The sequence below is a fragment of the Microbacterium sp. CJ77 genome, from assembly GCF_002911615.1.
In the GTDB taxonomy this organism is placed as follows: Bacteria; Actinomycetota; Actinomycetes; order Actinomycetales; family Microbacteriaceae; genus Microbacterium.
Map to the genome: position 1 here is coordinate 340118 of NZ_PQBR01000007.1, position 57671 is coordinate 397788.

At 67.3% G+C, this 57671-nt stretch carries 46 protein-coding genes (2 of these 46 running past the window's edge); 18 read left to right on the forward strand and 28 right to left on the reverse strand.

Annotated elements, in window-relative coordinates; all coding sequences use genetic code 11:
* Positions 1-891: the 5' portion of an ammonium transporter gene (locus C2868_RS07550; protein ID WP_100810696.1), read on the reverse strand. It extends 378 nt beyond the left edge of the window; only the first 891 of its 1269 coding nucleotides appear in the window; its start codon is at positions 889-891; its stop codon lies beyond the left edge, outside the window.
* Between the two features lie 181 nt (positions 892-1072).
* Positions 1073-2104: a cell division protein ZapE gene (gene zapE / locus C2868_RS07555; protein ID WP_100811315.1), complete on the reverse strand. Its 1032-nt coding sequence runs from the start codon at positions 2102-2104 to the stop codon at positions 1073-1075.
* A 186-nt stretch (positions 2105-2290) separates the two neighbouring features.
* Between zapE and C2868_RS07560 the strand changes: the two genes are divergently transcribed.
* The 3 genes from C2868_RS07560 to C2868_RS07570 are packed head-to-tail and all read left to right on the forward strand — an operon-like array spanning position 2291 to position 4442.
* The gene (locus C2868_RS07560; protein WP_100810695.1) at positions 2291-3196 is read left to right on the forward strand and encodes a sulfurtransferase; all 906 of its coding nucleotides are present in this window, start codon (positions 2291-2293) and stop codon (positions 3194-3196) included.
* Between the two features lie 38 nt (positions 3197-3234).
* Positions 3235-3675, forward strand: coding sequence for a SufE family protein (locus C2868_RS07565; protein ID WP_232711169.1), 441 nt, complete (start codon positions 3235-3237; stop codon positions 3673-3675).
* A gap of 2 nt (positions 3676-3677) precedes the next feature.
* Positions 3678-4442: a dihydrofolate reductase family protein gene (locus tag C2868_RS07570; protein ID WP_232711228.1), complete on the forward strand. Its 765-nt coding sequence runs from the start codon at positions 3678-3680 to the stop codon at positions 4440-4442.
* Here the strand turns inward: C2868_RS07570 and C2868_RS07575 are convergent.
* Positions 4414-5628 carry a S9 family peptidase gene (locus C2868_RS07575; RefSeq protein ID WP_100810693.1) on the reverse strand — a complete coding sequence of 405 codons (1215 nt, stop codon included), beginning with the start codon at positions 5626-5628 and terminating at the stop codon, positions 4414-4416. The two genes, C2868_RS07570 and C2868_RS07575, sit on opposite strands and share 29 nt — an antisense overlap.
* A 25-nt stretch (positions 5629-5653) precedes the next feature.
* On the opposite strand from C2868_RS07575, the gene C2868_RS07580 reads away from it, so the two are divergent.
* From C2868_RS07580 to C2868_RS07595, 4 genes are all read left to right on the forward strand, one after another.
* A complete protein-coding gene (locus C2868_RS07580; protein WP_258034418.1) occupies positions 5654-6277 on the forward strand; it encodes a DUF3000 domain-containing protein in 624 nt (207 codons plus the stop codon).
* Between the two features lie 4 nt (positions 6278-6281).
* Positions 6282-7499, forward strand: coding sequence for a ribonuclease D (locus C2868_RS07585; RefSeq protein WP_374935765.1), 1218 nt, complete (start codon positions 6282-6284; stop codon positions 7497-7499).
* Positions 7500-7571: 72 nt separating this feature from the next.
* Entirely contained in the window at positions 7572-8777 is a 1206-nt protein-coding gene (locus tag C2868_RS07590; protein WP_100810692.1) for a thiolase family protein, read from the forward strand.
* Between the two features lie 5 nt (positions 8778-8782).
* The gene (locus tag C2868_RS07595; RefSeq protein WP_100810691.1) at positions 8783-10924 is read left to right on the forward strand and encodes a 3-hydroxyacyl-CoA dehydrogenase NAD-binding domain-containing protein; all 2142 of its coding nucleotides are present in this window, start codon (positions 8783-8785) and stop codon (positions 10922-10924) included.
* Between the two features lie 113 nt (positions 10925-11037).
* Here C2868_RS07595 and dxs read toward each other — a convergent pair whose 3' ends face one another.
* The 5 genes from dxs to dut all read right to left on the reverse strand — a co-directional run bounded on the left by dxs (position 11038) and on the right by dut (position 17922).
* A complete protein-coding gene (gene dxs, locus C2868_RS07600) occupies positions 11038-12996 on the reverse strand; it encodes a 1-deoxy-D-xylulose-5-phosphate synthase (protein ID WP_100810690.1) in 1959 nt (652 codons plus the stop codon).
* A gap of 97 nt (positions 12997-13093) precedes the next feature.
* Positions 13094-15928: an aconitate hydratase gene (locus C2868_RS07605; protein ID WP_100810689.1), complete on the reverse strand. Its 2835-nt coding sequence runs from the start codon at positions 15926-15928 to the stop codon at positions 13094-13096.
* A gap of 166 nt (positions 15929-16094) precedes the next feature.
* Positions 16095-16865, reverse strand: a complete 771-nt coding sequence (locus C2868_RS07610) for a DUF3159 domain-containing protein (RefSeq protein WP_100810688.1) — start codon at positions 16863-16865, stop codon at positions 16095-16097.
* Positions 16862-17464 carry a DUF3710 domain-containing protein gene (locus C2868_RS07615; RefSeq protein ID WP_100810687.1) on the reverse strand — a complete coding sequence of 201 codons (603 nt, stop codon included), beginning with the start codon at positions 17462-17464 and terminating at the stop codon, positions 16862-16864. The genes C2868_RS07610 and C2868_RS07615 overlap by 4 nt, the downstream gene beginning before the upstream one ends.
* On the reverse strand, positions 17461-17922 hold the full coding sequence (gene dut / locus C2868_RS07620; RefSeq protein ID WP_181003383.1) for a dUTP diphosphatase: 462 nt from the start codon (positions 17920-17922) through the stop codon (positions 17461-17463). The genes C2868_RS07615 and dut overlap by 4 nt, the downstream gene beginning before the upstream one ends.
* A gap of 12 nt (positions 17923-17934) precedes the next feature.
* On the opposite strand from dut, the gene C2868_RS07625 reads away from it, so the two are divergent.
* Entirely contained in the window at positions 17935-18426 is a 492-nt protein-coding gene (locus C2868_RS07625) for a DUF3093 domain-containing protein (protein ID WP_100810686.1), read from the forward strand.
* On the opposite strand, the gene C2868_RS07630 is transcribed toward C2868_RS07625, so the two are convergent.
* On the reverse strand, positions 18384-18674 hold the full coding sequence (locus C2868_RS07630) for a DUF4193 domain-containing protein (protein WP_100810685.1): 291 nt from the start codon (positions 18672-18674) through the stop codon (positions 18384-18386). The two genes, C2868_RS07625 and C2868_RS07630, sit on opposite strands and share 43 nt — an antisense overlap.
* A 204-nt stretch (positions 18675-18878) precedes the next feature.
* Here C2868_RS07630 and sepH point away from each other — a divergent pair, with 204 nt between their 5' ends.
* The gene (gene sepH / locus C2868_RS07635) at positions 18879-19871 is read left to right on the forward strand and encodes a septation protein SepH (RefSeq protein WP_100811310.1); all 993 of its coding nucleotides are present in this window, start codon (positions 18879-18881) and stop codon (positions 19869-19871) included.
* Positions 19872-19907: 36 nt separating this feature from the next.
* Here the strand turns inward: sepH and C2868_RS07640 are convergent, their stop codons facing one another.
* A complete protein-coding gene (locus C2868_RS07640; protein ID WP_181003384.1) occupies positions 19908-21047 on the reverse strand; it encodes an alkaline phosphatase family protein in 1140 nt (379 codons plus the stop codon).
* 54 nt (positions 21048-21101) lie between these two features.
* On the opposite strand from C2868_RS07640, the gene C2868_RS07645 reads away from it, so the two are divergent.
* Positions 21102-23531: a DNA topoisomerase (ATP-hydrolyzing) subunit A gene (locus tag C2868_RS07645; protein ID WP_100810684.1), complete on the forward strand. Its 2430-nt coding sequence runs from the start codon at positions 21102-21104 to the stop codon at positions 23529-23531.
* A gap of 117 nt (positions 23532-23648) precedes the next feature.
* Here C2868_RS07645 and C2868_RS07650 read toward each other — a convergent pair whose 3' ends face one another.
* On the reverse strand, positions 23649-25739 hold the full coding sequence (locus C2868_RS07650; RefSeq protein ID WP_100810683.1) for a type IIA DNA topoisomerase subunit B: 2091 nt from the start codon (positions 25737-25739) through the stop codon (positions 23649-23651).
* A gap of 179 nt (positions 25740-25918) precedes the next feature.
* Here C2868_RS07650 and C2868_RS07655 point away from each other — a divergent pair, with 179 nt between their 5' ends.
* Positions 25919-26137: a hypothetical protein gene (locus C2868_RS07655; RefSeq protein WP_181003385.1), complete on the forward strand. Its 219-nt coding sequence runs from the start codon at positions 25919-25921 to the stop codon at positions 26135-26137.
* Positions 26138-26152: 15 nt separating this feature from the next.
* On the opposite strand, the gene C2868_RS07660 is transcribed toward C2868_RS07655, so the two are convergent.
* The 4 genes from C2868_RS07660 to C2868_RS07675 form a co-directional block, all read right to left on the reverse strand.
* Positions 26153-26911: a hypothetical protein gene (locus tag C2868_RS07660; protein ID WP_100810682.1), complete on the reverse strand. Its 759-nt coding sequence runs from the start codon at positions 26909-26911 to the stop codon at positions 26153-26155.
* Positions 26908-28191 carry a MurT ligase domain-containing protein gene (locus tag C2868_RS07665; RefSeq protein ID WP_103663111.1) on the reverse strand — a complete coding sequence of 428 codons (1284 nt, stop codon included), beginning with the start codon at positions 28189-28191 and terminating at the stop codon, positions 26908-26910. The genes C2868_RS07660 and C2868_RS07665 overlap by 4 nt, the downstream gene beginning before the upstream one ends.
* 3 nt (positions 28192-28194) lie before the next feature.
* Positions 28195-29562, reverse strand: a complete 1368-nt coding sequence (locus tag C2868_RS07670; protein WP_100810680.1) for an RNA polymerase sigma factor — start codon at positions 29560-29562, stop codon at positions 28195-28197.
* A gap of 260 nt (positions 29563-29822) precedes the next feature.
* Positions 29823-30752 (reverse strand): proteasome assembly chaperone family protein, encoded by a 930-nt coding sequence (locus tag C2868_RS07675; RefSeq protein WP_100810679.1) that lies wholly within the window; start codon positions 30750-30752, stop codon positions 29823-29825.
* 122 nt (positions 30753-30874) lie between these two features.
* Here C2868_RS07675 and C2868_RS07680 point away from each other — a divergent pair, with 122 nt between their 5' ends.
* The 3 genes from C2868_RS07680 (at position 30875) to sucB (ending at position 35551) form a co-directional block, all read left to right on the forward strand.
* Positions 30875-32347 (forward strand): leucyl aminopeptidase, encoded by a 1473-nt coding sequence (locus C2868_RS07680; protein WP_100810678.1) that lies wholly within the window; start codon positions 30875-30877, stop codon positions 32345-32347.
* A complete protein-coding gene (gene lpdA, locus C2868_RS07685; RefSeq protein WP_100810677.1) occupies positions 32347-33720 on the forward strand; it encodes a dihydrolipoyl dehydrogenase in 1374 nt (457 codons plus the stop codon). Before C2868_RS07680 ends, lpdA begins: the two co-directional genes overlap by 1 nt.
* A gap of 64 nt (positions 33721-33784) precedes the next feature.
* Positions 33785-35551 carry a 2-oxoglutarate dehydrogenase, E2 component, dihydrolipoamide succinyltransferase gene (gene sucB, locus C2868_RS07690; RefSeq protein WP_100810676.1) on the forward strand — a complete coding sequence of 589 codons (1767 nt, stop codon included), beginning with the start codon at positions 33785-33787 and terminating at the stop codon, positions 35549-35551.
* 93 nt (positions 35552-35644) lie between these two features.
* On the opposite strand, the gene C2868_RS07695 is transcribed toward sucB, so the two are convergent.
* A complete protein-coding gene (locus tag C2868_RS07695) occupies positions 35645-36961 on the reverse strand; it encodes a hypothetical protein (protein WP_100810675.1) in 1317 nt (438 codons plus the stop codon).
* Positions 36962-37116: 155 nt separating this feature from the next.
* Between C2868_RS07695 and C2868_RS07700 the strand changes: the two genes are divergently transcribed.
* Positions 37117-37824 carry a DUF4191 domain-containing protein gene (locus C2868_RS07700; protein ID WP_100810674.1) on the forward strand — a complete coding sequence of 236 codons (708 nt, stop codon included), beginning with the start codon at positions 37117-37119 and terminating at the stop codon, positions 37822-37824.
* 16 nt (positions 37825-37840) lie between these two features.
* Here C2868_RS07700 and C2868_RS07705 read toward each other — a convergent pair whose 3' ends face one another.
* Positions 37841-38236, reverse strand: coding sequence for an RDD family protein (locus C2868_RS07705; RefSeq protein WP_258034419.1), 396 nt, complete (start codon positions 38234-38236; stop codon positions 37841-37843).
* A 135-nt stretch (positions 38237-38371) separates the two neighbouring features.
* Between C2868_RS07705 and glnA the strand changes: the two genes are divergently transcribed.
* The 3 genes from glnA to C2868_RS07720 all read left to right on the forward strand — a co-directional run bounded on the left by glnA (position 38372) and on the right by C2868_RS07720 (position 44117).
* Positions 38372-39796, forward strand: a complete 1425-nt coding sequence (gene glnA / locus C2868_RS07710; RefSeq protein ID WP_100813165.1) for a type I glutamate--ammonia ligase — start codon at positions 38372-38374, stop codon at positions 39794-39796.
* A gap of 284 nt (positions 39797-40080) precedes the next feature.
* On the forward strand, positions 40081-41808 hold the full coding sequence (locus C2868_RS07715) for a DUF262 domain-containing protein (protein ID WP_103663113.1): 1728 nt from the start codon (positions 40081-40083) through the stop codon (positions 41806-41808).
* A 5-nt stretch (positions 41809-41813) separates the two neighbouring features.
* Complete coding sequence (locus C2868_RS07720) at positions 41814-44117, forward strand: DUF262 domain-containing protein (RefSeq protein WP_232711227.1); 2304 nt, start codon at positions 41814-41816, stop codon at positions 44115-44117.
* Positions 44118-44155: 38 nt separating this feature from the next.
* On the opposite strand, the gene C2868_RS07725 is transcribed toward C2868_RS07720, so the two are convergent.
* The 11 genes from C2868_RS07725 to C2868_RS07775 all read right to left on the reverse strand — a co-directional run.
* The gene (locus C2868_RS07725; RefSeq protein WP_100810669.1) at positions 44156-44539 is read right to left on the reverse strand and encodes a sulfate permease; all 384 of its coding nucleotides are present in this window, start codon (positions 44537-44539) and stop codon (positions 44156-44158) included.
* A gap of 222 nt (positions 44540-44761) precedes the next feature.
* Positions 44762-45490, reverse strand: a complete 729-nt coding sequence (locus tag C2868_RS07730) for an adenylate/guanylate cyclase domain-containing protein (protein ID WP_036285135.1) — start codon at positions 45488-45490, stop codon at positions 44762-44764.
* A 10-nt stretch (positions 45491-45500) separates the two neighbouring features.
* Positions 45501-46058 (reverse strand): Pycsar system effector family protein, encoded by a 558-nt coding sequence (locus tag C2868_RS07735; protein ID WP_100810668.1) that lies wholly within the window; start codon positions 46056-46058, stop codon positions 45501-45503.
* Positions 46059-46163: 105 nt separating this feature from the next.
* Positions 46164-49703: a MobF family relaxase gene (mobF, locus tag C2868_RS07740; RefSeq protein WP_100811307.1), complete on the reverse strand. Its 3540-nt coding sequence runs from the start codon at positions 49701-49703 to the stop codon at positions 46164-46166.
* A gap of 117 nt (positions 49704-49820) precedes the next feature.
* Entirely contained in the window at positions 49821-50237 is a 417-nt protein-coding gene (locus tag C2868_RS07745; protein ID WP_100810667.1) for a hypothetical protein, read from the reverse strand.
* Positions 50238-50242: 5 nt separating this feature from the next.
* The gene (locus C2868_RS07750) at positions 50243-50440 is read right to left on the reverse strand and encodes a hypothetical protein (protein WP_100810666.1); all 198 of its coding nucleotides are present in this window, start codon (positions 50438-50440) and stop codon (positions 50243-50245) included.
* A gap of 14 nt (positions 50441-50454) precedes the next feature.
* Positions 50455-51360 (reverse strand): hypothetical protein, encoded by a 906-nt coding sequence (locus tag C2868_RS07755; RefSeq protein WP_100810665.1) that lies wholly within the window; start codon positions 51358-51360, stop codon positions 50455-50457.
* Between the two features lie 2 nt (positions 51361-51362).
* A complete protein-coding gene (locus C2868_RS07760; protein ID WP_232711167.1) occupies positions 51363-54707 on the reverse strand; it encodes a DUF499 domain-containing protein in 3345 nt (1114 codons plus the stop codon).
* A 103-nt stretch (positions 54708-54810) separates the two neighbouring features.
* Positions 54811-55737 (reverse strand): hypothetical protein, encoded by a 927-nt coding sequence (locus C2868_RS07765; RefSeq protein WP_100810663.1) that lies wholly within the window; start codon positions 55735-55737, stop codon positions 54811-54813.
* Positions 55730-56497, reverse strand: a complete 768-nt coding sequence (locus tag C2868_RS07770) for a hypothetical protein (protein WP_100810662.1) — start codon at positions 56495-56497, stop codon at positions 55730-55732. Before C2868_RS07770 ends, C2868_RS07765 begins: the two co-directional genes overlap by 8 nt.
* A gap of 62 nt (positions 56498-56559) precedes the next feature.
* A protein-coding gene (locus C2868_RS07775; protein WP_100810661.1) for a DUF1156 domain-containing protein crosses the window boundary here: on the reverse strand, positions 56560-57671 show its 3' portion. 1720 nt of this gene lie beyond the right edge of the window; 1112 of the gene's 2832 nt are visible here — the last part of the coding sequence; the start codon falls outside the window, past its right edge; the stop codon is at positions 56560-56562.

A 57671-nucleotide genomic window follows, 5' to 3' on the forward strand; every position in this document is an offset into this window, starting at 1 on the left:
GTCGACCGCGGCGCAGGCGGGGGTGATGGCGACGAGACCAGCGACGGCACCGGAGGCGGCACCGACCGACGTCGGCTTGCCGTCCTTGATCTTCTCGACGATCAGCCACGCGAGCAATGCGGCGGCGGGAGCAGCGATCGTGTTGACGAACGCGAGCGCAGCGGTTCCGTCAGCGGCCAGTTCCGAACCGGCGTTGAAGCCGAACCATCCGAACCACAGCAGCCCCGCGCCCAGGAGGACGAACGGCGGGTTGTGGGGGACGTGAACGCCCTTCTGGAAGCCGACACGCTTGCCGAGCACCAGGGCGAGGGCCAGAGCCGCCGCACCAGCGTTGATGTGGACAGCAGTTCCACCGGCGAAGTCGATCGCGCCGACTCCGAACCAGGTCTGCATGCCGTAGGTGATCCAGCCGCCATAAGCGAAGCTTCCATCGTCGGCCAGGCCGAAGTTGAAGACCCAGCTCGCGACCGGGAAGTAGACGACCGTCGCCCAGATTGCGGCGAAGACCATCCATGCTCCGAACTTCGCGCGATCCGCGATGGCTCCGGAGACGAGTGCGACCGTGATGATGGCGAACGTGGCCTGGAAGGCGACGAATGCCAGCGGCGGGTACGCGGCGCCCTCAGGCGTCTCGAGGAGGCTGTCGAGGCCGATAGCCGACCAGTCGATGGCCCACGGGGCCACGATGCCCTCTGCACCGGGGAATGCCACGGCGTAGCCGTAGACCACCCACAGCACGCCAATAAGTCCCATAGCGCCGAAGCTGAGCATCATCATGCTGATGACGCTCTTGGCCTTGACCAGACCGCCATAGAAGAATGCAAGTCCGGGCGTCATCAGCAGGACGAGTGCCGCTGCTATGAGGATGAATGCGGTGTTGCCTTGATCCATCTCGAAGTGAACCTCTCTGCAGGGACGCAGTTGTAGCGTCGGGTGTCCCCAGTCTGGACAGAGATGGTTACGGCCGCGGTGGGATCGATGTTTCGCGCAGGTTACGCAACGCGCTCCCCGGTAAACATCGCGTTTCGCAGATCTTCCAGAAAACGGTGAATCGCCCTCCAGGGGCCCGTCTTTATGCCGCTGTGGAGGCGATGAGGCGCGAAACGGCCCTCAGATACTTCTTGCGGTACCCACCGGCGAGCATTTCGTCCGGGAACACCGTGTCGAGAGAGGCGCCCGTGGCCCGGATCGGCACCTGCGCGTCGTACACCCGGTCGATGAAAGCCACGAAGCGCAGCGCGGCCGATTGATCGGTGAGCGGCGCGACGTTTCGCAGGCCGACGACGTCGACGTTCTCGATGAGGCGGATGTACCGCGACGGGTGCACGCGAGCGAGATGCGCGACCAGCGCCTCGAAGTCGTCATCCGACACCACGCCGCTGCGCGAAGCATCCGCTATCGCCGCTTCGTACGCGGCATCGGCCAGCACCTCGGCGTGCCCGTCGAGCTTGCGCTGACGGTAGTCGACGCCGTCGATGCGGATCGTCTGAAAGCTCGCGGCCATGGCGTGGATCTCACGCAGGAAGTCCTGCGCCGCGAACCGACCCTCACCGAGCGCATTGGGCGGGGTGTTGCTCGTCGCGGCGAGTTTGGTGCCGGATGCCACGAGCTCTCCGAGCAGCCGCGTCATGACCATGGTGTCACCCGGGTCGTCCAGCTCGAACTCGTCGATGCAGAGCAGGTCCGCACCCCGGAACAGCTCGACCGTGTTCTTGTAGCCCATGGCCCCGACGAGTGCTGTGTACTCGATGAACGACCCGAAGTACTTCCGCCGCGCGCGCATGCCGTGATAGATCGCCGCGAGAAGGTGCGTCTTTCCGACACCGAACCCGCCATCGAGATAGACGCCGGGCTTGACCTCGGGCAGCTTCTTCGCCCGCGAGAACAGGCCCCCGCGCTTCGGTGCTTCGGACAGCCCCGAGAATGCGATGAGGGTGTCTTTGGCCTCTTGCTGCGACGGATAGTCCGGATCGACGCGGTACGTCTCGAACGTCGCCCGATCGAACTGCGGCGGCGGGACGAGGTGCGAAACCATCTCGGCGCCCGTCAGCGCGGGTTCGCGGTCGGCCAGGTGAACGATGCCCGTGGCGGTCGAAGCAGACATCCGGTCCTTGGTGTGTGTCAGAAGCGGCACGGCAGCATGCGTCGTGTCACATACCGACGAGGAGCATCCACGCCCCCGCCAGCCGATCTAGGGTTCTTGGAGACGGTTTCCACCCTATCCCCGCCGCGGCGGCCATCCGCCCCGCGACGATAGTGGTGCCCGTCCCCGAGACAGAGGAGACATGAGATGACTGCCGAGACCGACACGTCGAACCCGAAGTTCCAGGCGTACGCCAACCCCGGACGCCTCGTGACGGGTGACTGGCTCGAGCACCGCCTCGGGCAGCCGGGACTCGTCGTCGTGGAGTCGGACGAAGACGTGCTCCTGTACGAAACGGGTCACATCCCGGGAGCGGTCAAAGTCGACTGGCACACCGAGCTGAACGATCCGGTGGTGCGCGATTACCTCGATGGCGCCGGTTTCGCCGAGCTGCTCAGCCGCAAGGGCATCAACCGAGACGACACGATCGTGATCTACGGCGACAAGAACAACTGGTGGGCCGCCTACGCGCTCTGGGTGTTCTCGCTGTTCGGCCACGAAGACGTGCGTCTGCTCGACGGCGGTCGCGATCGGTGGATCGCCGAGGGCCGGCCCATGACGACGGATGCCCCTGCCATCACGCCGACCGACTATCCGGTCGTCGAGCGCGACGACTCGACGCTGCGCGCTTACAAGGACGATGTCCTCGCGCACCTCGGCAACCCGCTCATCGACGTCCGCTCGCCGGAGGAGTACTCGGGTGAGCGCACCTCGGCCCCCGCGTACCCCGAAGAGGGCGCGCTGCGCGCCGGACACATCCCGTCGGCGCAGAGCGTCCCGTGGGCGAAGGCCGTGGCAGAGGATGGCACGTTCCGCTCCCGCGCCGAACTCGAGGACGTCTACCTCGCCGGCGCCGGTCTGACGCCCGGCGACGAGGTCGTCGCGTACTGCCGCATCGGCGAGCGGTCGAGTCACACGTGGTTCGTCCTCAAGCACCTGCTCGGCTTCGAGAACGTGCGCAACTACGACGGTTCGTGGACCGAATGGGGCAGCGCGGTGCGCGTCCCGATCGCCACCGGCGCCGAGCCCGGAGAGGTTCCCGCGCGGCGCTGACCGGCCGCCCACGGCACACACCGTGGCAGACTTTCGGGGTGAGCGACGACAACCTTCCCGAGACCCTCGCCGAGATCCGCGAGGACTTTCTCGGGCTGCCCGAACCCGAGCGGCTCCAACTGCTGCTGGAGTTCTCGAACGAGCTCCCGGCGGTGCCCGAGAAGTACGACGGGCACCCCGAGCTCGCCGAGCGGGTCGCCGAATGCCAGTCGCCGGTCTACATCATTCTCGACATCGAGGACGACGGACTCGTGGCCATGCACGCGACGGCGCCGCAGGAGGCCCCGACGACACGCGGCTTCGCGAGCATCCTGGTGCAGGGAATCTCGGGGCTCACTCCCGAGCAGGTGCTCGCGATTCCGGATGACTACCCCCAGAGCATCGGGCTGACCCGGGCCGTGTCGCCGCTTCGCATCGCCGGGATGACGGGCATGCTGATCCGCGCGAAGCGCCAGGTCCGCGCGAAGCTCGCGGCGTGAACATGACCGAGACGCTGAACATGCCCGAGGGCGTGCCCCCATCCGAGAACGCGCTGGTCACCGAGCTCGTCCCTCGGACGCTCGCGGAAGCGGATGTCTCGACCGCCGATGGCCGCGCGTGGCTCGAGGCCGTCTACTCCCCCGAACCCGCCAACCGCGTGCGTCTGAACATGATCACGAGCCTCACGGGGTCGGCCGTCGGCTCCGATGGGACGAGCGAGACCCTCACCAGCCCTGTCGACCGCGCGATCCTCGGGATCATCCGGGGCGCCGCCGACGTCGTCCTGGTCGGTGCGTCCACCGTGCGCGCCGAGGGATACCTCGCGCCGCGCACCGCCGCGCTCGCCATCGTGACGACGACGGGACGCCTGGACGGGCACCGTCTCGGTGCCGAGGATGGCCGCGCGGGACGCATCCTGCTCGTCTGCCCCGCGGGCCGGAAGTCGGCGGTCGTGGCCGAACGTGACGCGCAGGGCGTCGACGCCGAGGTGATCGCGGTACCGGGCGACGCCGACCTCGATCCGAGCGCGATTCTGGACGCCCTGGGCACGCACGGGCTCGAGCGGGTCGTCTGCGAGGGCGGACCGACGCTTGCGTCGCGCTTCGTCGACGCGCGAGCGATCGACGAACTGTGCGTGACCGTGGCGCCCGTCGTCGGCCCGGCACCGAGCCCGTTCCTCCGCATCGAGAGCGGTGCCCAGGCATCCGTGCACGGGATGCTCGTGGACGGCGCCGGGTTCAGCTACCTGCGCCTGCGGCGGACCTGACGTCCAGAGCCTCGACCCACTCGGTGATGGCGCGCGTCCACCTGTCCTGGTCGTAGTTCCACAGCTTGGTGTGACGGGCCGTATCGAACACCTCGAGGGTGACGAGGTCCGGTCGCGCGAGCGCGAGCGCGTGAGACCCGCCCGACGGCACGAAGCCGTCCTCATCGCTGTGCAGGAGGAGGATCGGATGCCTGAGCTCGTCCGCCCTGCTGACGATGTCGAGACGATCCAGCGGAATGCGCTCGCTGGGGCCGCGCACGGGTCCGCCCCAATCGGAGGAGAGCGCGCTGATCGCGAAGCTGATCACGGGCTTCGGCACGTGCAGCAGACCGGCCTGGTAGCGCAGGACCTCCGGCCAGTCGATCGCGGGCGATTCGAGGATGAGCCCCACGATCTTCTCGCGGTGGGCCGAGTTCAGATCGAGCTGCAGCGCGATCTGGCCGCCCATCGACCATCCCATGAGGATGATCTCGCGCGCGCCCCGCCGGAGGGCGAAGGCCACAGCGGCGTCGACATCCCGCCACTCCGTCGCCCCGAGCGTGTAGGTGCCCTGCTTGCTGCGGGGCGCTTCTCCATCGTTGCGGTACGACACCGCGAGCGAGGTGTACCCGAGGTCGCGGAAGACCGGCACCGCGCGGAGCGCCTCGGACCGGGCCGAACCGCGTCCGTGGATCTGGATGACCCAGCGGTCCGTATCGCCTGGCGCGGGGAAGAGCCACGCCGGGCACGGTCCGATGGACGTGCCGATGACCTCGTTCGTGAACGGAACCTGGAGCTGCTCGGGACGATCGAAATACCACCCGCTGAAGGCGGCCTCGGCGTCCAGCTTCGCGTCCACGTCGATGTGGGTGAGCAGCTTGCGGGTGACCGCCGTGTCGGACTGCGCGAGAACCGTGCCCAGCTTGAGGTAGCTCTCGGTTCCCGAGGTGAACAGACCGTACCGCCCGGGCAGAGAGGTGTCGTCCGTTCGCGACAGGGTGATCGTCTGCGCCGCCGTGTCGAGCGAGAGGATTCGCGTGTCCGCGACGCGTGCCGCTGGCGTCACGACCCGACGAGCCAGGCGACTGGCGACGAAGGCGGATGCGACGCCCAGCGTGACGAGTGAACCCGTCAGAATCGCCGATACGATCCGCAGGGCCACTGCTAGGCGTCCGTTCGCGCGCGCGGCGCGCCTGGGGGTGATCATCGAGGCCCCACTCTAGTCTGTCGACGTGATCGCCGATCCCCCCGACCCCGGCGCTCCGCCCCTCTCGCCGCTCTTCGAACGTGCTGTGGCTGATGTGCGCGGAACGCTGTTCCGTGACGACCTGACGGTGCGTGAGATCCCCGCACCACAGGGCCTCGCGCCCGAGGCGATCGCCCTGTCCGGCGACGTGCGTCAGCAGGATCACGATGCCGACTCCCCCTACGGCACGGGTCGGCTCATCCTGCTGCACGATCCCACCGAGCCGCCCGCCTGGCGCGGACCGCTGCGCATCGTCTGCTTCGCGCAGGCCCCCCTCGAGACCGACATCGGCGTCGATCCGATGCTCGCGGACGTCACCTGGTCGTGGCTCGTGGATGCCCTCGACTCGCGCCACGCGCGCTACACGGCCGCATCCGGCACCGCGACGAAGATCCTCTCCAAGGGATTCGGCGGACTCGAGGATGAAGGGGACGGCGCACAGATCGAGCTACGTGCATCCTGGTCGCCCGAACCCGGCGACCTCACCGCGCACATCGAGGCGTGGGCTGAGCTACTCTGCATGCTTGCGGGCCTGCCTCCGGGCTCAGAAAACATCGAACTTCTCGCGGCGCACCGATTTCTCGCGAACGACAGGGGGTCACGTGACTGAACACGTGAGTGCCAGTACCTCGACGACCGCCGTTCATCGCGTGATCGACACGCCAGAGGGCCTTGCCGAGGCATCCGCGCTGCTCGCGCAGGGTCACGGTCCCGTCGCCGTCGACGTCGAGCGGGCGTCGGGCTTCCGCTACTCCCAGCGCGCCTACCTGATCCAGGTGTTCCGCCGGGATGGCGGGCTGCACCTGATCGATCCGCCGGCGGTCGGCGATCTCTCGTCCCTGCAGGATGCGATCGGTTCCGAGGAGTGGGTCCTGCACGCCGCGAGCCAGGACCTGCCGTCGCTGCGCGAGGCCGAGCTCCTACCGCCCCGCATCTTCGACACCGAGCTCGCGTCACGGCTGCTCGGGCGCGAGCGCGTCGGGCTCGGCGCCGTCGTCGAGGACGTGCTCGGTATCACCCTCGCCAAGGCGCACTCCGCGGCCGATTGGTCGACCCGGCCATTGCCGGACTCCTGGCTCGAGTATGCCGCCCTCGATGTGCTGCACCTGATCGATGTGCGTGACGCCCTCGTCGACGAACTCGCCGAACAGGGCAAGACCCGCATCGCAGAGGAAGAGTTCCAGGCCGTCCTGGATCGTCCCGCCCGACCTCCGCGCGAGGACCCCTGGCGTCGCCTCAGCGGCCTCCACACGGTTCGCGGGCGCCGTTCGCTCGCCGTGGCACGCGAACTCTGGCAGGCCCGCGAGGAGTATGCGCAAGAAGTCGACACGTCGCCCGGCCGGCTGCTGCCCGATCGAGCGATCGTCGCCGCTGTCATCGCGGATCCGGCCAGCAAGTCCGCTTTGGCTGCGCTGAAGGACTTCACCGGTCGCGCGAGCCGCAGCCAGCTGGACCGGTGGTGGGCGGCTTTCGAACGGGGACGCGCCGAAACCGTTCTGCCTGTCGAGCGCGTTCCCGGCGAAGGGCCTCCTCCCCCGCGCGCCTGGGCGGATCGCAACCCCGAGGCCGACGCTCGTCTCAAGGCCGCGCGAGTCGCGGTCGACGCGATCGCGACCGAGCTCGGCATGCCCGTCGAGAACCTGCTGACCCCCGATCTGCTGCGTCGTGTCGCGTGGACTCCGCCCGACGTCGCCGACGCCGAGAGCATCGGTTCCGCACTGAGCGCGCTCGGAGCACGAGCCTGGCAAGTTGAAGAGACCGCACAGGCTATCGCCGATGCCTTTGTCGCTGCGGCACAACCGCCCGTCGAGGCACCGGAAGTCCCTTCGTAGATTCGGGCCAACCGATTCGGGTCGCTCGAGGCACATTCGTAGGCTGAGGAAAACCCCAAATCTGGAGGCAGTGTGGCCGTGAATTCGGACGTCTATTTCGTCGATGGTGTGCGTACCCCGTTCGGACGTGCCGGCGAAAAGGGCATGTACTGGAATACCCGCGCCGACGACCTCATCGTCAAGGCGATGATCGGTCTGATGGAGCGCAACCCCGGGGTGCCGGGCGAGCGGATCGATGACGTCGCGATCGCGGCGACGACGCAGCAGGGCGATCAGGGCCTGACCCTCGGGCGCTCGGCGGCGATCCTCGCGGGTCTGCCGCTATCCGTTCCCGGCTTCGCGATCGACCGCATGTGTGCCGGTGCGATGACGAGCGTCACGACCCTGGCCGGCTCGATCGGCATCGGGATGTATGACCTCGCGATCGCGGGCGGCGTCGAGCACATGGGTCGGCACCCCCTCGGCATCGGGGCCGACCCGAACCCACGCTTCCTCACCGAGCGCCTCGTTTCGGCGGACGCCCTCAACATGGGTGTCACCGCCGAACGCATCCACGACCGGTTCCCGCACCTCACCAAGGAGCGGGCGGACCGCTTCGGGATGCTGAGCCAGCACAAGGTGCAAGCGGCGTACGACGCGGGTCTGATCCAGCCCGACCTCGTCCCCGTCGCTATCAAGGACGCCGACGGCGCCTGGGGGCTCGCCACGGAAGACGAGGGACGCCGTCCCGAGACCACGATGGAGGGACTCGCGGCTCTCAAGACGCCCTTCCGCCCCCACGGCCGCGTGACGGCGGGAACGTCGTCGCCCCTGACGGATGGCGCCACGGTCAGCCTCCTCGCCGGCGGCGCCGCCGCGAAAGAACTCGGGCTCGAACCGAAGATGAAGCTCGTATCGTTCGCTTTCGCGGGTGTGCAGCCCGAGATCATGGGCATCGGTCCGGTGCCCTCGACCGAGAAGGCCCTCAAGAAGGCCGGGCTCACGATCGACGACATCGGTCTGTTCGAGCTCAACGAGGCCTTCGCCATTCAGGTGCTGTCGCTGCTCGATCATTTCGGCGTCGCCGATGACGACCCCCGGGTCAACCCGTGGGGCGGCGCGATCGCGGTCGGACACCCGCTCGCCGCATCCGGCGTCCGCCTGATGATCCAGCTGGCGGCACAGTTCAAGACCCGTCCGGACGTGCGCTACGGGCTGACGGCCATGTGCGTGGGACTCGGCCAGGGTGGCTCCGTCATCTGGGAGAACCCCTACTTCGACGGCAAGAAGCGGAAGTGACCGGAATGACCGACTACGACTCCATCGACTTCTCCCCGCTCGAGGCGCTGAGTGCCGACGAGGTCGTCACGCACTCGGTCGTGCGCGACGTGCGCCTCGCGAGCGGCAAGGTGCTCGCGCTGATCACACTCGACAACGGTCGCGATCACACCCGGCCGAACACGCTCGGGCCCGCCACCCTGGCAGAGCTCGACAAGACGCTCAACCTCCTCGCGCAGCGCGCCGCGGCGGGCGAGATCCAGGCGGTCGGGATCACCGGCAAGTCCTACATCCTCGCCGCCGGCGCGGACCTCTCCGAGGTCTCCAAGCTGCCGTCCCGCGAGATCGCCCTGCTGATCGCCCAGCGCGGCCACCAGACGCTCGGACGCCTGTCCGAACTCGGGGTGCCGAGCTTCGCGTTCGTCAACGGGCTCGCCCTCGGTGGCGGGCTCGAGATCGCCCTGAACTCGACGTACCGCACGGTCGACGCCTCCGCGGCGGCCATCGCGCTGCCCGAGGTGTTCCTCGGCCTGATCCCCGGATGGGGAGGCGCGTACCTGCTGCCGAACCTGATCGGCATCGAGAACGCCCTCGAGGTCGTCATCTCGAACCCGCTCAAGCAGAACCGGATGCTCAAGCCCCAGCAGGCGTTCGATCTCGGCATCATGGATGCGATCTTCCCGGCCTCGACCTACCTCGAGAGCTCGCTGCGGTGGGCCGATGGCGTGCTGTCGGGTTCCGTCAAGGTCGCGCGCAAGAACCAGCCCGGCAAGATGGAGCGGCTCACGAAGTGGCCCATCGCCGTCAAGGTCGCTCGCAACATGCTCGAGAGCCGGATCGGCACGGTGCCCCGCTCCCCCTACGTCGCGCTCGACCTGCTCGATAAGGCGAAGTCCGGCACGAAGGCTGAAGGCTTCGCACGCGAGGACGAGGCGCTCGCCGATCTGATCGCCGGCGACCAGTTCGCTGCCTCGATGTACGCGTTCGATCTGGTGCAGAAGCGGGCGAAGCGTCCGGTCGGTGCGCCCGACAAGGCGCTCGCCAAGCCCGTCACCAAGGTCGGCATCATCGGCGCCGGTCTGATGGCCAGCCAGTTCGCGCTGTTGTTCGTCCGCAAACTCCAGGTCCCCGTTCTGATCACCGACCTCGACCAGTCTCGTGTCGACAAGGGCGTGGCGCACATCCACGACGAGATCAGCAAGCTCGAGGCGAAGGGTCGCCTCGACGGCGACGCGGCGAACAAGCTGCGCAATCTCGTCCGAGGCACGACCGACAAGACCGAGTACGCGGACTGCGACTTCGTCATCGAGGCCGTGTTCGAAGAGGTCGGCGTGAAGCAGCAGGTGTTCGCAGAGATCGAGGCCGTCGTCGCAGACGACGCGATCCTGGCAACCAACACCTCGTCGCTGTCGGTGGCCGAGATCGGGTCGAAGCTGAAGCATCCGGAGCGTCTGGTCGGGTTCCACTTCTTCAACCCGGTCGCGGTCATGCCACTCATCGAGATCGTGCGAACCGAGGCGACCACGGATGCCGCGCTCTCGACCGCCTTCGTCGTCGCGAAGGGGCTCGGCAAGAACGCCGTCCTGACGGCCGACGCGCCGGGCTTCGTCGTCAACCGACTGCTCGCGAAGGTCATGGGCGAGGCCGCGCGCGCGGTCTACGAGGGAACTCCGATCCTCACGGTCGAGAAGGCCTTCGCGCCCCTCGGTCTGCCGATGTCGCCGTTCCAGCTGATCGACCTGGTCGGATGGAAGGTCGCGGCACACGTGCAGGACACCATGGCGGCCGCGTTCCCGGACCGCTATTTCGCCTCCGAGAACTTCCACCAGCTCGCCGAGCTGCCGGAGGTCGTCGAGAAGGACAAGAACGGAAAGGTCACCGGCTGGACGAAGGCCGCCCAGAAGGTGCTCGCCACGGGATCCACCCCCGTGTCGGAGGACGAGATCCTGAATCGGGTGCAGACGGGCCTCGCGCAGGAGATGAAGATCATGCTCGACGAGGGCGTGGTGCCCGAGGTCGAAGACATCGACCTGTGCCTGATCCTCGGGGCCGCGTGGCCGTTCATCGACGGCGGAGCATCGCCCTATCTCGATCGAGTGGGCGCATCCGAGAGCGCGTTCGGTGCGACGTTCCACCAGCCGCCCATCCGCGGCATCGCCTCGCGCTGAGCGCGGAGCATCTCGTCTCGACCAGAGGACAACAGCGCGAGGAGAGGACCGAATTGTTGAATCGGTCCTCTCCTCGCGCTTAAGTCCTCGGGGTGCGCGACCGCGCGGCGCGGTCAGGCGCCGCGGGTGTCGTCCCGCAGGCGCACGTCGCTGAGCCACACCGGCTGGTCCTCGGGCTGCCGCGCCACGGGGATTCGCGTGCCGAGCACCTGCGACACGACGTCCTGTGCGATCTTCGGCGCGGTGAGTCCAGCATCTGCCAGGATCTGCCCGCGGGATGCGTGATCGATGAACTCATCGGGCAGGCCGAGCTCGTCGACCGCGGTGTCGACCCCGGCCTCGCGCAGCACCTGACGAATCCGGGTGCCGATCCCGCCGACGCGGATGCCGTCCTCGATCGTGATGACGAGGCGGTGGCGCGCGGCGAAGTCCACGACGGACGGGGCCACGGGCACGACCCAGCGCGGATCGATCACCGTCGCACCGATGCCCTGGGCCGCCAAACGTGCCGCGACGTCCATCGCGATGTGCGCCATGGGTCCGATACCCACGAGCAGGACGTCTTCGCTCGCACCGCGCGCGAGGACGTCGGTGCCATCGGCCAGCCGCTCGAGCGCCGGCAGGTCCGCTCCGACCTCACCCTTGGGGAAGCGCACGACCGTGGGGGCGTCATCGACCGCGACGGCCTCGTCGAGCGACTCGCGCAACCGTGCCGCGTCGCGCGGGGCCGCGATGCGGATGTGGGGCACGAGCTGCAGCATCGCCAGGTCCCAGATGCCGTGATGACTCGGCCCATCGGGACCCGTCACTCCGGCGCGGTCGAGGACGAAAGTCACTCCCGCGCGGTGCAGACCGACATCCATCATCACCTGGTCGAACGCGCGGTTCATGAACGTGGCGTAGATCGCGACGACCGGGTGCAACCCGCCGTATGCGAGCCCGGCAGCCGACGCGACGGCGTGCTGTTCGGCGATGCCGACGTCGTAGACGCGATCCGGGTACTTCTGGGCGAAGGGCAGCAGACCGACCGGGCGAAGCATCGCCGCGGTGATCGCGATGACGTCCTCACGCTCGTCACCGATCTTCACCAGCTGGTCGGAGAAGACATCCGTCCAGGCCATCGCTGCCTCGCCGCCGAGCGTGACGCCCGTCAGCGGGTCGATACGACCCACGGCGTGGAACTGGTCGGCCTCGTCGTTGCGAGCCGGCTCGAACCCCTGGCCCTTCTCGGTGATCGCGTGCACGATGACCGGAGCGCCGTACGCCTTCGCCAGACGCAGCGTCTCGATGAGCGTCTCGAGATCGTGCCCGTCGACCGGGCCGAGGTACTTGATGTCGAGATTCGAATACAGCGCCGCATTGTTGGTGAAGCGCGAGAGGAACCCGTGCGCGCCTCCGCGAAGCCCGCGATACACGGCGCGCCCCGCGGGTCCGAGCCGCGAGAAGAAGGAGCCGGACGAACGGTACAGCGTCTGGTACGCGTCGTTGGTCCGGACGCGGTTGAGGTACCGCGCCATGCCACCGATCGTCGGGGCATACGAGCGCCCGTTGTCGTTGACGATGATCACGAGGTTGCGATCGTTGTCGTCCGAGATGTTGTTGAGTGCTTCCCACGTCATTCCACCCGTGAGAGCCCCATCGCCGACGACGGCGACGACGTGACGATCGCGACGGCCGGTTCGGGTCAACGCCCGCGAAACGCCGTCGGCCCAACTGAGTGAGCTCGAGGCGTGCGAGGACTCCACCACGTCGTGTTCGCTCTCGGAGCGCTGCGGGTAACCCGCGAGCCCTCCGCGCGTGCGCAGGCCGTCGAAGTCCTGACGACCCGTCAGGAGCTTGTGCACGTAGGACTGGTGCCCCGTGTCGAAGATGATCGGATCGTTCGGCGAGTCGAAGACCCGGTGCAACGCGACCGTCAGCTCGACCACACCGAGGTTCGGGCCGAGATGTCCGCCCGTCCGCGACACGTTCTCGATCAGGAACGTGCGGATCTCGGCCGAGAGCTCCGTGAGCTGTTCCACCGTGAGCGCGTCGAGGTCGCGCGGACTCGAAATCGTCTCCAGAAGACCCATGCCACTCCCTTCGCGGGCGTGCGCGGCCCTCTCGAAAGTCTAGCCCGGTGCCCGGCGAGCGGACGGGTGGTGACCCGCCGCTCGCCGGGAGCGAGAGTCAGACGAGCGAGCGCAGCACGTACTGCAGGATGCCGCCGTTGCGGTAGTAGTCGGCCTCGGCGGGCGTGTCGATGCGGACCACGGCCTCGAACTCGACGGTCGCCTTGCCCTCGGCCGAGAACTCGCTCGGAGCCGCGGTGACGGTGACCGTCTTGGGCGTGACGCCCTCGTTCAGCTGCTCGAGGCCCGTGATCGACACGATCTCGGTGCCATCGAGTCCGAGGGACTCCCAGCTCTCACCCGCGGGGAACTGCAGCGGAACGACGCCCATGCCGATCAGGTTCGAGCGGTGGATCCGCTCGAAGCTCTCGGTGATGACGGCCTTCACGCCCAGCAGGCTCGTGCCCTTGGCCGCCCAGTCGCGGGACGATCCCGAGCCGTATTCCTTGCCGCCGAAGATCACCAGGGGCGTGCCCTGCGCGGCGTAGTTCTGGCTGGCGTCGTAGATGAACGACTGCGGCCCGCCGGGCTGCGTGAAGTCGCGGGTATAGCCGCCCTCGACGACCGCACCATCGTTCACGGCGCTCACGAGCGCATTCTTGAGGCGGATGTTCGCGAACGTGCCGCGGATCATGACCTCGTGGTTTCCGCGTCGCGAGCCGTAGGAGTTGAAGTCCTTCTGGCGCACACCGTGCTCTTCGAGGTACTTCGCGGCCGGCGTACCGATCTTGATGTTTCCCGCAGGGCTGATGTGGTCGGTCGTGACCGAGTCCCCCAGCGTCGCCATGACGCGCGCGCCCTGAATGTCGGCGACCGGTGTCAGCTCCATCGTCATGCCATCGAAGTACGGCGCCTTGCGGACGTAGGTCGAGTCCTCGTCCCATTCGAAGATGGGGCCGGTGGGCGTCGGCAGGGTCTTCCAGCGCTCGTCACCCTCGAAGACGGTGGCATACTGCGTGATGAACTGCTCACGCGAGATCGAGGAGTCGATGACGTCCTGGACCTCGTCGGGCGTCGGCCAGATGTCCTTCAGGAAGACATCCTGTCCCGCCTCGTCCTTGCCGAGCGCGTCGGTCTCGAAGTCGAAGTTCATCGACCCGGCGAGGGCGTATGCGACGACGAGCGGGGGCGACGCGAGGTAGTTCATCTTCACGTCGGGGCTGATGCGGCCCTCGAAGTTGCGGTTACCCGAGAGCACCGCGGTAACGGCCAGATCGTGGTCGTTGATCGCGGCCGAGACCTCTTCGATGAGGGGACCCGAGTTGCCGATGCAGATCGTGCAGCCGTAACCGACCGTGTAGAAGCCGAGCGATTCGAGCGACTTGTCGAGTCCGGACTTCTCGTAGTAGTCCGTGACGACCTTCGACCCGGGGCCGAGCGTGGTCTTGACCCAGGGCTTGCTCTTCAGGCCCTTCTCGACCGCCTTCTGCGCGAGCAGACCGGCGGCGATCATGACGGACGGGTTCGACGTGTTGGTGCACGACGTGATCGCCGCGAGGGTCACCGCTCCGTTGTCGATCGTGTAGGGCGAGCCCTCGGCGGGAGTGATGCGAACGGGCTTGGATGCCGCGGCCGGGCCACCGCTCGAGATGTACACGTCGTGCGTCTCGACCTCTTCTTCGCCCGGTGCTCCGCCCGGGTCGGAGGCCGGGAACGAGCCCTGCGACTCGAGATCGACGATCGACTCCGAGGTCGAGGGCGTCGCGTAGTTGAGGATGTCCTTCGCGAACTGCGCCTTCGACTCCGACAGCAGGATGCGGTCCTGGGGACGCTTCGGACCGGCGATCGACGGGACCACCGTCGACAGGTCGAGCTCCATGTACTCGCTGAAGGCGGGCTCGCGCGAGGCGTCGTGCCAGAGCGACTGCTCCTTGGCATAGGTCTCGACGAGGGCGACGGCCTGCTCGTCACGGCCGGTCAGGCGCAGGTACTCGATCGTGACGTCGTCGATCGGGAACATGGCGGCCGTGGAACCGAACTCGGGGCTCATGTTGCCGATGGTCGCGCGGTTGGCCAACGGCACGGCGCCGACGCCCTCACCGTAGAACTCGACGAACTTGCCGACCACACCGTGCTTGCGGAGCATGTCGGTGATCGTGAGCACGACATCGGTCGCCGTCACTCCGGCGGGAATGTCCCCGGTGAGCTTGAAGCCCACGACACGCGGGATGAGCATCGACACGGGCTGCCCGAGCATCGCGGCCTCGGCTTCAATGCCACCGACTCCCCAGCCGAGAACGCCGAGACCGTTGACCATGGTCGTGTGCGAGTCGGTGCCGACACAGGTGTCGGGGTAAGCGCGGAGAACACCGTCGACGGTGCGGTCATAGATGACCTTGGCCAGGTGTTCGATGTTGACCTGGTGGACGATGCCCGTGCCCGGAGGGACGACCTTGAAGTCGTGGAAGGCGGTCTGGCCCCAGCGCAGGAACTGGTAGCGCTCGCCGTTGCGCTCGTACTCGATCTCGACGTTGCGCTCGAGGGCGTTCTCCGACCCGAACAGGTCGGCGATCACGGAGTGGTCGATGACCATCTCGGCGGGCGAGAGCGGGTTGATCTTGTCGGGGTTGCCCCCGAGCGTCGTGACGGCCTCGCGCATCGTGGCGAGGTCGACGATGCAGGGAACGCCCGTGAAGTCCTGCATCACGACGCGGGCGGGCGTGAACTGGATCTCGGTGTCGGGCTCGGCAGCGGCATCCCACGAGCCGAGAGCCTCGATCTGCGCCCTCGTGACGTTCGCGCCGTCCTCGGTGCGAAGAAGGTTCTCGAGCAGCACCTTGAGGCTGAACGGAAGCTTGTCGTATCCCTCGACCGCGTCGAGCCGGAAGATCTCGTAGTCGGTTCCCCCGACTGTCAGAGTGCTCTGCGCTCCGAAGCTGTTGACCGATGCCACGATGCCGTCTCCTTCAGGTAGCTGACCACTCACCGGCCTCCATCTTCCCGGGGCGTTCCGGGCGAGGCTAGCAAGGCGACCCTAACCAGTGTGCGCCGCTCTGGGGCGAGGGGGAAGGGGGTCAATTTATCTTGATGTCGAGATAAATCCTACCACCGGGTGGACGTCACTCAGAGATTTCGCCGTCCGATTTGGCGGCGGGCGGATAGAGCGCTCGCACCGCAAGGTACGTGACGGCGAGCAGCGGCGCGAAGAGCGGAATCCCCATCACGAGCTTGAGCGTGCCGAGCGCCGTGACATTGTCCGCGAGGTACAGGGGAAACTGCACGAGAAGGCGTGCCGCGAAGAGCGCGGCCCAGGCGATGGCGAGCCAGAAGAACGCGCGCCGCTTGCGTCGGTCGCGCCGCCAGGCCGTGCCCTCCCCCATCAGGAACCCCACGGCAAGGCCGATGATCGACCAACCCGAGAGGGCAGAGATCAGAAAGGCTGCACCGTAGACGACGTTCGTGATGAAACCGGGGATGAAGTTATTGCTCGCCTCGCCGGTGAACACGGCGAAAGCGGCGGCGACCGCGACCGCGAGAAGCCCGCTCACGGCGGAGGTCACCGGCTGACGGGCGATGAGTCGCGCGACGGTGAAGACGGCGGCGATGCCGACGGACAGTCCGAGCGACCAGCCCAGGTTGCCGTCGCCCGTCGAGGCATCCATCGTCAGCGTGTACACGGCGATGAACACGATGCCGGGCACGACGGCCTCGGCCATCCCTCGCCATCCGCCCATCGCGTGCCAGACGACATGCCCCGTCGAGCGCTCGGCGTTCGGATCGAGACCCGCACGGCGCGCGGCACCCGCCAGAGCAGCGCTCAACGCCTCGGACGCGGAGGGCGGCGTCAGCGCCGGATCCGGCTCCTGTGGCGAGGACTGCTGATCGGTCACGCCGACCCCGGGGTCGCGGGCATCTTCAGGGGAATGAACTCACGCGGCGGCATGGGCGTACCGCCTCGCACGACGACGATCGAACGGAAGAGATCCTCCACCTGCGCGGCGGCGGCGATGTCGGATGCACCCGCCCCGCCGATCACGCCACGCAGGAACCAGCGCGGCCCGTCGACACCCACGAAGCGCGCGAGGCGCTTGCCCGAGGTCCCCTCGGCACCCGCGATGACGGGAACCTCGGCGAGCAACTCGGGCCCGAGCGGCCCCTCGCGCTCCTCCACGCGCCCGCCCTGCTGGCGAACCTGCTCGCGGATCTGTGCGCGCGTCTCGTGCCACAGGCCACCGGTCCGCGGCGCGGCGAACGGCTGCACCTGCAACGTCGAGCCCGCGTAGTCGAGTCCGACCGCGACGATGCGCTTCGACTGCTCTTCGATCTCGAGACGCAGATTCAGGCCCTCGCGCGGCAGCACCTTGATGCCACCCAGGTCGATGTAGGGACGCACCGGATTGGCCTCGGACTCGTCGAACGGCCCACCGGTCGCGCGGTCGAGGGGCGCCGACTTGCCCGCGGGATCTCCGGTCGTGCTGTCATCGCTCATGCGCCGACCTCCTGTGCTCGGGGTGCCTGGTATCCGGTCGATCCGAAGCCGCCTGCTCCGCGAACGCTGTCGGGCAGTGACTCGACCGGGACGAAGTTCGCCCGGCTCACGGGCATGACGATCAACTGCGCGATCCGGTCGCCGACGGCGATGTCGTAGGGCTCGGAGGCATCCGTGTTCAAGAGTGTCACCTTGATCTCACCGCGGTAACCCGCATCGACGGTTCCGGGTGAGTTCACGATCGTGATGCCGTGCTTCGTTGCGAGGCCGCTGCGCGGGACGACGAAAGCGACGTAGCCGTCGGGAAGCGCGATGGCCACACCCGTTCCGACCAGCGCGCGCTGTCCCGGTTCGAGACGCAGGGACTCGGCGGAGACCAGATCGGCACCGGCATCGCCGGGGTGAGCGTAGGTCGGAGGTTCTGGAGCGATAATGAGAACGTCCACGGAATCGGTCACTCATCGAGGGTAATGCAGAAGCAACGCACGGAGTATCGCGAGCGGCTCACGCCCTCGCTCTGGATTCTGGTGTCCGCTGCGGTCGTCGGGCCGATGGCCGCGCTCGTTCTCGCGCCCCTCGACGCGACACTCGCGCTGATCGTGGGAGCCGTCGTCGGGGCACTGCTCATCTTCGCTCTCGTGGCGCTGTCACCCGTCGTCGAGGTGCGCGACGGGGTCCTGCGCGCCGGCCGGGCGCACATCGGCGCCGAGTGGCTGCGCGAACCCGTCGCCCTGATGGGCGACGAGGCGCGGCAAGCCCGTGGCCCGGGCCTCGATCGGAACTCCTGGCTCGTGATCCGCGGAGGAATCGCCGGACTGGTCGTCGTCCCCCTCGCGGACGAGGACGATCCCGTCGTCTCATGGGTCGTTTCGACCCGCACGCCCGATCGACTGGCCGCGGCGATCAACCGCGCGCGCGGTTACGCGCAGTCGCGGCAGATGAGTCCGATCGAATCTTCGTGATCGACCTGTGAGCGGTGCTTGACGAGGAAGCAGCTCACGCAGGTGAACTCGTCTTCCTGGGGCGGCAGCACGACGACATCGAGCTCGAGATCCGACAGGTCGGCGCCGGGCAGTTCGAAGCCCGAGGGGTTGTCCGCATCCTCGACGTCGACGGCACCGGAAAGCTTGTCGGGAACGCGCTCCTTCAGGGCCTCGATCGACTCGCTGTCGTCGTCGGTCTTGCGGGGAGCGTCGTAGTCCGTAGCCATGGGGTTGAGGTCACTTCTTTCATTCGTGCTGTGGAGCGGTGCCGAACAGGCGGCGCTAGTTTGCACGACCGCAGCTCATTTAGCAAATGCTGCGTTCCGACATCCGCTCGGAGGCAAACGGGCGGCGCGCGCCGGATATTCCCGGGACCGCCCCCCGCCCGTGTAAGCATGGCGGAACCGGAAACGCGGAAGAAGGCGTGTCGCATGAAAGAGCTCAAGGTCATCCGCACCGAGGATGAGCGACTGATCGTAGCGACGGACTCGGGCGAGACATTCGCCCTGGTGATCGATGATGTCCTGCGCGCTGAGGTTCGTCGCGCCCAAACGGCGCCCGAATCGAGCGGCGCACGACCCAGCCCTCGCGAGATCCAGGCTCAGATTCGCTCGGGGCTGTCCGCGCACGAGGTCGCGCAGTTGCTGGGCGCACGGCTCGAGGACGTCGTCCGCTACGAGGGCCCGGTGCTGGCCGAGCGCGAGCACATCGTCGGGCTCGCGCTCGCCGTGCCGGTGCTCCTCGGGGCCGTGGACGACGCCGAGGCACAGCCGACTTTCGGCGCGGCCATGCGCGCGAAGCTCGGCGAGGTCGCCGCAGCCGGTGAACGCTGGACGAGCTGGAAAGACCCGTCCGGATGGATCGTCAAGCTGCAGTTCCAGGTCGGCGACATCGAGCACGACGCGCGCTGGAGTTTCGACCCCCGACGGAGCGCGCTCTCGCCGGTCAACGCGGATGCCCAGCAGCTCTCCCGCCAGGGTTCGCTCCCCGAGGGCCTGATTCCACGCCTCCGCGCACTCGACTCCGCGCCGTCGATCAAGGACGAGACCCGCTTCGACAGCGGCGCATTCGGACCCCGTCGCGACTTCGACCCCACCGCCAATCCCGCGGCCGCCGAGGCAGCGGTCAACCGCGCCACCGAGAAGTCGAACACGAGCGCCGAGACCGCCGACCTGCTTGAGGCGCTGCGGCGCCGCAGGGGCCAGCGTGAGAGCGCCCCGGGCATGGCGGAAGAGAACGCGACCCCGGCTGCGCCGGTCGCGCTCTTCGATGCGCTCGAGCCCGGATACGACGATCCATCCGCTCCGACCGAGACGCGCGAAGAGACGGTCGTCGCGGATGCCCAGGGGCGTCGACGCGGGCGCAACACCATGCCGTCGTGGGACGAGATCGTCTTCGGCGCGCGGGGCGACGGAGACCAGTAGCCCCACGGCACTCGCCGCGAGCATTCGTCCAGCGGGTCAGTTCGTGGCGTACGCGCCGAGGCGAATGAGAGGAACGATCCTCTCGTCTGACGTCAGCGATCCGTGCTGCCCGATCATCCGCTGCGAGGCTTTGTCGGCCAAACGGTCGTCGTAGTACGCCACACGCCCGCGCGCCGCAACGAGGACGTCGCCGATGCGATCCCGTACCTCGGGGTCGACGAGGCCGAAGAGTCCCGCGGCGATGGCCTCGTCGCGAGCGAACACCCAGGAGCGGCGCGACTCGGATGCGCGCCAACGCTCGAGCACGCTCGCCGCGTGGCCCGGTTCGGCGTAGAGATGCAGCATCCGCGGTTCACCCGCGACCGCCGCAACGCCCTCGACGAGGGCATCGTCTTCGCGCAACAGCACGTGGCCGGTCCGCGGGACGTCGACCATCCCGTGATCGGCCGTGACCAGGACGCCGACGTCCGGGGCAAGCGCGGATGCCAGGGACCGGACAGCCGCGTCCGCGTCTTCGAGCGCCGCGATCCACTCGTCGGACTCCCATCCGTATCGATGACCGGCCGAATCGAGCTCGGGGGCGTATGCGTAGACGAGGCGGTTCTCGCGCGCCGTGGCGTACTCGAGGGCAAGCGCGAGGCGGTCCGTGAAGGATGCGGCCGAGTCGAACGTCGAACCACGAAACGCTGCGCGCGTGAATCCCGTGTGCCGGTACTCCTCACGGCTCACCACGAACCCCTCGACGCCTGCGGAGGCGGCGGTCTCGAAGAGCGTCGGACACCGCTGCCACGTGGCCGGATCCAGGCCGTCCGACTCCCAGCCCGTCAGCTGGTTCGAGAGCACGCCCGACTCGGGCACGCGCACGCGATAGCCCACGATGCCGTGGGCACCCGGATCGCTACCGGTCATGAGGCTCGTGAGGGCCGACGCCGTGGTCGTCGGGAAGACGGAGCGCGCGACATCCTTCTTGCGCATCGCGGATGTCATGAACCTGCCGTGCCCGGCCCGTGCGGCGAGGTTCGCGGCACCGAGACCGTCGATGACGACGACGATTGCGCTGCGGGCGGGCGGGAGCGCACGGGACGCGGACGACGAGCTCAGGGAGGCGATCGCATCCGGCACCAGAGCGGTGAGGCTCCGGGCGTGAGCGGGCTCCGCCGGTAGCATGGATGACATCGGGGCCAGTCTCGCACACGTGCGGACGGCCCTCGTTCTCGCCCGAAGGACCCCATGCCCGCACCTGTATCCGAGCCCCCCGCCGAGCGCATCGAGGATGTCGACGTCTCCAGCGAAATGCAGGGGTCTTTTCTCGAGTACGCCTATTCGGTGATCTACTCTCGGGCTCTGCCCGACGCCCGCGACGGCATGAAGCCCGTTCAGCGTCGCATCGTCTACCAGATGTCCGAAATGGGGCTGAGGCCCGACCGCGGCCATGTCAAGAGTGCTCGGGTCGTCGGCGAGGTCATGGGAAAGCTCCACCCCCACGGCGACGCGCCCATCTACGACGCGCTCGTGCGGCTCGCCCAGCCGTTCTCGCAGCGCGTGCCCATGGTCGATGGCCACGGCAACTTCGGCTCGCTCGATGACGGGCCCGCAGCATCCCGGTACACGGAAGCCCGCCTCGCACCCGCGGCGCTCGCCATGGCCGAGGGACTCGACGAGGACGTCGTCGACTTCATCCCGAACTACGACAACCAGTTCCAGCAGCCCGAGGTCCTGCCCGCGGCCTATCCGAACCTGCTGGTGAACGGCGCGAGCGGCATCGCCGTCGGCATGGCCACGAACATGGCGCCGCACAATCTGATCGAGGTCGTGGGCGCCGCCATTCACCTGCTCGAAAACCCTGACGCGACCCTCGAGGACCTCATGGCCTACGTGCCGGGGCCCGATCTGCCCTCGGGCGGCGTGATCGTCGGCCTCGACGGCATTCGGGACGCGTACGAGACCGGTCGCGGGTCGTTCAAGACCCGCGCGCGCACCTCGATCGAGAGCCTCGGCCCTCGCAAGACCGGCATCATCGTCACGGAGCTGCCGTATCTGGTCGGCCCCGAACGCGTCATCGAGAAGATCAAGGATGCCGTTCAGTCCAAGAAGCTCCAGGGCATCAGCGACGTCGCCGACCTGACCGACCGGACGCACGGCACGCGCCTGGTCATCGGCGTCAAGACCGGTTTCGACCCCCAGGCGGTGCTCGAGCAGCTGTACCGCCTGACCCCGCTCGAGGACTCGTTCAGCATCAACAACGTCGCACTGGTCGAGGGGCAGCCCCGCACGCTCGGGCTGCGCGAACTCCTGCGCGTGTACGTCGACCACCGCCTCTCGGTCGTCACCCGCCGCAGTCGGTACCGGCTCGATCGCCGGCGCGAGCGTCTGCACCTGGTCGAGGGCCTGTTGATCGCGATCCTCGACATCGACGAGGTCATCCAGGTCATCCGCGCGTCCGATGACGGCGAGCAGGCCCGCACGCGGTTGATGGAGGTCTTCGACCTCAGCCAGCTGCAGGCCGAGTACATCCTCGAGCTGCGCCTGCGACGCCTCACCAAGTTCTCGCGCATCGAGCTCGAGGCCGAACGCGACCAGTTGCTCGCCGAGATCGCCCAGCTCGAAGAGTTGCTGGGCAGTGACGCGCTGCTGCGCAAGCAGGTGGCGACCGAGCTCGATGCGATCGCGGAGAAGCTCGGGACACCGCGGCGCACGCTGCTGACGAATGCAGCTCCCGCCGTCGCCCGGCCCTCACGCAACGCGCCCGTGCTCGAGATCGTCGACGCCCCGACGATCGTCGTACTCTCCACGACCGGCCGGGCCGTGCGCGTCGACCTCTCCGAGGGCACCGAGATCGTCTCGCCGGCCCGTCGCAGCAAGCACGATGCGCTGTTGGCCGAGGTACGCACGACGGTGCGGGGCGAGCTCGGCGCCGTCACCAACCGCGGGCGGCTGCTGCGGTTCAGCCCGGTCGACCTGCCTTCGGTGCCCCCGGCATCCGTCCAGCTCGCGGCCGGTGTTGCGCTGCGCGACTACCTCGCGCTGCCCGACAAGGCCGAGCGGGTCATCGCCCTGACGCGGCTCGACGTCGACACTCCGCTCGCGATCGGCACCCGGCAGGGAGTCGTCAAGCGGATTATCCCGTCGGCCCTGCCCCCGAAACCCGAGATCGAGATCATCGCCCTCAAGCCCGGCGACGGCGTGGTGGGTGCGGCATCGGCGCCGGATGAATCCGAACTCGTCTTCGTCTCGGACGACGCACGGCTGCTGCGCTTCACGGCATCCGCCGTGCGCCCGCAGGGCGCTTCGGCGGGTGGCATGGCCGGCATGAACCTCGGATCGGCCAGCGCGATCTTCTTCGGTGCGGTGGCGGATCCCGAGGCGGTCGTCGTGACGATCTCGGGCACCGCCGGGGCGCTCCCGGGCACCGATGCGGGGCGCGCGAAGGTGTCCGAGTTCGCGGAGTTCCCCGCGAAGGGCCGTTCGACGGGCGGGGTGCGGGCGCATGCCTTCCTGAAGGGCGAGGACGAACTGACGCTCGCGTGGGTGGGGACCGCTCCCCCGCGCGCTGTCGGCACGGATGGCTCGGCTCGCACGCTCCCCGAGACCGGGGCGAAGCGGGATGCCTCGGGCCAGGTGCTCGACGCCGCCGTCGGCTCGGTCGGTCGCGCCCTGTAGCCCGGACGTTGCGTCGCCAACGGAACCGCTCCCCTGGCAGTAGATGCCGTCACGGGGCTCATCGAGCGACAACGACTGCCGGCGGAACGGACCTGACCAGACCCGAGCGACGTGGGGTCAGGCGTCGATGCGGTCGCGCTCGAGACGCGCGGACGAGTCGATGATGAACTCGCGCCGCGGGGCGACCTCGTTGCCCATGAGCAACTCGAAGGTGCGACCGGCGGACTCGGCGGCCTCGGCATCCTCGATGCGTACCCGGCGGAGCATCCGTCCGCCTCGGTCCATGGTCGTCGTCGCGAGCTGATCCGCGTCCATCTCGCCCAGACCCTTGTAGCGCTGGATCGGCTCCTGCCACGTACGGCCGGCCTTCGAGAGCTTGCCGAGCAGCGCGTTGAGCTCCGCCTCGCTGTAGGTGTAGATCATCTCGTTGGGCTTGCTGCCAGGGTGCTTGACGATCACACGGTGCAGGGGCGGAACGGCCGCGAACACCCGGCCGTCCTCGATCAGGGGCCGCATGTACCGGAAGAACAGCGTGAGCAGGAGCGTCCGGATGTGCGCGCCGTCGACGTCCGCGTCGCTCATCAGGATGATCTTGCCGTAGCGTGCCTGCGAGAGATCGAACGAGCGCCCCGAGCCCGCGCCGATCACCTGGATGATCGAGGCGCACTCGGCGTTGCTCAGCATGTCGCTGATCGATGCCTTCTGCACGTTCAGGATCTTGCCCCGGATGGGCAGCAGCGCCTGGAACTCGCTGTTGCGGGCGAGCTTCGCCGTCCCCAGCGCCGAGTCGCCCTCGACGATGAACAGTTCGGACTGGGCGACATCGTTCGAGCGACAGTCGACGAGCTTCGCGGGCAGCGACGAGGACTCGAGGGCGTTCTTCCGACGTTGCGTCTCTTTGTGTGCGCGCGCCGAGAGGCGGGCCTTCATCTCGGAGACGACCTTGTCGAGCAGCATCGACGTCTGCGCTTTGTCGTCGCGCTTCGTCGACGAGAACAGCGCGCCCAGCTCTTTGCGGACGACCTGCGCGACGATCTGACGGACAGCGGGCGTGCCGAGCACTTCCTTCGTCTGACCCTCGAACTGCGGCTCCGGCAGGCTCACCGTGAGCACCGCGGTCATGCCCGCGAGAGCGTCGTCCTTGTCGAGCTTGTCGTTGCCGACCTTCAGCCGCCGCGCGTTCGCCTCGACCTGCTGGCGCATGACGCGCAGAATCTCCTGCTCGAAACCCTGCTGGTGCGTACCACCCTTGGGGGTCGAGATGATGTTCACGAACGAACGCGTCACCGTCTCGTATCCGGTGCCCCAGCGCAGGGCGATGTCGACGGAGCAGGTGCGCTCGATCTCGGTCGCCACCATGGCACCGGATGCCTGGAGCACCGGCACCGTCTCGGTGAACGTACCCGTTCCGGTCAGCCGCCAGGTGTCGGTGATCGGAGCGTCCGGCGCGAGGAACTCGACGAACTCCGAGATACCGCCGTCGAAGCGGTACGAGACATCCGTCGGCTCGACACCCGCGCGCTCGTCGCGCACCGCGATCTCGAGCCCCGGAACGAGGAATGCCGTCTGGCGCGCACGTGTCGCGAGCTCATCGACCTGGAAGGCCGCGTCGGGCGTGAAGATCTGCTTGTCGGCCCAGTAGCGCACGCGCGTGCCCGTGACGCCTCGGGGCGCCTTGCCGACGACCCTCAGTTCACTGCGGTCCTCGAACGGCGTGAAGGGTGCCGACGGGCTCGGCTCGCCCGTGTCGGCGAACAGACCGGGCTCCCCCCGGTGGAACGACATCGCCCACGTCTTGCCGCCCCGATCCACCTCGACGTCGAGACGCTCCGACAGGGCGTTGACGACGGATGCTCCGACACCGTGCAGGCCGCCCGAGGCGGCGTACGATCCGCCGCCGAACTTGCCGCCGGCGTGCAACTTCGTGAAGACGACCTCGACGCCCGACAGCCCGGTACGGGGCTCGACGTCGACCGGGATGCCTCGCCCCTTGTCTCGCACCTCGACGCTGCCGTCACCGTGCAGCACCACATCGATCTTGGATCCGTTGCCGCCGAGGGTCTCGTCGACCGCGTTGTCGATGATCTCCCACAGGCAGTGCATGAGCCCCGGCGAACCGTTCGACCCGATGTACATGCCGGGCCGTTTGCGCACGGCTTCGAGCCCTTCGAGGACTTGAAGATGATGCGCAGAATACTCGGACGTCACAATCTCCCAGCGTACAAGCGGGCAGAGCCCCTCCTTCGCCGACACACGGACAGCCTTTCGCCGTGCGGGGGCCGCCGTACGCGGTCAGCGAAATGTCATCGAATCACGCCCTCATCGAAACAAACCCGTGGTTGTATGAAGGACTTGCACGACATTGGCGATCACGAGGAGGCACTGCGATGAACACGCTCATGACACCCACCGAAGAAGCCACGATCGCCTACCGTCTGTCGGCCGCGGACCGCTGCGACTCGTGCGGAGCGCAGGCGTACATCGCCGCCGAGGTCAACGGTAGCGAGCTTCTCTTCTGCGCCCACCACGGCCGCAAGTACGAAGACAAGCTCCGCAGCATCGCCACGTCGTGGCACGACGAGACGGCGCGTCTGGTCGAGGCCTAAACAGTTCTCCGACGCTCAGGCCGACAGGCCGAGCGCGCGACGGACGATCATGTTCGCTCTTGCGGCATGGTCGTCCGCTGTCGTTAACCGCTCGTCAGGAGAGGCGTTCGAGAGCTGCAGGCCCGCGTGCGCGGCAGCCAGGCCGAGCAGGTGGTCGGCGAAGGCCCCATTGCGCGCCAGGACGGGACCACGGATGCCCGTTCCGTAGGCCGTTCCTCGCACGGCGCCCTCCGCCGCGCCGGCACCGCTACCGGCCGCTGCGCCGTTGCCCGTTCCGGACGCCACCGTCCCGAGGGGCCGCTCGTCCGAGCCGGGTACGTAGTCACGCAGGTGGTACTCGTACCCGGTGAGCGCGCCCCATTCGCTGTCGATCGAGATCCGGCCCACGTGCCGCTCCGACACGATCGTGCGCCCGCTGAAGATCCCGACGCCGGTGAGCGGGCGAGCCGGATGCAGCTCGAGCGAGCGCGACATCATCTCCCAGCCGAGTCCCACCGCGAGCAGGACGGTTCCGGACTCGACCCAGGCACGCAACTGGTCCTGCATCTCGAGCAGCGGAGCGAGGACCTCGGGTGCATCCGCGTCGAAACCCGCGCCGATGGTGATCGCGTCCGGGACCAGACCCGCGACATCCGCTGCGCTCGTGATCGTCGAGACGGTGGCATCCAGGCCGCGCCACCGTGCGCGCACGCGAAGCACGTCCGCGTTCTCGGCATCACCGTGGATGTTGAGACGCTCCGGAAAGAGGGATGCAATCGAGAGCACGGTGCTCATCGGACGCCCGCCTTCTTGACCTCTTCGGAGGTCAGCCCGTAGTGGCCGCGAATCTTGCGCATGCTGCGCGAGGTGAACACGACCGTCTTGACCCCGTTCGATGGTGCGGGCAGCGCCAGGAACGTCTCGAACCCGCGGATGAGGTCGACGTCGACGGCCTCGAAGGGCACACCGTCGTACGCGAGCCGGTTCGCCATCGCGTCGGCCTTCGGCCCAGCGACGATGTCGACACGGCCGAGCGCGTGTGTCCGTACGGTCCAGAGCCACGAGGTGTCTTCTTCTTCGTCGCCGATCCCGACGAAGACGCGCTCCAGACCGGGGCGGAGCGCGTGGATGTTCAGCTGGAAGCTCGCGGTGTTCTGCACGAGCACGCACTCGATCTGCTGGCCCGCGATCTCGACGGTCTCGCCGCGCCCGAAAACGGGGTCGAGCGTCGAGAGCGTCGAGGCGGCGAGGGATGCGTCGAAAGCTGCGCCGAGTACGGCCTGCGCTGTCTCGAGGGCGGCCGCCGCGTCGACGGCGAAGTGCACTCCGCGCGCGGGGAGGGTGACGTGCTGAGGCGCCCGGTCGATGTCGATGACGGCATCGCGGCCCGACACGCTCGCGACACGCGTTCCGAGCCCGTCACCCAACCGATGCTGAGTGGTGCGGACCGAACCCAACCCGTGAGGGTGCATCTCCATGACGCCCGCCGAGACACCGAACCGGCGCACGGACACGGTCGGTGCCGCCTCCGTCACGGCCTCGGCCACGGTGCAGAGCGAGGCATCGTCCGCGTTCAGCACGACGGCCGATCGGGCCCTGAGCGCGATCGCGGTGAGCAGGCGGGTGACCCGGTCGGATGACTCGAACCGGGCGATGTCGTCGAGGTTGATGTTCGTCAGCGTGACGACGCGCGCCGCGAAGCTCGACGACATCAGCGCACCGAACGCCTCGTCCATCTCGAGCACCGCGATGTCTGCGTCGACACGGCCGCGCCAGTCACCCTGATCGAGGACCGCCGAGGTGATGCCCTGCGGCAGGTTGGCGGTCGACGAGTTCGTGAAGACCCGCATCCCGTGCGCGCGCAGCAGACCTGCCACCATCTTCGTGGTGGTCGATTTGCCGGCCGTGCCGCTGACGACGACGAGCCCTTCGGGGAACGACGCCAGAACCCGTGGCAGGAGCGCCGGAGCGATCTTGTTCGTGACGAGCCCCGGCGCACCGCTGCCCTTGCCCCCGCGCACGCGCAGCAACCACTGCACGGCCCGCCCGGCGGCGATGCCGATCGCGCTGCGCACGCCCTACTCCAGGTAGTCCCGCAGCGACTGCGATCGCGACGGGTGCCGCAGCTTCGCCATCGTCTTCGACTCGATCTGGCGGATCCGCTCGCGGGTGACACCGAAGGTGTCGCCGATCTGGTCGAGGGTCTTGGGCATGCCATCGCCCAGGCCGAAGCGCATCCGGATGACACCGGCCTCACGCTCGCTGAGCGAATCCAGGAGCGACTCGAGCTGACGCTGCAGCATCGTGAACCCCACGGCATCCGCCGGCACGACAGCCTCGGTGTCCTCGATGAGGTCACCGAATTCGCTGTCGCCGTCTTCACCGAGAGGAGTGTGCAGAGAGATCGGCTCGCGACCGTACTTCTGCACCTCGATGACCTTCTCGGGAGTCATGTCGAGCTCACGGCTGAGTTCTTCGGGGGTGGGTTCGCGACCCAGGTCCTGAAGCATCTGGCGCTGCACACGGGCGAGCTTGTTGATGACCTCGACCATGTGCACCGGGATACGGATGGTGCGGGCCTGGTCGGCCATGGCGCGCGTGATCGCCTGACGGATCCACCAGGTGGCATACGTCGAGAACTTGAAGCCCTTGGTGTAGTCGAACTTCTCGACCGCGCGGATCAGACCGAGGTTGCCCTCCTGGATCAGGTCCAGGAACTGCATGCCGCGACCGGTGTACCGCTTGGCCAGCGAGACGACCAGACGCAGGTTCGCGCCGAGCAGGTGCGACTTGGCACGCTGGCCGTCCTTCGCCACCCAGGTCAGGTCGCGACCGAGCTGCGATCGCTTCTCGACGTCGCTCAGAACCGACAGCTTCTCTTCGGCGAACAGGCCCGCCTCGATGCGCATGGCGAGTTCGACCTCTTCCGCCGCGTTCAGCAGAGGAACCTTACCGATCTGCTTCAGGTAGTCCTTGACGGGATCCGCGGTCGCACCGGTGATCTGCGCCGAGTACACGGGAACGTCGTCCTCGTCGCTCGACGAGATGACGATCGCGCCCGTGGGCAGCGGCTCGCTGAACGCGGGCTTCTTGGTGCCCTCTTCGTCGTCGTCGTCATCGGAGGAGTCATCGGAAGAATCGGATGATTCGGCCTTGGCGGCCGCCGGCGCAGCGGTCTCGTCGTCGTCGGCGACATCCACCTCGACGTCGATCTCTTCGTCGGGCTCGATATCGTCGTCGACGTCTTCGTCGACGGCCTTCGAGGTCTTCGCCTTGGCCTTGGCGGGCGCTGCTTTGGCAGCAGCGGGCTTGGCAGCCGTCTTTGCGGGGGCCTTGGTTGTGGCCTTGGCCGCCGGGGCCTTGCGGGCGCGCGGAGCAGCCTTGACCGCCGTGGTCTCCGTCTCTTCGACGGGATCCTTCGTGGAGGTACGAGGAGGTGTCACAATTCGCCTTTCACCGACGCTTCGCCATCTGGGAGATGCGATGCACCCGGTCGTTTGCGGGCACGAGTAAGACCCTTGTCAAGTCCTGAGCGAATCACTCATGGTTGACAACGGGTCCGATTGTCCATTATGGCACATTGCGCGCAAGGCGCGAGCCACAGGTTAGGACACTCATGTCAACGCGAGAGCGCACCCACGCATTCCCGCAAACCCCGAGTGAACGCCTGAGGGGTCTCGCACTCATGGCACGACAGTTCCGAGCCTCAGGACAGGCCGGTGTGCTTCTCGTCGTCGCCCGCCGGGCGCGAGGCCAGGTACCGCTCGAGCTCGGCAGCGAGTTCGTCCGCGCTGGGCAGGTCGAACTCACCGATTGAAGAGGAGCGCAACGGCGATCCGGCCATGTACTGGTCGTAGCGCGCTTCGAGGTTCTCGAGCATCGTGGCGAGCTCGTCGTTCGCGGCGATCTGCTCATCGACCTTCGCCAGGAATCCGAGATTCTCTTCTCGCAGATCCTCGGTCGGCAGGGCGATCCCGCTGCCGAGTGTGATGCTCTCGAGCGCAGCGATGGCGGCGGCCGGGAACTCCGCATCGGCGAGGTAGTGCGGCACGAGCATCACGAAGCTCGACGTGCTGATGCCCTGCTCGATGAATCGCATCTCGAGCAGATGACCGACGGTCGCGGGCACCTGCGTGTGCGGCTGCCAGACCGAGTGAGCCGAGATGAGGTCGGCCCGATTGCCACTGACCGTCGTGCCGATGGGTCGGGTATGCGGCACCGGCATGGCGATCGCGTGCACCCACGTCACGGACGAGACGCCCAGCGACGTGGCGAGCTCGATGACACCGTGGGTGAACGCATCCCACGCGAAGTCCGGCTCGTACCCCGTCAGCGTCAGGAACGGCTGACCGATGACGTCGCGGGCCAGAGCCAGTTCGAGGCGCGGAGGCACGTAGTCCGTCAGATGATCCTGATCGAAAGACACCACGGGACGTCGGGCCCGGTAGTCGAGCAGTGCGTCGTTCGAGAAAGTCGCGACCGGCGTGTTGTCGACGCTGTCGCGCAGCACGTCAATCGACTGAGCGACGGCACTTCCCGCGTCCGTGAAGCCTGTCAGCGCGACCACCAGGGGCAAGCCGCGCGGCACCTCGGGAACGTCAGGAGACGACGCGTAAAGAGGTCCGAACGGTGGCATGCCTCCACTCTACGAGCCGTCGGCGCGTCGGGTCGCGTTGAGCCGTCGCGCTCACAGCGAACACCGCGACGCCCCGCGCGGGGCATCGGCCCCGGCCCGGAGGCCGACCTAGGATGGTCCATATGCCGACGCCGCAGATCTCGTATCTTCCCGCCTCAGCGACAGACCTCGATGCGGATGTCTCGCTCCTCATCCTTCCCCCGTTGACCGACGACGGCCCCGACCTTTCCGGTTGGCCCGGGCTCGCCGACGCGCTGCGTTCGATCGAGTTCTCGGGCGCTCCCGGGTCATTCGTCCGAGTGCCCCTGGCGGGCGCGGCGGGCGGTTCGCTCGCCGTTGCGGGTATGGGTTCTGCACCGCAGAGCAGCGCTTACCGGGATGCGGCGGGCGCAGGCATCCGCGCGCTCGGTCAGGTCGAATCGGTCGCCGTGCACGCACCGGGCGCCCCCGAAGGCACGTGGCGAGCGATCGCCGAGGGCGCCGGCCTCGGCGGGTACACGTTCGCGTCCTACAAGAAGGGCGGCGGCAAGCGCCGCGCCGTCCGTGTGATCATCGTTTCGACCGAGGAGGTGGGGGACGCGGATGTCCGCGCCGCCCAGGTGGTCGTCGACGCGGTGGCGCTCGTCAAGGACCTCGTCGCCATTCCCGCCGACCGCCTCGGCCCCGCGGATCTCGCGGCCCGAGCGGTCGCAGAGGTCGAACACCTGCCCGTCGAGGTCACGGTGCTCGACGAGGAGGCACTCGGGGCCGAGGGGTTCGGCGCGATCCTCGGGGTCGGCAAGGGCTCGGACCGCCCGCCGCGTTTCGTCCGGATGGACTACGCGCCCGCCGACGCGTCGCGACACGTCGCGATCGTCGGCAAGGGCATCACGTTCGACACCGGCGGCCTGTCGCTCAAGCCCGCCGGATCGATGGTCGGAATGAAGTACGACATGTGCGGCGCGGCCGTCGCGCTCTCTGTCGTCAGAGCCGCGGCCGAACTCGCTCTTCCGGTTCGCGTGACGAGCTACCTCTGCATCGCCGACAACATGCCGTCGGGCCGCGCGACGCGCCCGGGCGACGTGCTCACCGCACTCGACGGAACGACCATCGAAGTGCTGAACACGGATGCCGAGGGTCGCCTCGTTCTCGCCGATGGCCTCGTCGCTGCATCCCGTGAGCACCCGGACGTCATCGTCGACGTCGCGACGCTCACCGGCGCCATCAGCGTTGCGCTCGGCACGCGCTACGCCGGGGTCATGGGCGATGACGCACCGGTCGCCGAATATCTCGCGGCCGCTGAGCGCGCCGGTGAACTCGCCTGGCGGCTGCCGCTGCCCGCCCACATGCGCGACGATCTCGACTCCCCCATCGCCGACCTGGTGAACGCCAAGATCGGTGACCCCGCGGGCGGTTCGCTCTTCGCCGGGCTGTTCCTGCAGCACTTCATCGGACCGGTTTCGGATGACGAGGGCGCGCCGACGATACCGTGGGTGCACCTCGACATCGCCGGCGTCGGCATGAACAAGGGCGGGGCGTACGGCGCCACCGACAAGGGCCCGACGGGGGCCAGCGTCAGCTCCCTGATCGAATTCGTCGCGAGAGGAGCCCGCTGATGGCCGAGCACGCATTCGACCTGGTCGTGCTCGGCGGCGGCAGCGGCGGATACTCCGCGGCGATCCGCGCATCCGAACTCGGTGCGAAGGTCGCCATCATCGAGCGCGACAAGCTCGGCGGCACCTGCCTGCACCGCGGCTGCATCCCCACGAAGGCGCTTCTCCACGCCGCCGAGGTCGCCGATGCGGTGCGGTCGGCGAGCGAGATCGGCGTCGATGCATCCCTCACCGGAATCGATGCGAACGGCCTGCGCTCGTACCGGGAGAAGATCGTCGCCAAGAAGTTCGCCGGACTCAAGGGCCTCATCTCGGCGCGCGGGATCACTGTGATCGACGGCGAGGGTCACCTGCAGGACGACCTCGGCGTACGCGTGGGTGCGGACGTGTACCGCGGCAAGAACGTGCTCATCGCGACGGGGGCATACTCCAAGACGATCCCGGGGCTCGAGATCGGCGGCCGGATCCTCACCAGCGAGCACGCGCTCGAGCTACCCGAGATCCCCCGCCGCGTGATCATCCTCGGTGGCGGCGTGATCGGCGTCGAGTTCGCGAGCCTGTGGCGCTCGTTCGGTGTCGACGTCACCATCGTCGAGGCCCTCCCGCGGCTCGTCCCGCAAGAGGACGAGGCGATGAGCAAGGGGCTCGAGCGTGCGTTCCGCAAGCGCGGGATCGAGATGCGTCTGGGCTCGCGGTTCGCTTCGGCGACACAGAGCGATGATGCGGTGACCGTGCGGCTGGAGGACGGCACCGAACTCGAGGCCGACTACCTGCTCGTGGCGATCGGACGCGGCCCGAGCACGGCGGGCCTCGGGCTGGAAGAGGCGGGAGTCACGCTCGAGGGCGACTTCGTGGTCGTGGACGACGATCTGCAGACATCCGTTCCCGGTGTGTGGGCGGTCGGAGACATCGTGCGTGGTCTCCAGCTGGCGCACCGCAGCTTCGCGCAGGGCATCTTCGCCGCCGAGCGGATGGCCGGACTTCCCGCCGTCACCGTGCCCGAGCGTCACATTCCTCGCATCACGTACAGCGATCCCGAGGTCGCGTCGGTCGGGTCGACACTCGCCGAAGCGATCGCCGAGCTGGGCGCCGAGAAGGTCACCTCGTTCGATTACAACCTGGCCGGCAATGCGCGCAGCGAGATCATCGGCACCGGCGGACTCGTCCGGGTCGTGCGAGCTGTCGACGGGCCCGTCATCGGCGTCCACATGATCGGTGCACGCGTCGGCGAGTTGATCGCCGAGGCGCAGCTCATCGTCGGATGGGAAGCGCACCCGGACGATGTCGCGCCGTACGTGCACGCCCATCCCACGCAGAGCGAAGCGCTCGGCGAAGCATTCCTCGCACTCGCGGGCCGACCCTTGCACGCGCTTTAGCAATGCCGGTCCGCGGCCTCACTAAGCTAGACAACGACAGTTTCGTCCTTAAGGAGACATCGTCATGAGCACATCCGTCGTCCTCCCCGCTCTCGGCGAGAGCGTTACCGAGGGTACGGTCACCCGCTGGCTGAAGCAGGTGGGAGACGAGGTCAAGGCCGATGAGGGCTTGCTCGAGATCTCGACCGACAAGGTCGACACCGAGATCCCCTCCCCCGTCAGCGGCATCCTCGAAGAGATCCTGGTGCAGGAGGACGAGACCGTCGAGGTCGGCGGCCTGCTCGCCAAGATCGGCGATGGCAGTGCCCAGCCTTCCGGGGACGCAGCACCCGAGGCATCCGCTCCCGCGGAGGCCGAGGCGCCCGCCGAGGAGAAGGTCGTCGAAGCTCCGGCTGAGCCCGAGCTCGTTGCTGACGCCGAACCGGCCGGCAACGCCGCCGCGCAGCCCGCCGCTGTCGGTGCGTCGAGCGAGTCGAGCACGTCCGTCGTGCTTCCCGAGCTCGGCGAGTCCGTGACCGAGGGTACGGTCACGCGCTGGCTCAAGAGCGTCGGCGACGAGGTCGCCGTCGACGAGCCGCTCCTCGAGATCTCGACCGACAAGGTCGACACCGAGATCCCGTCCCCCGTGGCCGGCATCCTGCAGGAGATCGTTGCGGCCGAGGACGAGACAATTGCCGTCGGCGCCGTCCTGGCCAAGATCGGCAGTGGTGCTCCCGCCGCCGCCGCTCCGGCGGCTCCCGCCGCTGAGCCCGTGACCGAGCCTGAGGCCCCCTCGACCGAGAAGCCGGTCGAGGCAGACGTTCCCGCGACTCAGACCGCACAGCAGGCACCCGAGCCGGAGCCGGCCCCGGCCGCGGCTGCGCCGGCCGTCGCTCCGGCAGCGCCGGCAGCTCCGGCTGCCCCCGCGCCGTCGTCGGATTCGTCTGACGACCGCACGTACGTCACCCCGCTCGTGCGCCGTCTCGCGCAGCAGCAGGGCGTCGACCTGGCCAGCGTCACCGGCACGGGTGTGGGAGGACGCATCCGCAAGGAGGATGTCCTGAAGGCCGCCGAGTCGGCCAGCGCAGCTCCGGCCGCTCCCGCCGCCCAGAAGGCACCCGCCCTCGAGGTATCGCCGCTGCGCGGCACGACTCAGAAGATGTCGCGCCTGCGCAAGGTCCTCGCCGAGCGTGCCGTTGCGTCGATGCAGGCCACGGCGCAGCTGACGACGGTCGTCGAGGTCGACGTCACGAAGCTGGCCGCGTTCCGCGACAGCGTCAAGGTCGACTTCCAGAAGAAGACGTCCGACAAGCTGTCGTTCCTGCCCTTCTTCGCTCTGGCCTCGGCCGAGGCGCTGCAGGCGTTCCCGATCGTCAACGCCACGGTCGACGGCGACACGATCGTGTACCCGGCGTCCGAGAACCTCTCGATCGCGGTCGACACCGAACGGGGCCTGCTGACGCCGGTCCTGCGCGATGCGGCTTCGAAGAACATCGCCCAGATCGCTCACGAGATCGCGGATCTGGCAGCCCGCACGCGCGACAACAAGCTCAAGCCCGACGAGCTCGGTGGCGGCACGTTCACGTTGACCAACACCGGATCGCGGGGCGCCCTGTTCGACACCCCCGTGGTGTTCCTGCCGCAGTCGGCGATCCTCGGTACGGGAATCGTCGTCAAGCGCCCGGGCGTGGTCAAGGTCGACGGTGTCGAGGCGATCGGCGTTCGCTCGATCGTGTACCTCGCGCTCTCGTATGACCACCGCATCATCGACGGAGCCGACGCCGCTCGATTCCTGGGTGCCGTCAAGGCGCGCCTCGAGGCTGCGGAGTTCGCCGCGAATCTCGGCATCTGAGCAAACGCGTTCTCGCGCGCTCGGCGTTTTTGCGCCGAAGCACGCGGTTCTCTCGCCGAAACGCCCCGACAGCGATGTCGGGGCGTTTCGCGTTCATGGTCCTTCGACATCTCGCACATCACGGATCACCCACCGCTCGTCTGTGCGCACGAGCACGACGAGCTGAGCAGGAACAGTGCCATCGACACCGGTGACGCTCAGGATCGCCACTCCCCCGAGGTCGTCCAGCAGCTCGACCGTCCGGTCGGCGGAGGGCAGGTCGACCGCACCGGGCGGCACCTGCGGAGCGGGTGAATCCTCGAACCACTCCGCCCCGCACGACTCTTCGGCGCAGGCGCCGAGGACGTCCAAGGCAGCTTCGAGTGCCCGCACCGGATCATCGGATGTTGCCTCACCCACAGCATCCGGAGTCGCCGCGCCCGATGTCAGGGCGTCCGGTGACGGTGTCACGGGCGAATCGGATGCGACGGGCCGGGCGTTCGCGGGCGGTGCGGTGGACGTCGGCCACGCCAGCCCGCCCACGACGATCACACCCGCGATGCCGGCCGCGACCAGCCACGGTCGAGCAACCCTGCCGCGCGCACGCTCCGTGCCGCGGCGCGCCGCCTCGAGCGCGTCCGACACCATCTCGCCCACGCCGGAGTCGACGTGCCGACGCAGCAGGCGACCGAGAGCGGACGCCCGCCGCTCGGGCTCGATGACATCGATCGAAGCCGCCCGGCGCGCATCGGACGCCCGCCGGGGGATCAGCGGCGCGAGCACGAGGGGTTCGGGCTGAGCTATCGCGAACAGGTGCGCCTCGGCATCCCCGCTGTCGTCATCAGCGCGCAGGACCCCGGCGATCTCATCCAGACGCCACGGGGTCGTGACGATTCGCGATTGCGCCAAGCGCTCGAGGATCGAGGCCGCCGAATGGCCGATCGAGTCGTCCGAGTCCTGGGTATCGCAGACGAAGGTCGGCGTGCCGTCTTGTGTCAGCCACCAGGCACCGTTCAGGATGGTGCCGCGCGCAGCCCCGCACCCCCGCAAGAGGCTCACGACGATCGTGATGACCTCGCCCGCGCTCAGCTCGGCGCCACCCGCGCTCCTGCGTGCCAAGAACGTGTCGACGCGCTCGACGCACCAGGGCAGGACGGCCTCGTGTCCGCCTCGACCGCGCTCGCCTCGCCGAGCGTCGCGGAGTCCCTCATCGCCCGCCACAGTACGCACGACATCGTGGACAGCGAGGATGTGTCCTCCGCGCGATCGCCAACCCGGCCATCCGCGTAGGTCAGCCGTGTCGACGAGCTGAACCACGGTGTCGTCCACGCGTGCCAACCATCCCGGGAAGGGCGCCTCGGGCTCGCTCACCCGACGCATCCGGAGCACAGCGCCCGTCAGCGGGTCCTCGGTCACCGGGGCGGATGTCATCCCTCAACGTTGTCCCAGAGACGTACGGCATCGAGTCCCCCTGCACGGATCGGTGGCCGAACCCCGCATTCGGCGGGCTGTGGAGGGCCGAGAACCGGAAACGGAGCGACGCCGCCGGGAGCAACTGCGGGCTCGCGACAAGTAGGCTGGAAGGTATGGCAGCACGCAGCGCGGCACCCGAGAAGCGTCCCGGGTTCTTCTCCCAGATCAAGAGTCTCTACAGCTACACGCGTCGCGCGTTCGGCTTCCTTCCGTGGCTGCTCGCGGGTATCTTCACCGTGACAACGGGCCTCGGCATCGTGCTCGCGTTCCTGATCCAGCCACAGTGGTGGAACATCTTGCTCTGGGGCGTCACGGGCTTCCTCGCGGGCGTCCTGGCCGCCCTCATGACCATGACGCGCCTCTCGACGCGCGCGATGTACAACCAGATCGACGGGATGCCCGGGGCCGTCGGCCACGTCATCACCACGTTCCTCGGACGCAGCTGGACCGCATCCGAGACTCCCGTGGGCGTCAACCCGAAGACGCAGGATGCCGTCTACCGCGCCATCGGCCGCGGCGGCGTCGTCGTCATCGGCGAGGGCTCGCACGGGCGCCTGCAGCGGCTCGTCAACGAGGAGCGCTCGAAGGTCAACCGTGTTGCGAACGGCGTGCCGGTCCACGTCATCTACGTCGGTCACGGCACGGGCGAGGTTCCGATCAAGGACCTCGCGAAGACGATCAAGTCCTTCCCCCGCAAGCTCGACAAGGCCACGATGGTCGCCGTGATGAAGCGCGTGGACTCGGTCTCGCAGTCGCTCGCCTCGCTGCCGATTCCGAAGGGGATCGACCCCACGAAGGTTCGTTCGCCGCGCCCCCGCTGATCGCGGGCGGCGTGATCTAGCGGCGGACGAGGATCGTTCCGACGGCCTTGTCGTGCAGGCCGCGTTGATCGGCATCCCAGATGACCGCGGGTATGACGACGATCAGCAGCAGCGTCCGGATGATGGGACGCCAGAGGCCCACCCATCCCCCGCCGACCATCTGCAGCCGCAGGCCGAAGATGCGATGGCCGGGACTCGCCTGCAGCGTGGGCAGGAACACGATCTGGATTGCGCCGAAGATCGCCAAGATCGCCAGCGCGTCGAACGCGAAGAAACCTGAAATCAGATATGCGGCGCCGTAGTCGATCACGAGGGCCCCGATACGGCGTCCGACGCGGGCGACGGAACCCGCACCATCCCGCGGCAAACCGAGGCGTTGACCGGGATAGGCGTCGGGAGCAGTCGATGTCACCGGACCAGCGTATCCAGCCGCGCGTAACATGCCGGAAACATTAGTGTCATGGTCGAGCAACTCCTCTTCGATAGGTTGCTAGGACAGCCCGCATCGCGGGCGGCAGTTCCCGAATGCCCTACCTCTGGAGCCAGAATGTTCAAAGACTCATCCGAGGTGTTGAAGTTCATCAAGGACGAGGACGTCAAGTTCCTCGACATCCGGTTCACGGATCTTCCTGGTGTTCAGCAGCACTTCAACATCCCCGCTTCCACGGTCGACGAGGAATTCTTTACCGTCGGCCAGCTGTTCGACGGCTCCTCCATCCGAGGATTCGCGAACATCCACGAGTCGGACATGCAGCTGATTCCGGATGTGTCGACGGCGTACCTCGACCAGTTCCGCGAGGCGAAGACGCTCATCATGATCTTCGACATCTACAACCCGCGCACCGGCGAGATTTACCACAAGGACCCGCGTCAGGTCGCCAAGAAGGCTGAGAAGTACCTCGCCTCGACCGGCATCGCCGACACCGCGTTCTTCGCCCCCGAGGCCGAGTTCTACATCTTCGACGACGTGCGCTACGAAGTGAAGCAGAACTCCAGCTTCTACAGCGTCGACTCCGAGGAAGGCGCCTGGAACACCGGTCGCGCCGAAGAGGGCGGAAACCTCGCCAACAAGACCCCGTACAAGGGTGGTTACTTCCCGGTCAGCCCCGTCGACAAGACGGCCGACCTGCGTGACGACATCACGCTGAAGCTCATCGAGGCCGGTTTCATCCTCGAGCGCTCGCACCACGAGGTCGGTACGGGCGGTCAGCAGGAGATCAACTACCGCTTCGACACCATGGTGCACTCGGCGGACGACATCCTGAAGTTCAAGTACATCGTCAAGAACACCTCGGAGCAGTGGGGCAAGGTCGCGACCTTCATGCCCAAGCCTCTCTTCGGTGACAACGGTTCCGGCATGCACACGCACCAGTCGCTGTGGCTCGACGGCAAGCCCCTCTTCTACGACGAGAACGGCTACGGCGGCCTGTCCGACATCGCCCGTTGGTACATCGGTGGCCTGCTGGCGCACGCGCCCGCCGTGCTCGCCTTCACCAACCCGACGATCAACTCGTACAAGCGTCTGGTCAAGGGCTACGAGGCCCCGGTCAACCTGGTCTACTCGGCCGGTAACCGCTCGGCGGCCATCCGTATCCCCATTACGGGATCGAACCCCAAGGCCAAGCGCATCGAGTTCCGCGCGCCGGATGCCTCGGGCAACCCGTATCTCGCCTTCGCGGCGCAGATGATGGCCGGCCTCGACGGCATCAAGAACCGCATCGAGCCGCACGAGCCCGTTGACAAGGACCTGTACGAGCTTCCCCCCGAGGAAGCGAAGAACATCCCGCAGGTTCCGAACTCGCTGCTCGACTCGCTCGAGGCGCTGCGCGCCGACCAGGACTTCCTGCTCGCGGGTGGCGTGTTCACGCCCGAGCTGATCGAGACCTGGATCGAGTACAAGATCGAGAACGAGATCAAGCCGATCGCGGCACGTCCGCACCCGTTCGAGTACGAGCTGTACTTCGGCGTCTGATTCCGGGAGGCCCTCAGAGCCACACTTCCGGTCTCTGAGCCCAGCAATTTACTGAGCCCCAGACGGCAATCGTCGTCTGGGGCTCAGTCTATCTCTGGACGTTTACGGACGGCTACGGGGAGTAAACGGACAGGTTTTCGGACAGCGGCGCACGAGCTGCTTGAGCGAGACCCCTCCACCCTTCGGAGATCCAGGTGGTCAAAGGTCAGGCAGCGCACAAGTGCTTCCCCTCTCGTCGGCGAGCTGGTCGACCGAGCGTCGGGGGGCTCCACTAGCGTGGACAAGTGGATGCGATTCTTGAACCGCGAGCAGTCGGTGACGTCACAGGAGCCTTCTTCGTTCCCGGTTATCAGCGGGGCTACCGTTGGGGTCCTGACGAGGTGGACCGTCTCCTCGCAGACATTTGGGAGAGCAACGGCGCACCGTACTACCTCCAGCCCGTGGTCGTAAAGCAGATGGCCGACGGTCGGTGGGAACTCATCGACGGCCAGCAGCGGTTCACCACTCTGTACCTGATCTTCCAGTACATGCGGGATCAGGGGCTGCAGAGCGCCGGCGCTGGCTACTCGATCGAGTACGAGACACGCCCCGGTAGCCAAGAGTTCCTACGGTCGCCGATGGCCGACCACAAGGACGAGAACATCGACTTCCACCACATCTTCGGAGCGTACGAACGAATCCGCACATGGTTCGAGGCGTGGGAGCATCGCACTCAGCACGTCGCCAACAAGTTCTACGGCTACCTCTTCGACTCGGTCAAAGTGATCTGGTATGAGGCATCGCAAGATCTCGACTCCATCACCCTGTTCACCCGGCTGAACGTCGGGCGGATCCCGTTGACTGACGCCGAACTCGTCAAGGCGCTCGTGTTGGCAAACAGCCGCGCGCGTCCTGGATACTCAGACAAGAGCGAGCAGATCGCCGCGCAGTGGGACCAGTTCGAGCGGGAACTTCGCGCGCCAGAGGTGTGGTCGTTCATCACAGGCCGACACGAGAACGAGGCAACCCACATCGGGCTCGTCCTCGACACTCTCGCCGATCAGATCGGCGGGAGGCCTTCCGGTCGGTACCGCCCTCGCTACTACACGTTCGAAACGCTGAGGAACGAGATCACCGCAGGTGCGCAGGCATTCTGGGACCGAGTCGTGAAGCTGCATTCGCTGATCCTCGGCTGGCACGACGACCGCCAAGTCTTCCACAAGGTCGGATTCCTGATCCAGGTCGGAAGCGACACCTTCGGCCAGCTCGTGAATTTGGCCGATGGCCTCACCAAACCGCAGTTGCATGAGGCCCTCGACGGCCGAATCCGTGATGTGCTCGACCTGACGGAGGAGGACCTCGGCGCACTGGATTACGACACGAGGAGCGCGAAATGTAACGAGGTCTTGCTGCTGATGAACGTGGAGACAGTTCGCGCCCGTAAGGACGACACTGCCCGGTACTCCTTCAACGCCCACTCACGCGGCTCCTGGTCGCTGGAGCACATCCATGCGCAGAACGCCAAGGAACTCCGGCGCGACGAGAAGATCTGGCGCGAGTGGCTCCTGCTACAGCGCGATGTCGTGGAGGACCTGCCGACGCTCGAGAGCGCCGTCCGCGCCGAACTCCTCTCCGAGATCGACGACGTGCTCGGGATGATCGCGGAGCAGCAGGTGCACGGAGTCGGCGTCCGCTTCGACGCGGTGAAGGCCGCCGTCGAGGATGCCCTCACGGACGAATCGACTCGCCGGGGAGAGAACGTGCACTCACTGGCGAACCTGGCGTTGCTGGCAAGCGGCGACAACAGCGCACTCAGCAACTCGACGTTCGAGGTTAAGCGTCGGGAGATTCTCGCTCGGGACAAAGCCGGCTCATATATTCCGCCGTGCACCCGCAACGTGTTTCTCAAGTACTACACCGATGCCGACGACCAGCAGATTCACTTCTGGGGAGCCGCCGACCGCGAGAGCTATCTGAAGGCGATCCTCGAAGCCGTCGCCCCGTACCTGCAGACGTCGGAGGTCGCAGCGTGACCGAGATGCGAGGCACCAAGACCTCATTCGCCCGCATGTTCCAGCCGGGTGAGACCGGCGCGGAGACCATCAAGCGTGTCGAGATCCCGCTCATCCAGCGCGACTACGCGCAGGGCCGAGACGAACGCGGTGTTAACAGCATCCGCGCAGACTTCCTCGGCGTCCTCATCGAAGCGCTCGTAGGCGACGAGGCTGTCGATCTCGACTTTGTGTACGGGGAGATTGGCGACGGAACGCTGCGACCCCTCGACGGACAGCAACGCCTCACAACCCTGTTCCTCATTCACTGGTACATCGCCGCGCGAACGGATCGACTCCACGAAGCCGCGGCGGTCCTCCGGTTCGAGTACGCGACTCGTGCCAGCGCCGAACTCTTCTGCCGCGAACTCGTCAAGCCCGAGCACTCCCCCGGCGGAGACTTCTCCACGCCAAAGACGTGGATCACGGATCAGGCGTGGTATCTCCATGCGTGGCGGCACGACCCGACAATCCAATCGATGTTGAACATGCTCGACGCGGTCCACGAGCGAATCATCGCGGAGAACATCGATCTCGATTCCGCATGGGAGCGACTCATGGACGAGTCGACACCAGCGGTGTCCTTCTACCTTCTTCCCATCGACGACATGCCTTCCGGCGAAGAGCTGTACATCAAGATGAACTCGCGGGGAAAGCCGCTCACGGACTTCGAGAACTTCAAGGCGAGACTGGAGAAGCTCTTTCACGAGACTCTGCCCAAGGACGACTTCGACGCGATCATCCACAAACTCGACGGTGTGTGGAGCGACGTGCTCTGGAGCTTCCACGGCGGAGACCACCTCATCGACGACGAGTTCCTCCGGTACCTGGAGTTCATCATCGAGATCAGCGAGTGGCGCGACAACGTGGTCCCTGAGGGTACCCTGCTGGAGCGGGCGGAACGCGCCTTCGACGTCGGCAACCCGAACGCAACGAGTCACATCGCCTTCTTGACTCATGCCTTCGACACATGGGTAGGTGTCGAAGACGTGCGCGCAGCATTTGAGGAGCACTTCGTCGACCTCGCCCGCAGCAGCGCCGCATCACAGACCGGGCGTGTACCGCTCGACACCACGAATCTCAACCTGTTCGAAGGCTGTCTCGAGCTGTACGGAAAGCGAACTGGAAACCGGCGGCTCTTCTCGCTGGCGGAGACGCTCATGCTCTTCGCCGTGCTCATACATCGGCAGTATGCGACCCGCGAAATCGCGGCTCGACTCCGAATCCTTCGCAATCTCGTCGATGGCGCCGACGACGAAGTGCGCCTCGAACGGATGGGTGACCTCATCCCGAGCGTCGAGCAACTCATTCGCGACGGCGACCTCACCACGACCCGCGGCTTCAACCCCGACCGCGTGCAAGACGAACTCGACAAGATCGCGCTGATCGAAACCCTCCCAGAGCTCGAACACGCAGTGCATTCCCTCGAAGACCATCCACTCCTTCGCGGCAGGATCTTCGCGTTCGACCTCGACCCAGAGTCGCTCCAGCGCCACGCGACTGCGTTTCCCGATGTCGTCGCGCCCCAGCACTGGCCGATCTTGACCGGCGCGCTCTTGGCGAAGGGCGACTACGGATATCCCCGCACGGCGGGCAGAGCCGTTCAGCTGGGAACCGGAGACCCGAAGCAGAGCGCGCGATGGCGTGGCGTCTTCTCCAATCGAGGACGCGGTCGGAACCAGGCACTCCGAGCCGCACTCGCCTCCCTGCTCGACGACGTTGCGGCGGACGGCGGTGGCAGTGTCGGTCACTCGTTGCAGCGAGTCACCGATGAGTTCGTCGAGCAGGCCCGGTCAACTCGACGCTTCACCTGGCGCGCGTATCTCGCCACCTACCCAGAGATGCGCGAGGGCGCGACGGGCGTCTACTACGGCGAGTACCTGCAGGAAACTGGGCAGTGGAGACACTCCATGTGCATGCTGCGCACCCCTGACCTCAGCGGGAGCGGACGATACCGAGACCCCTATCTCTGGGCGATGTATCGAGTCAGCGGGCTCGCGTCCGGTGTCGAGACTCTGTGGTTCTCGGGGTACGAGTTCCAGCCCCGGTGGCTCGTTCTCTCGGCCAGCGGCGCTGGTATTCGTATCGTTCCCGATGGATTCGAACTGGCTCCGCCCGCCGATGCGGCTCTGTCGCGACGGTTCCGAGACATCTGCGCCCAGCATGGTGCAACATCGGACACGCACCTTCCAGTCGCGCAGATCGACCTTGACGGCGAACTCGTCGACACCGAGGACCGAGTCGCAATGGGGGCTGCTCTCCTGACGGCGCTCGTAGCGGCCGGTCTCTGACCGAACGAGCCGCAGAGGCTTCAAGAGCTGTTACCAGATCAGCGGAGCGACGCGGTCAGCACGGAGATGTCGCTGCGGGTCGTGTATCCCGCCGACTGACGCTCGGCGAGTCGGCCGTCGCGCCGCTCGGCGAGGCGAGCCCGGATCAGAATGACGAGCGTGATCGGGCCGTTGACGAGGAACTTCAGTGCGTTCCAGATGAACAGCAGCACGAGCAGGTTCAGCCACCCCGGCCCGCCATCGGCGATCCAGACGGTCAGCAGCCACGCGCCGAGCAGATACGGCACGGCGATCAGCATGGCGGGCACACCCCACTTCAGTCCGCGGCGCGTCCGCAGCGCGTTGAGCAGGATGTTCGTCGGCATGTACATCCGCAGGAACAGCCGAACCCGGATGCTGAGATTCCAGAGCAGTCGGAGCATGATGTCCGCCTCCTGAGAGGGTGCGTAACTCCGCCGAGGAGGTAGATCATGTGGTGAGCGTCCCGAGTGGACCGTCGCAAGCGACCTAGAAATCGTGGCTACTACCTCGACACCCAGGGTACGCCCGACCGCGGACACACGGAAGGTTCCGCGCCAAGTCACTCTGGGAGGAGGACAACGACCTGGACGAGCGGCGGCCGAACCTCATCAGCTCGGAAACCGTCAGCTGAGGGTATCGACCCAATCGTTCATCGGAGTGCTCACGACGTTGCCAGTGTGGACCGTCCCGAGGCCGTTCACATATCGAGAAGTCAACAGTGCCTTGTTGTGGTCGTTGAGATTCTGCTCGAAGACGCCGCCTACGAAGATCGGATCGGCCCACCCTCTGCCTGCTTCGTGTGCCAGGTGAGCGGCGCGGTTGACGACGTCGCCCATGTAGACGACATCATTGATTCCGCTGCCACTGAATCCCGCCTTGATCATGAGCACTCGGCCGTAGTCGACGCCGATGCCGATCTTCAGGGGGTCGATCCCCTTCTTCGCGTAGTGGTGGTTGAGGAGCTTGATGAGTGTGTTCGCCTGATAGGCAATGCCAAACACATCGTCAATGTGCGTCTTCTGCGTGGTCTTGTACACAGCCCAGACGCAGTCCCCAACGATATTCACTTCCCGGACGTACAGATCGGAGTTCAGCACCGCCACCATCTCAGAGATGAACGCGCGATATATCTTTGCGAGAATCGGACGCTTGTGCTTGGCGGTGAGCCCAGAAGAGTCTCGGATGTCGATGAAGACCGCCGAGCACATTCCATAGAACCCGTTCGTGAACGTGAGCTTGTCCCGGTCGGGCAGCCCGTCGACCTCCTCGAAGCTTCCTGCGGGCTGATCCAGGATCGCCTTGATCCGATCGGAACTGCTCGTGTAGCTGTACGCCTTGTAGTTGCCGTCCATGTTCCCGTCCTCAGATGCTTTCAATCCCGACGATGATTGCGACCGCCGCGACGCACGCGCCAGCCGCTAGGGCCGACCGGATCGCCCATTTCACGTACTTCGCCTTGAGCGTCGCGATCTTTGCGTTCGCGTGGACCTGATCAGCGAGATCCCGGACGAGTTCGCGCGGATCCGCTGTTAGCGTGCCCAGCACTTCCGTGTAGCCGGGACGGTCGCCTTTGAAATGTCGGGCGATGCTTGCGAAGAAGACGCGATTGATTGCTTCGGGGGCAGCGTCCTTGTCGTTGACGCGCGGAGTCAGAGTCCAGCCGCAGAGCGCCGCGGTCAGCACCGAGAGCGCGCACGCAGCGACGACAATCACATCGAAGATGAGAGAGCGCTGCGTGAACTCCCTGACGAGGTTGAACAGCATCGTGCCGAGAACACCAACGAAAGCGAGAGTTACCCCTGCCTTGGCGTCCGAGTGACGGATCCACTCGTTGACAAGGCTCAGCAGTTTCCACGCGTGATCAGGATCGGGGTCGGGCGCAGGCGGTCTCTTTGCACGGCGGAAGATCAGTAGAGGCACGCTTCGAACGTACTCGGGGGCCCGGACATCACGGGCAACTCAGTGCGTAGGCGTGGCCACCAAAGCACCTACGTGGAGGACACGGGACGACGTGCATCCGTGCCGCTACATGCCCAAGCGGGGCGTAGAGCGCTCTGGCACATACGATCCCGGCTCCGGTTCTGCTGCGCGTGCCGCGAGCAGCCGCGCGCGGTGGATCGCGGCGCGCGCTCGTGCAGCGTGTGCGCGTTGCCGGGCGTCGTCGCCGATGAGTCCCAGCGTGCTGGTCTCGCTGATGCCGTAGGTGTCGCGGTACGCGGCGACGGTGCGCGCCTCGCGCCGCCAGAGCTCGGCAGGCTGCGGTTCGGCGGGCTCGGTGCCGAGTTCCACGATCCACGCCGCCGACGACCCGATAGCCTCCGTGACGAGTGCGTCGGCGCGCTGTTCGATGAGTGCGGCGCGCTCCCGGAGCGCCGTGCGCTCGTCGTCACCCATCGGGCCGAGTGCGGGGGTGATGAGTCCTGCGATGGGCGTGGCGGGCTGGCGAACGCGCCCGGCTCCGTTCGCGCGAGCCAGGGCTCGTATCACCCGCTCGTGGAGCACCGCGGAGATGTCGCCCGCGTCATCAAATGGCCGTGAAGCGACGAGCGCACCGAGGAGGCGTTGCGCGTCGTACCCGTCGGCCTCGGCGCGGCGCAGCTCGGCAACCAGCACCCCGAACGCGGTCGACGCGAGTGCGGCGTCGGCTTCCGCCTGGGTAAGCCGGGTCGCGCGGATGGCCGCCTCCCAGCGGGGCTGCTGTGCAGCGGCCGCGATGGTCTCGTACTCGGCGGCGAGCTGCGCGACCGATCCCCAGGTGTCCTGCTCGGCGGTGATGGTCTGGTGGGCCGAGAGTTCCGCGCCGACGTGGGCGAGTACGCCCGCGAGCACCCTGCGCGCCGCTATCGCGGCGGTGCCTTCGGTCGGCGGGTGGATGTGCTCGTCGTCAGGTCGGTTCAGGGAGACGTAGGCGGTGTTGCTGTGGATGCCGCGGGTCATGGCGACGTAGAAGTTCTCGCGGGTCGCGCCGGGCTCGACGAGCGTGTGGCCGGTGTCGACGGTGACGCCTTGCGCGCGGTACGCGGTGACCGCGTAACCGAGTTCGACGTGCTCGGCGACGTACTCGGACGGGAGTCGGAGCGTGGCACCCCAGCGCCGTCCGGCCGGGCGAACCCGCAGCGATCCATCGTCACCAACCTTAATGATCGTCCACCGGCTACCGTTGCGCACCCATCCGCGCCCGACACGCAGCGAGCGGTCGTTGCGGCGGGTGATGACGGTATCGCCGACGGATGCCTCGGTGCCGTCGTGCAGGCGCGTCTCGGCGCGGGCGGCGACAGCTCCGGCGAGGATTAGCTCGGCGCGGGCGCGCTGGTTGAGCGTGGTGACCATCGCGCTGGACTCGGCGATGAGGATGCTTGCCAGCCCCGCGGCCTGGTCGCGCTGCCATGCCTGGTAGGCGGCGTCCGCCATGCGCGCGGCTTCTCCCGCGCGGATGCGCCCGTGGGCCTGGTAGGTGTCGATGGCTTCGATGCATCCGTGGCGCAGGTCGAGGGTTGCATCCTTCTCCCAGGCTGCGGCGATGCGGCGCACGTCGGTCAGCTCGGGCACGTCGTCGCGGTGGGCGATGAGCAGCCCGAACGCTCCCCCGGCGTCGACGGACTGGAGTTGCGCGGGGTCGCCCGCGAGCAGCACCTTGGCTCCGGCGTCTGCCGCGACGCGCACGAGCCGGTCGAGCGCGAGCGTCCCGGCGAGGGATGCCTCGTCCACGATCACGAGCTGCCCAGCGGTGAACCCGGTGCCGTGGTCGCGGTAGGTCTGCCACCACTTCGCGGTGTTCTCTGTCGGGATGCCGAGGTCACCGGCCAGCACTTCGGCCGCGACCGCGGATGGTGCCAGGCCGACGACCGAGCCGTGCCCGTGCTCGGCCTCCCATGCGCGACGCAACGCGCGCAGCGCGGTGGTCTTGCCCGCCCCCGCGGGGCCGACGAGCAGGTCGAGCATCCGGCCTGACGACGCAATCGCTGCGAGTGCCGCGCGCTGGTCGTCGCCGAGCGCGCGCCAACTGCGGGGTTGCAGCGCGTGCGCGATGGTTGCGTCGGCCAGGCGCGGTGCAACCTGCTCGCGGGAGCGTGCAAGCAGCCGATCCTCAGCAGCGAGCACCGCGGCACCGCTGTATCGGGCGGCGTTGCGAGGCCGGAACACGCTCGTCCAGTCCGCGCGCCGGAACGCAGCGGGACTGGAGGCCAGCTCAGGCGGGGTGAGCCGAATGGACGCCTGCTCCGCGGCGTCGGCGATCACCCCCGTGATCGCCTCGCGGTCCTCGGTGGCGGCGAAGCGCCAGCCCATCGTCTGCCGTGCTGCCTCCGCGTACAGGTTCCAGTGGCTCCACGTCGTGCGCTTCTCGGCAACCGCGGCGACCGCCGAGGCGCCGAGCCTGGCGATCTGCTCCAGTGGAACGTCCTCCGCGCGCAGCAGCTTCGCGGGCTCGACCGCGACGGCTTCTCGCGCCCATTCGGTTGCGTCCCGGCCCAGCAGTCGGCTCGCGCGGGTGCGCCACTCCTGGGCGAGGTCGGCGAGCGGGCGGACTTCCTTGTCGGGCCGGGTTGCCAGCGTCGCCTGCTGCCGCAGCCGGATGATCGTCTCCCGTGACGGCGCGTGCCCGTGCGCTCGCTCGTACTCGGCGATCAGCCTGTCCTTCTCGATGTCGATGTGCCGCGACCGGGACGAGAACTCGGCGATCAGCTCCTCGGGCACCGTGGCGACCGCCCACACCGGGTTGCGATCCGCGCCCCGGTCGCGCCGCTCCCACCCGACGCTGAGCGCGCGGGTCAGGTGATCGGCGAACACCGCGGTGTGCAGCTCGCTCAGCGCCACGGTCGCCGCGTGCAGAGGCCGGCCATCCAGCGACCGCCACTTGCCGTCGAATAGGGTGCGCACTTTGTTGCTCACAACGACATGCGTGTGCAACTGCGGATCGCCCGCCCGCGAGTCAAAGTGATCGAACGCGGTAGCGATGAACCCGAATACCTCAACCTGCGCAACAGCTCCCCCGCGGGACGTTGCGCCGGAGCGCGTCGCTGCAAGCTCGCGCTCCATGAACGCAACCACCTCCGCAACCGCCGCATGGTGCGCCTCCGCGATCCGTGCCTGCGTCGTTGCGTCCGCAACCGCCCACAGCGCCGAGGCGGACTTCGGCAGCGAGAAGGTGAAGTCGTACCCGGCGACCGCCCGCCGCGAGGTGCGCGCCGCCTCCTCCGCCTCGATCACCACAACGGCCTCGGCCCGCTCATCAGCGCCCAACGCCGGATCGAGCCGCGAGATGCGCGCCGCGATCCGATCCTCGACGCTCGGGAACACCGGATACGCCTTCCCCAGCGGATCGCCCGTCACCGGGTCGCGCCCCATCCCCAGCAGAAGCTGGAGCTGCGCCTCCGAGACCGGCGCGCCCTCGTGAATCTCACCCTCCCCGAGCGCCGCGAGCCCGCCGCCCATCCAGCGGCCCGGCGGCGTGCCCTGCTCGGCGTAGTACCGGGTCAGCGGCGTCGAGAGCCCCCGCTCGCCGTCAGCCGACGCCACGGAGCGCAGCAGGTACTTGTAGCCGTCCCCCGCGCCCATGACCCGCATCGAAACCGACACCCGGCACCGCCTCTCTCGTCAGAGAGGTGAGCCACCGAGCCCGCCGTCAGGCGCGATCAACCTCGATGTGCAAGACGTGTACTGGCCTCTGGAGGGCTTCGACGGTCAGACGAGGCGGGCGCGGACGACCGCGATGTCGTGTTCGTGGTCGCGGACGATCTTGTCGGCCTTCGTCGTGAACTCCGACTTGTGGATGACGACAACGCGGATGCCGTGCTGCGGCAGGATTTCCACCTTCCGCTGGTCGTAGAGTCGGCGCTGCTCGCCGCGAGGCACCCCGGAGACGGTCGCGCGTCGGTCGAACAACGCAACGGCCTCGGTGTGCTGCTTCTCCTGGAACTCAACTACGAGCCCCAGCGCAGGCCAGTACCCGTCGACGGGGAGCTTGCGAGCCCGTCCGGTCGTCGGCGACACGTCACCGACAAGCCATAGGAACGTCGCCTGTCGCTCCCCGCGGACCCCGATTACCTCGTCGCAGAGGTCGAGAACGTAGTGCTCATCACTGTCGGCGCGCTTGCCCACGATGCCTACAGGTACTCGATGACGGCCACTACGCGGATAACGCCGTTGGACTCGTCGCCGCCCGCGACCGTGGACAGGGCGACGATGCGGTGCTCCGGCCGTGCGGCGAGATCCTGCGCGAGCGCGTCCTTGATCGAACCGCGCATGAAGTTGTCGACGCGCACCTCCACGATCTCCTGGGTGCTGGTCAGTCCCTGAGCCATGACTGCCCCTTCGGCTACGGGATCAACCCGAGGAGCGTCACGACGCCACTTGAGACCAGATTTCCGAGTGCTCCCGCTGTCGTTGCTGAGAGGAACGGCAAGAGCCGCTCCAGAGCCGACTTCGTTCGTGAAGGGTCTTCTGTGGCCACGCCACTGCGTGCATCAGCTATCGCGTCAGACACCTCGTGCTCATCGGCGAGACCGAGCGCGGGCAGGGCTTGCTCTATGCCGTCCAGGGTTTCGGCAGCCTTGACCAGCCACGTCGAGCTGAGGTCAATGCTCTGACTGACGTTTGAACTCTGGTTCGCGATGTTTGCGGGGCCATGCACTGTCGTGGTGATCGTCGTACCACTCGTGGCCTCATCATCACGCACACTGCCGCCGCGTTCAATCAGCCGGACTCCCTTCGGGAGCAGTTCTACGAGCGTGATCTCGCCGGAAGCAAGAGTCGTGCCCCGAATATAGCCAGCGTCCCTCAACGCGCCACTTGCCTTCTCGACATCGGTATCGGTGAACGCGACCCCGAAGTACGTGGCACCGGACTGGAGAACGCCCTTGGGATCTGGCATCAGCGCATCGTGGACGTGAATGCGGTCGTACAGCCAGCGCAGGAGGACGTCGCGGAGCGCGATGCGACGTGCGGCAACGTCAGCGCGATCCTGCTCGATTCTCGCCGCTGCGTCTCGCCCTGCGGGCGTGACCGCACCGATCCAGTCGCCGAAGGACATGTCCTTAGTGCTTACCCAGCCTCGCCGCGCAAGCTCCTGGAGTTCGGAATGGTCGAGCTGTGACGGATCACCGCCCAGGTCAGCAAGGCGCTCCCTCACCGCTTCTTCTTCCGCACCCCATCCGTCAGCGCCTACCGACTGGACGACTGCAAGGATGAGCAGACGCCGGTTGATCTCACGGTCGATTGCCACCTCTACTCCGCCTCGAACTCGTTGGTCGTGAACTTCAGCGTGGTGCCGTTCTCGCGGATGGTGCGGAGCTGCTGCTCGGTGAAGCCGTCGGGGTGGATGGCGTCGATGGAGAGCGAGATGGTGAGCTTCGCGCCGGATGCGGCGAGGTTGGTCAGCACCTCGGTGGCGATCTTGGCGAAGTCGGCGGAGTAGCGTTCTGCACTGATCGGCGCGCTGCCAACGTACCGGGTCGCCGCGGGCTTCTTCGCGGGCGCTGGCGCGGGAGCGGTGGTCGCAGCGCCCCCCGTCGTGCTCGCTGCTGCTGCCGCCGCGGTCGTCGGGGAGTCCGCCTCCGGCGCGGACGTGCTGCTGGCCGCGGTCGCGGCCAGGTCTTCGGCGCGCTGTGCTTCGGCGGGTGCGGGCTTGACGATCAGGGTGGCATCGGTGACGGGTGCACGCCCGGTGTCGCCGGGCAGCCAGAGTCCGCTGTAGCGGTCGGTCGCCTCGTCATAGCCGTCGGCGAGGGCAAAGCTCTCGCTCTGCCAGAGCAGCGGCTGGTTGTCGATGGCGTCGATCAGCACCTCGCGGGAGCGCAGTCGCGGCATGTAGGGGTACTGCGCGTACAGGCTCCAGAGGTCGCCGACGGCGATGTGCCCGGCCGACCATGCGGCAGGCACCTTCGTGTCGAGTGCGAGCCGGATCGACCGTGCCGCGTGCTGGGTGGAGTACGCGCCCGCGCTGCCGAGCTTCTTGGCGACGCGCTCCGCGAGCGAACCCGCCTGCCCATCGGCCTTGACCTCCTCCAGCTCGAACGGCGAGCCGGGGTCGGGCGCGACCGGGTTCAGCGCCCACTGGTAAGTCAACGCGAGCCGGTCGTCGACCGTACGACCGAACTGGTCGCGCTTGTCGGTGGCCTGCGCGAGCTGCTGCGGAGTGAGGTTCAGCTCGTTCGCCTTCTCAGCGATCTCCTGCCACGCCAGGAACGAGCGCGTGGCCTGGTCGAGTTCGGCCAGGCGCTCCTCGTCGGGCGCGAGGAAGACGATCATGTTGCGGTTGGCGCGGTTCGCGGTGCCGCGCCGCTCGGTCGCGGCCCTGGCGAAGTCGTGCGCGGGCGAGTCGCCCTTCTTGCGGCGGTGCGGATACTTCGGATGCAGGATGACGAGCCGTGCCTGGTCGGTGTCGGGGATGTCGCCGGAGTCGGTCGGGCCGATGTGGACGCCCGCGAAGTCCGAGCGCGCGCGTTCCTCGCCGCGCAGCCGCTTCACGATCTCGGCCCACACGTCTTCGGGGTGCAGCGCGTCGGCGGCATCCTTCGCGCGGCGGGTGATGTTGGCCTGGGTGTCGTACCAGTGCTTGCCCGCCGACGAGTAGTAGTAGGTGGTGCGGTCGCCGAGCTGGGTGAGCGCGGAGTGGAAGTTGCCGACGATATCGCCGGGCACCGCGGTCCCGATGAACACCCGCTGCGTGTCGATGCCCTTGTGCGCGGTGCCGATGGTCGGTGCGGCTCCGAAGAACACGGTGCGTGCCAGGCGCTTGGTCACCGACCGTTGCCCGAGCACGGGCTTGTCGCTGTCAATGCGGGCGGGCTCGGAGTTCGTCCCATCCACGTCGGCGTCGATGACGGCCTTCCACGAGTCCTGGAGGTACTGCGTCAGCTCCGCGTTCACCGATGCGACCGACAGCGGGATCGAGCCGGGCAGGATGAGCGGTCCCTGGTCTTCGCCGACCCACAGCGCATGGATGACGGCGTTCATCAGCCGCAGCACGCCGCGGGTGCGCTGGAACCGCTCCAGCGAAGACCAATCCTCGTAGAGCCGGTCGAACAGCTCCGGGTGCAGCGGGTAGGTCTGCTGGATGCGCCGCCCGTACTGCGGGTCGCGCGCCTCCTTCGGGAACTCGCCCGCGTTGGCTTGGTAGAAGTCGCTGAACGCCTTCGCGGTCGCGGCGATCTGTGCGAGGGCCTGCGCGTCCTCCGACTCGAACAGGCGCTGCTTCACGATCCGGTACGCCTCGTCGCTGGAGGCCGGACGCCACTGGTCAGCGACCCGGCGCACGACGTTCTGGAGGCGCTTGAGCGCCTCCATGCCGTTCGATCCGCCGACCTCCTCGGCCGCGCCTGCGACCTCGCCGCGGTCGTCGCCGTTGTGCGAGGCGGGGATCGAGATGGCCAGCAACACGCCGGGCGTCGACTTCGCCGCCTCGGTCAGCGACTGCGCGAAGGTGAACTGCGTGTCGAACGTGCCGCCCGCGAGATCCTCGCGGCCGTAGAGCTGCCGGGCGTAGGCGACCCACTCGTCGATCAGGATCACCGCGGGTGCGTACTTCGCCAGCAGCACATGCAGGTCACCGCCGGGGTTCGTGCGCTTCTCGTCGTGCTCGCGCACGATCTCATACGCCTCACGCCCGCCGAGCTGCCACGCCAGCTCGCCCCACAGCGTGTTCACGCGGGTGCCGTCGTCCTTCGTCTCGCCCTGCGGCGCGAAGTGGTTGCCGACCAGCGCGACCCGGTTCGCGGTGACGCCTTCTGTCGGGTAGCCGTTCGCGGTCAGCAGCTCCTGCGCCTCCTGCGGGAACTTCGCCAGCGGCAGACCGCCGGCCAGGTGCCACAGCGCGAGCATCGAGTGCGACTTTCCACCACCGAAGTTCGTCTGGAGGTTCACCACGGGCGAGGCGTTCGCATCCCCGGCCAGGCGCTTCACCGCGCGGCCGATCAGATCGCGCAGACCCTCGGTGAGGTAGGTGCGGGCGAAGAACTGCGCCGGATCGGAATACTCCCCGCTCGTCGCCGCCGGGTCGCGGGCGACCTTGTAGAGGTCGGCGGCGAACTCGCTGGACTGGAAGTTGCCCGTCGCCACCTCATCGCGCGGCTTCAGCACCTCCCGCCACGGGGCCAGCCCCGACGCGCCAGGCACCACGGTCGAGGACTTCAGTGCCCGCGAGTCCTGCTTGCCCGTGGCGATCCGACGCAGATCGAGCCGGATCGCGTCCACCTTGTCGGCCGCATACGCCTGCCCCACCGCGGCCAGCAGCAGCCGCGCGTAGTCGAGTGCCCGCAGCGCCGCGTCGTCATCGAAGGTGGCGTTGTGCGCCCACTGGTTCCGCGTCTCGCGCAGCAGGCTCGCATACGCCTCGTGCTCGCGAGTGACCGTGCCCTTGAACGGATACCAGCCCTTCTTCACCCGACCCGTCAGCCCCTCGGTCAGCATCCGAAGCTGCACGGCAGGGTCTTCCCGGCTGTATGCCTTGCCGGTAATGCCCTTCTCCTCGTCGGCGAGCTTGACCACCAGCGCCCAATCGGAATCACCGATCTGAGGCTCCAGCACCTCCGCAATGAACGGGTCGAGCGCCTCCGCAAGGATCTCGAACATCCGCCCAATGCGGTCACGATTTGATGTCGCCACTAGAAAGCCTCCTGACTTCCCAGGCTACCGGGGGCCTGAGACACAGGTGAGGTCAGCGTGTGTCGGGCCGCTACGAGTTCGGCCCGGCGACGTGCGCGCGAGCGCTCTCGGCACGCTCGTCGGTATCGGGGTGATAGACCCATCCTGTCTCGGCCGACCAGTGGAATATGTCGAGCCCGTTCGCAAGCCAGAGGTCGGTGACGCCCTCAATCGGCGTGAACGTGCCCCAGGTGAAGAGGCTCGGCGACAGCGCGAGTAGGTCACCGTTCTCGCCGTTCGCGGCGATAGGGAGATACAGATGGCTCCGGCGAGCAGCGAGCGTCACGCTCTCGGCGCGCAGCTTCTCGATGTGTCGAGCGATGTTGCCGTCAGTAGCGAGGTACTCGGAGAGCCGCTCCAGGTAGGGCGTCTCCGGACGCTCGGCGATCTCTGCGTTGGCGCTGCTGAAATAGACGCCAGCGGGCCTCTCGTCGATGAGCGGCCAGGCACTCAGCCCCGGACCCAGCTCAACGGTTCCCGCCTCCGGGTCGGCGCTCCCAAGCGCCTTCGCCCACGCTGAGGCCAGCTGCTGAAGGTCGCGCTGGCGCGGCGGCAACTCGATGAAGCGCTCGAACTGGAGCCCCCAAGCGTGGGTTCCGCGGTACGCCGCGTGAACTGCGGGAACAATTCGATCGCTCATCGTCCTGAGTCGGCGCATGAACTCTGGGTCCGTCGTCTGCATGACCTCCGCGGCCTCTAGGTAGTCGCCCGCTCCCCGGAGCACGAAGTCGATCAGACGCTGACCTGCCTCGGCCCCGTCGCGCGGCTCCGGCCAGAGCCCCGTGTGCGCGGCGAGTGCCCATGCCGCACCGGGCTCACCGGAACGTAGCCCGGTGAGCGACTTGAGGTGTTCATCGAGACTTTGGATGCGCGATTCATCTCCGAACGCTCGCAAGCCGTCCGGGAACGACCGGCCGACAGGGCACCAGTCTTTCAGCAGGTTGCGAGGCTCAGCCATCGAAACTGACCGCCGATGACTGCTGACCGTCCTCTGAGCATTCAGGAGCAGGCTCGGACTCCTGTTCCTCTCCGTCCGAGCCATAGCGGACGAGAAAGTCCTCCTTGGTGAGGAGCATGACCTCAGCGACAAAGACCGGACTCGGCGGGAGGACTCCCCCGGAAATCATCCGAGTCAGGCGTCGACCCCATGCGAAGACGTCGAGAGCCCACAGCCCTTCAAGAAGCTCGGTCATGCTGCGAAGAGCACCCCGCCGCTGCGTCAGGGAGTCGATCTCGTCCGCAATCTCTCCCCAGTCCTTTATCGCGTCGAGAAACTCGTCTCCGGCTTCAACTCGGTCAGCCGCATGGATGTCATCGATAGGGATGAAGTTGAAGAATCCGGCACCCGCAACGGTGTTCCATACCTGAGTGCCAGACAGGAGAGATGTAAACGGGATCGAGTCTTCGTCGTCTCCACGAAGTACCTTGATCGGCTGAAACCCGGGCACGCCGTCGAGCCGATCCTCTGCCCAACGCTCGTGCGCGCTCTTGACCTCCCGCAGGCGGTCAGCGGGGTAGACATCAGGTTGATCGTCGACCCGCTTGTGATCCTCCGGGCACAGAAGGATGAGATTCGGGTAGGCATCGATAGCGTCCCGCGCACCAGCATCACCGCGGGGCCCCACCTCGCTCTGCGCGATGATGTGTGCTTCTACGCCGAGCACGAGCCCACCCAGATGCGGCGACTCGGCCTGCGCTGTGAGCGGACGCTTACACATCGCACACCGATTGTGGGCTCGTCCCCAGAGGAGTTTTCGGTCTGCGTCGCGTATCGCCATTGCTATTCGTCGAGCGTGTCGAAGTCGAGCGTGGCCGCGGTGCTCACGGGCGCAGCCGTCCGACCGGAGTCGAGCAGCTCGGACCAGGACGTGGCGATGCCGTTGAACGAGATGGCGTCCTTGGTCCAGCCGTTCTTCTCTGCGACCTGAAACAGCAGGTAGGCCAGCTCCTTCACGAGGTCGAGGTCGACAGAGCCGTCGGCACGACGGCTCGCGTCACGCAGGAACGCACCCGCGGCGGGGATGCCCTTCGTCTCCTGAATACGGATCGTGTGCTGGAGCGCCTCCCATGCTGAGGCGTGCTGATCGGTCGTCACGTCGTAGTCCTCGGGCAAGTCGACCGGCCGATAGAGCTGCACCTTACCCGCGCGGGCGCTTAGAATGCCGCCGCGCTCCATCGTCGAGACCGCTGTGGCACGGGCACGGGCCAGGTTTTCGGCGTCACCGAAAGCCCCAGCCTCGTAGCCGTTGCTGCGATACCAGGCGATGGCGAACCGGGTGGAGGGGTCGAAGTCGCCCTCCTGCTCGGTCAGCAGCTCGTCCAGCACCTCGTTGATGCGCGCGAGCGCCGAGCGCACCGTCATTTCGGAGCCGTCCGACTCGATCACCTTCGTATACCGCGAGAACACCGCCATTCCGGGGCCGATCGCCGACTGCGGCAGATCGACTGGCGCGATACTGCCTTGCTGCAACTCCCGCAGCGCCGGGCCGAGTTCACGTTTCATCGCCGCGATGAACCCACGGCGGTCAGTTATAGGAGCGCCTTCTGGGCGCGGTCGTAGGGAAAGCACCACAGATGTCGCGAGGGCATTGCTACCGATATTGCGAATGCGGGTAGCCAGCTCTGACCGCATTGGCCACGTCGCGGTAACCTGCCACCCAGCTCGCACTATCGAGCCGAGTATCGTCTCCCACCCCGTGGAAGCATCGCCCCCTTCGTCTGTCTCAGACTGCTTGAAGGCGTAGTAGACGGCAATTGGAAACTCGCCCGAAGTTGACTGTCGTGCTCGTGCGAAAACTTGCTCAAATCCATGCTCAAAGAATCGCTTGGCTCCGTCGGCTCCGTCGTGTCGATACGGATTAGCTACTAGTTCCTCCGCCTTCGGGACCAGGA

Bases quoted from the DNA above. Each gene is read 5' to 3' on its own strand.
- zapE (WP_100811315.1), bottom strand. From the start codon at position 2,104: ATGTCTGCTTCGACCGCCACGGGCATCGTTCACCTGGCCGACCGCGAA.
- C2868_RS07560 (WP_100810695.1), top strand. From the start codon at position 2,291: ATGACTGCCGAGACCGACACGTCGAACCCGAAGTTCCAGGCGTACGCC.
- C2868_RS07570 (WP_232711228.1), top strand. From the start codon at position 3,678: ATGACCGAGACGCTGAACATGCCCGAGGGCGTGCCCCCATCCGAGAAC.
- C2868_RS07575 (WP_100810693.1), bottom strand. From the start codon at position 5,628: ATGATCACCCCCAGGCGCGCCGCGCGCGCGAACGGACGCCTAGCAGTG.
- C2868_RS07595 (WP_100810691.1), top strand. From the start codon at position 8,783: ATGACCGACTACGACTCCATCGACTTCTCCCCGCTCGAGGCGCTGAGT.
- dxs (WP_100810690.1), bottom strand. From the start codon at position 12,996: ATGGGTCTTCTGGAGACGATTTCGAGTCCGCGCGACCTCGACGCGCTC.
- C2868_RS07615 (WP_100810687.1), bottom strand. From the start codon at position 17,464: ATGAGCGATGACAGCACGACCGGAGATCCCGCGGGCAAGTCGGCGCCC.
- C2868_RS07625 (WP_100810686.1), top strand. From the start codon at position 17,935: ATGCAGAAGCAACGCACGGAGTATCGCGAGCGGCTCACGCCCTCGCTC.
- C2868_RS07630 (WP_100810685.1), bottom strand. From the start codon at position 18,674: ATGGCTACGGACTACGACGCTCCCCGCAAGACCGACGACGACAGCGAG.
- sepH (WP_100811310.1), top strand. From the start codon at position 18,879: ATGAAAGAGCTCAAGGTCATCCGCACCGAGGATGAGCGACTGATCGTA.
- C2868_RS07640 (WP_181003384.1), bottom strand. From the start codon at position 21,047: ATGTCATCCATGCTACCGGCGGAGCCCGCTCACGCCCGGAGCCTCACC.
- C2868_RS07645 (WP_100810684.1), top strand. From the start codon at position 21,102: ATGCCCGCACCTGTATCCGAGCCCCCCGCCGAGCGCATCGAGGATGTC.
- C2868_RS07655 (WP_181003385.1), top strand. From the start codon at position 25,919: ATGAACACGCTCATGACACCCACCGAAGAAGCCACGATCGCCTACCGT.
- C2868_RS07660 (WP_100810682.1), bottom strand. From the start codon at position 26,911: ATGAGCACCGTGCTCTCGATTGCATCCCTCTTTCCGGAGCGTCTCAAC.
- C2868_RS07675 (WP_100810679.1), bottom strand. From the start codon at position 30,752: ATGCCACCGTTCGGACCTCTTTACGCGTCGTCTCCTGACGTTCCCGAG.
- C2868_RS07680 (WP_100810678.1), top strand. From the start codon at position 30,875: ATGCCGACGCCGCAGATCTCGTATCTTCCCGCCTCAGCGACAGACCTC.
- lpdA (WP_100810677.1), top strand. From the start codon at position 32,347: ATGGCCGAGCACGCATTCGACCTGGTCGTGCTCGGCGGCGGCAGCGGC.
- sucB (WP_100810676.1), top strand. From the start codon at position 33,785: ATGAGCACATCCGTCGTCCTCCCCGCTCTCGGCGAGAGCGTTACCGAG.
- C2868_RS07695 (WP_100810675.1), bottom strand. From the start codon at position 36,961: ATGACATCCGCCCCGGTGACCGAGGACCCGCTGACGGGCGCTGTGCTC.
- C2868_RS07700 (WP_100810674.1), top strand. From the start codon at position 37,117: ATGGCAGCACGCAGCGCGGCACCCGAGAAGCGTCCCGGGTTCTTCTCC.
- glnA (WP_100813165.1), top strand. From the start codon at position 38,372: ATGTTCAAAGACTCATCCGAGGTGTTGAAGTTCATCAAGGACGAGGAC.
- C2868_RS07720 (WP_232711227.1), top strand. From the start codon at position 41,814: ATGCGAGGCACCAAGACCTCATTCGCCCGCATGTTCCAGCCGGGTGAG.
- C2868_RS07725 (WP_100810669.1), bottom strand. From the start codon at position 44,539: ATGCTCCGACTGCTCTGGAATCTCAGCATCCGGGTTCGGCTGTTCCTG.
- C2868_RS07730 (WP_036285135.1), bottom strand. From the start codon at position 45,490: ATGGACGGCAACTACAAGGCGTACAGCTACACGAGCAGTTCCGATCGG.
- mobF (WP_100811307.1), bottom strand. From the start codon at position 49,703: ATGCGGGTCATGGGCGCGGGGGACGGCTACAAGTACCTGCTGCGCTCC.
- C2868_RS07750 (WP_100810666.1), bottom strand. From the start codon at position 50,440: ATGGCTCAGGGACTGACCAGCACCCAGGAGATCGTGGAGGTGCGCGTC.
- C2868_RS07760 (WP_232711167.1), bottom strand. From the start codon at position 54,707: ATGTTCGAGATCCTTGCGGAGGCGCTCGACCCGTTCATTGCGGAGGTG.
- C2868_RS07765 (WP_100810663.1), bottom strand. From the start codon at position 55,737: ATGGCTGAGCCTCGCAACCTGCTGAAAGACTGGTGCCCTGTCGGCCGG.
- C2868_RS07770 (WP_100810662.1), bottom strand. From the start codon at position 56,497: ATGTGTAAGCGTCCGCTCACAGCGCAGGCCGAGTCGCCGCATCTGGGT.